General features: G+C 65.6%; 49 protein-coding genes and 1 tRNA gene. 23 read left to right on the top strand and 27 right to left on the bottom strand.

Features of this window, described 5'->3' with window-relative positions; genetic code table 11:
• Positions 1-31: 31 nt before the first annotated feature.
• From NN4_RS18045 to NN4_RS18030, 4 genes are all read left to right on the top strand, one after another.
• On the top strand, positions 32-658 hold the full coding sequence (locus NN4_RS18045) for a TetR/AcrR family transcriptional regulator (protein ID WP_186818494.1): 627 nt from the start codon (positions 32-34) through the stop codon (positions 656-658).
• Positions 648-2,177 (top strand): flavin-containing monooxygenase, encoded by a 1,530-nt coding sequence (locus tag NN4_RS18040; protein WP_147132459.1) that lies wholly within the window; start codon positions 648-650, stop codon positions 2,175-2,177. Before NN4_RS18045 ends, NN4_RS18040 begins: the two co-directional genes overlap by 11 nt.
• Before the next feature lie 24 nt (positions 2,178-2,201).
• Positions 2,202-3,017, top strand: a complete 816-nt coding sequence (locus NN4_RS18035; protein ID WP_147132456.1) for a mycofactocin-coupled SDR family oxidoreductase — start codon at positions 2,202-2,204, stop codon at positions 3,015-3,017.
• Between the two features lie 98 nt (positions 3,018-3,115).
• On the top strand, positions 3,116-3,469 hold the full coding sequence (locus tag NN4_RS18030; RefSeq protein ID WP_147132452.1) for an HPF/RaiA family ribosome-associated protein: 354 nt from the start codon (positions 3,116-3,118) through the stop codon (positions 3,467-3,469).
• A 45-nt stretch (positions 3,470-3,514) separates the two neighbouring features.
• Here NN4_RS18030 and NN4_RS18025 read toward each other — a convergent pair whose 3' ends face one another.
• The gene (locus NN4_RS18025) at positions 3,515-3,964 is read right to left on the bottom strand and encodes a hypothetical protein (protein WP_147132449.1); all 450 of its coding nucleotides are present in this window, start codon (positions 3,962-3,964) and stop codon (positions 3,515-3,517) included.
• A 153-nt stretch (positions 3,965-4,117) separates the two neighbouring features.
• Here NN4_RS18025 and NN4_RS18020 point away from each other — a divergent pair, with 153 nt between their 5' ends.
• The 3 genes from NN4_RS18020 to NN4_RS18010 all read left to right on the top strand — a co-directional run bounded on the left by NN4_RS18020 (position 4,118) and on the right by NN4_RS18010 (position 6,587).
• On the top strand, positions 4,118-5,107 hold the full coding sequence (locus NN4_RS18020) for a GlxA family transcriptional regulator (protein WP_147132446.1): 990 nt from the start codon (positions 4,118-4,120) through the stop codon (positions 5,105-5,107).
• A 71-nt stretch (positions 5,108-5,178) separates the two neighbouring features.
• The gene (locus NN4_RS18015; RefSeq protein ID WP_147132443.1) at positions 5,179-5,895 is read left to right on the top strand and encodes a class I SAM-dependent methyltransferase; all 717 of its coding nucleotides are present in this window, start codon (positions 5,179-5,181) and stop codon (positions 5,893-5,895) included.
• Between the two features lie 77 nt (positions 5,896-5,972).
• A complete protein-coding gene (locus tag NN4_RS18010; protein ID WP_147132440.1) occupies positions 5,973-6,587 on the top strand; it encodes a dihydrofolate reductase family protein in 615 nt (204 codons plus the stop codon).
• Here the strand turns inward: NN4_RS18010 and NN4_RS18005 are convergent.
• The 6 genes from NN4_RS18005 to NN4_RS17980 form a co-directional block, all read right to left on the bottom strand.
• Positions 6,581-7,294, bottom strand: coding sequence for an SGNH/GDSL hydrolase family protein (locus NN4_RS18005; RefSeq protein ID WP_147132435.1), 714 nt, complete (start codon positions 7,292-7,294; stop codon positions 6,581-6,583). The genes NN4_RS18010 and NN4_RS18005 overlap by 7 nt on opposite strands.
• A gap of 117 nt (positions 7,295-7,411) precedes the next feature.
• A complete protein-coding gene (locus NN4_RS18000; RefSeq protein ID WP_147132432.1) occupies positions 7,412-8,344 on the bottom strand; it encodes a hypothetical protein in 933 nt (310 codons plus the stop codon).
• A gap of 80 nt (positions 8,345-8,424) precedes the next feature.
• Positions 8,425-8,970, bottom strand: coding sequence for a thioredoxin family protein (locus NN4_RS17995; RefSeq protein ID WP_147132430.1), 546 nt, complete (start codon positions 8,968-8,970; stop codon positions 8,425-8,427).
• 142 nt (positions 8,971-9,112) lie between these two features.
• Positions 9,113-10,054, bottom strand: coding sequence for a threonine/serine dehydratase (locus tag NN4_RS17990; protein WP_147132427.1), 942 nt, complete (start codon positions 10,052-10,054; stop codon positions 9,113-9,115).
• Positions 10,055-10,062: 8 nt separating this feature from the next.
• Entirely contained in the window at positions 10,063-11,454 is a 1,392-nt protein-coding gene (locus tag NN4_RS17985; protein ID WP_147132424.1) for a bifunctional lysylphosphatidylglycerol flippase/synthetase MprF, read from the bottom strand.
• Positions 11,455-11,666: 212 nt separating this feature from the next.
• On the bottom strand, positions 11,667-12,437 hold the full coding sequence (locus NN4_RS17980; RefSeq protein ID WP_147132421.1) for a dienelactone hydrolase family protein: 771 nt from the start codon (positions 12,435-12,437) through the stop codon (positions 11,667-11,669).
• Between the two features lie 393 nt (positions 12,438-12,830).
• Between NN4_RS17980 and NN4_RS17975 the strand changes: the two genes are divergently transcribed.
• On the top strand, positions 12,831-13,169 hold the full coding sequence (locus NN4_RS17975; protein ID WP_147132418.1) for a hypothetical protein: 339 nt from the start codon (positions 12,831-12,833) through the stop codon (positions 13,167-13,169).
• Between the two features lie 106 nt (positions 13,170-13,275).
• Positions 13,276-14,010: a helix-turn-helix transcriptional regulator gene (locus NN4_RS17970; RefSeq protein WP_147132415.1), complete on the top strand. Its 735-nt coding sequence runs from the start codon at positions 13,276-13,278 to the stop codon at positions 14,008-14,010.
• A gap of 31 nt (positions 14,011-14,041) precedes the next feature.
• On the opposite strand, the gene NN4_RS17965 is transcribed toward NN4_RS17970, so the two are convergent.
• The 3 genes from NN4_RS17965 to NN4_RS17955 all read right to left on the bottom strand — a co-directional run bounded on the left by NN4_RS17965 (position 14,042) and on the right by NN4_RS17955 (position 16,350).
• The gene (locus NN4_RS17965; protein WP_147132412.1) at positions 14,042-14,443 is read right to left on the bottom strand and encodes a VOC family protein; all 402 of its coding nucleotides are present in this window, start codon (positions 14,441-14,443) and stop codon (positions 14,042-14,044) included.
• Between the two features lie 54 nt (positions 14,444-14,497).
• Positions 14,498-14,911, bottom strand: a complete 414-nt coding sequence (locus NN4_RS17960; protein WP_147132409.1) for an arsenate reductase ArsC — start codon at positions 14,909-14,911, stop codon at positions 14,498-14,500.
• Between the two features lie 527 nt (positions 14,912-15,438).
• Positions 15,439-16,350: an oxygenase MpaB family protein gene (locus NN4_RS17955; protein WP_147132406.1), complete on the bottom strand. Its 912-nt coding sequence runs from the start codon at positions 16,348-16,350 to the stop codon at positions 15,439-15,441.
• A gap of 188 nt (positions 16,351-16,538) precedes the next feature.
• On the opposite strand from NN4_RS17955, the gene NN4_RS17950 reads away from it, so the two are divergent.
• On the top strand, positions 16,539-17,291 hold the full coding sequence (locus tag NN4_RS17950; RefSeq protein WP_147132404.1) for an SIR2 family NAD-dependent protein deacylase: 753 nt from the start codon (positions 16,539-16,541) through the stop codon (positions 17,289-17,291).
• A 6-nt stretch (positions 17,292-17,297) separates the two neighbouring features.
• Here the strand turns inward: NN4_RS17950 and NN4_RS17945 are convergent, their stop codons facing one another.
• Positions 17,298-18,596, bottom strand: coding sequence for a D-arabinono-1,4-lactone oxidase (locus tag NN4_RS17945; protein WP_147132401.1), 1,299 nt, complete (start codon positions 18,594-18,596; stop codon positions 17,298-17,300).
• Between the two features lie 53 nt (positions 18,597-18,649).
• Positions 18,650-19,321 (bottom strand): TetR/AcrR family transcriptional regulator, encoded by a 672-nt coding sequence (locus NN4_RS17940; RefSeq protein ID WP_147132398.1) that lies wholly within the window; start codon positions 19,319-19,321, stop codon positions 18,650-18,652.
• A gap of 117 nt (positions 19,322-19,438) precedes the next feature.
• Here NN4_RS17940 and NN4_RS17935 point away from each other — a divergent pair, with 117 nt between their 5' ends.
• On the top strand, positions 19,439-20,938 hold the full coding sequence (locus NN4_RS17935) for an MFS transporter (protein WP_147132395.1): 1,500 nt from the start codon (positions 19,439-19,441) through the stop codon (positions 20,936-20,938).
• A gap of 64 nt (positions 20,939-21,002) precedes the next feature.
• Here NN4_RS17935 and NN4_RS17930 read toward each other — a convergent pair whose 3' ends face one another.
• On the bottom strand, positions 21,003-22,178 hold the full coding sequence (locus NN4_RS17930) for a lipase family protein (protein WP_415842868.1): 1,176 nt from the start codon (positions 22,176-22,178) through the stop codon (positions 21,003-21,005).
• Between the two features lie 276 nt (positions 22,179-22,454).
• On the opposite strand from NN4_RS17930, the gene crcB reads away from it, so the two are divergent.
• The 7 genes from crcB (at position 22,455) to NN4_RS17895 (ending at position 28,778) form a co-directional block, all read left to right on the top strand.
• On the top strand, positions 22,455-22,928 hold the full coding sequence (gene crcB, locus NN4_RS17925; protein WP_308633329.1) for a fluoride efflux transporter CrcB: 474 nt from the start codon (positions 22,455-22,457) through the stop codon (positions 22,926-22,928).
• On the top strand, positions 22,925-23,269 hold the full coding sequence (locus tag NN4_RS17920) for a DUF190 domain-containing protein (protein ID WP_246180932.1): 345 nt from the start codon (positions 22,925-22,927) through the stop codon (positions 23,267-23,269). The genes crcB and NN4_RS17920 overlap by 4 nt, the downstream gene beginning before the upstream one ends.
• Positions 23,266-23,628, top strand: coding sequence for a fluoride efflux transporter FluC (locus NN4_RS17915; RefSeq protein WP_107658790.1), 363 nt, complete (start codon positions 23,266-23,268; stop codon positions 23,626-23,628). Before NN4_RS17920 ends, NN4_RS17915 begins: the two co-directional genes overlap by 4 nt.
• Before the next feature lie 47 nt (positions 23,629-23,675).
• Positions 23,676-25,316 (top strand): phosphoglucomutase (alpha-D-glucose-1,6-bisphosphate-dependent), encoded by a 1,641-nt coding sequence (gene pgm, locus NN4_RS17910; RefSeq protein ID WP_107658789.1) that lies wholly within the window; start codon positions 23,676-23,678, stop codon positions 25,314-25,316.
• Positions 25,309-26,784: an MFS transporter gene (locus tag NN4_RS17905; protein ID WP_308633328.1), complete on the top strand. Its 1,476-nt coding sequence runs from the start codon at positions 25,309-25,311 to the stop codon at positions 26,782-26,784. The genes pgm and NN4_RS17905 overlap by 8 nt, the downstream gene beginning before the upstream one ends.
• 380 nt (positions 26,785-27,164) lie before the next feature.
• Entirely contained in the window at positions 27,165-27,866 is a 702-nt protein-coding gene (locus NN4_RS17900) for a thioredoxin domain-containing protein (RefSeq protein WP_147132386.1), read from the top strand.
• 108 nt (positions 27,867-27,974) lie between these two features.
• A complete protein-coding gene (locus NN4_RS17895) occupies positions 27,975-28,778 on the top strand; it encodes an SAM-dependent methyltransferase (RefSeq protein ID WP_147132383.1) in 804 nt (267 codons plus the stop codon).
• Positions 28,779-29,209: 431 nt separating this feature from the next.
• On the opposite strand, the gene NN4_RS17890 is transcribed toward NN4_RS17895, so the two are convergent.
• Complete coding sequence (locus NN4_RS17890) at positions 29,210-30,667, bottom strand: DUF222 domain-containing protein (protein ID WP_147132380.1); 1,458 nt, start codon at positions 30,665-30,667, stop codon at positions 29,210-29,212.
• Between the two features lie 122 nt (positions 30,668-30,789).
• Here NN4_RS17890 and NN4_RS17885 point away from each other — a divergent pair.
• Positions 30,790-30,862 (top strand) — tRNA-Ala (locus tag NN4_RS17885).
• A 1,576-nt stretch (positions 30,863-32,438) separates the two neighbouring features.
• On the opposite strand, the gene NN4_RS17880 is transcribed toward NN4_RS17885, so the two are convergent.
• Positions 32,439-32,702, bottom strand: coding sequence for a hypothetical protein (locus tag NN4_RS17880; protein WP_147132377.1), 264 nt, complete (start codon positions 32,700-32,702; stop codon positions 32,439-32,441).
• A gap of 514 nt (positions 32,703-33,216) precedes the next feature.
• A complete protein-coding gene (locus NN4_RS17875; protein WP_147132372.1) occupies positions 33,217-34,656 on the bottom strand; it encodes a carotenoid oxygenase family protein in 1,440 nt (479 codons plus the stop codon).
• A 91-nt stretch (positions 34,657-34,747) separates the two neighbouring features.
• Between NN4_RS17875 and NN4_RS17870 the strand changes: the two genes are divergently transcribed.
• Positions 34,748-35,377, top strand: a complete 630-nt coding sequence (locus tag NN4_RS17870) for a TetR/AcrR family transcriptional regulator (RefSeq protein WP_147132369.1) — start codon at positions 34,748-34,750, stop codon at positions 35,375-35,377.
• 551 nt (positions 35,378-35,928) lie between these two features.
• Here the strand turns inward: NN4_RS17870 and NN4_RS17865 are convergent.
• From NN4_RS17865 to NN4_RS17830, 8 genes are all read right to left on the bottom strand, one after another.
• A complete protein-coding gene (locus NN4_RS17865; protein ID WP_147132365.1) occupies positions 35,929-36,396 on the bottom strand; it encodes a helix-turn-helix domain-containing protein in 468 nt (155 codons plus the stop codon).
• 88 nt (positions 36,397-36,484) lie between these two features.
• Positions 36,485-37,717: a DUF6545 domain-containing protein gene (locus NN4_RS17860; protein WP_147132362.1), complete on the bottom strand. Its 1,233-nt coding sequence runs from the start codon at positions 37,715-37,717 to the stop codon at positions 36,485-36,487.
• A 3-nt stretch (positions 37,718-37,720) separates the two neighbouring features.
• Entirely contained in the window at positions 37,721-38,251 is a 531-nt protein-coding gene (locus NN4_RS17855) for a hypothetical protein (RefSeq protein ID WP_147132359.1), read from the bottom strand.
• 191 nt (positions 38,252-38,442) lie between these two features.
• Positions 38,443-39,807, bottom strand: coding sequence for a cytochrome P450 (locus tag NN4_RS17850; protein WP_246180931.1), 1,365 nt, complete (start codon positions 39,805-39,807; stop codon positions 38,443-38,445).
• 155 nt (positions 39,808-39,962) lie between these two features.
• Positions 39,963-40,808 (bottom strand): SDR family oxidoreductase, encoded by an 846-nt coding sequence (locus NN4_RS17845; protein ID WP_222595096.1) that lies wholly within the window; start codon positions 40,806-40,808, stop codon positions 39,963-39,965.
• Positions 40,809-40,822: 14 nt separating this feature from the next.
• Positions 40,823-41,299: a PaaI family thioesterase gene (locus NN4_RS17840; RefSeq protein ID WP_147132356.1), complete on the bottom strand. Its 477-nt coding sequence runs from the start codon at positions 41,297-41,299 to the stop codon at positions 40,823-40,825.
• A 453-nt stretch (positions 41,300-41,752) separates the two neighbouring features.
• A complete protein-coding gene (locus NN4_RS17835; RefSeq protein WP_186818492.1) occupies positions 41,753-43,321 on the bottom strand; it encodes an NAD(P)/FAD-dependent oxidoreductase in 1,569 nt (522 codons plus the stop codon).
• A gap of 35 nt (positions 43,322-43,356) precedes the next feature.
• Positions 43,357-51,822: a type I polyketide synthase gene (locus NN4_RS17830; RefSeq protein WP_147132348.1), complete on the bottom strand. Its 8,466-nt coding sequence runs from the start codon at positions 51,820-51,822 to the stop codon at positions 43,357-43,359.
• Between the two features lie 525 nt (positions 51,823-52,347).
• On the opposite strand from NN4_RS17830, the gene NN4_RS17825 reads away from it, so the two are divergent.
• From NN4_RS17825 to NN4_RS17815, 3 genes are all read left to right on the top strand, one after another.
• Positions 52,348-53,124: a hypothetical protein gene (locus NN4_RS17825; RefSeq protein WP_186818491.1), complete on the top strand. Its 777-nt coding sequence runs from the start codon at positions 52,348-52,350 to the stop codon at positions 53,122-53,124.
• A 943-nt stretch (positions 53,125-54,067) separates the two neighbouring features.
• Positions 54,068-54,508 (top strand): helix-turn-helix domain-containing protein, encoded by a 441-nt coding sequence (locus NN4_RS17820; protein ID WP_147132342.1) that lies wholly within the window; start codon positions 54,068-54,070, stop codon positions 54,506-54,508.
• Positions 54,509-54,604: 96 nt separating this feature from the next.
• A complete protein-coding gene (locus NN4_RS17815; protein WP_186818490.1) occupies positions 54,605-55,210 on the top strand; it encodes a 2'-5' RNA ligase family protein in 606 nt (201 codons plus the stop codon).
• Between the two features lie 11 nt (positions 55,211-55,221).
• On the opposite strand, the gene NN4_RS17810 is transcribed toward NN4_RS17815, so the two are convergent.
• The 3 genes from NN4_RS17810 to NN4_RS45750 all read right to left on the bottom strand — a co-directional run.
• On the bottom strand, positions 55,222-56,424 hold the full coding sequence (locus NN4_RS17810; protein WP_147132331.1) for an MAB_1171c family putative transporter: 1,203 nt from the start codon (positions 56,422-56,424) through the stop codon (positions 55,222-55,224).
• Positions 56,425-56,434: 10 nt separating this feature from the next.
• A complete protein-coding gene (locus NN4_RS17805) occupies positions 56,435-56,941 on the bottom strand; it encodes an ImmA/IrrE family metallo-endopeptidase (RefSeq protein WP_186818489.1) in 507 nt (168 codons plus the stop codon).
• Positions 56,942-57,413: 472 nt separating this feature from the next.
• The coding region (locus tag NN4_RS45750; protein WP_222595095.1) for a hypothetical protein at positions 57,414-57,671 on the bottom strand (258 nt) is incomplete at its 5' end.

The raw sequence follows: 57,671 nt of genomic DNA, 5'->3' as shown, positions 1-57,671 counted from the left end.
GCATTGAACACTTTGACGCAATATGTTCAACATGAGCAGTGCGGCGCGGGAAGCGCCCTGGGGCGCAGCGCCCATCGAGCTGGTGGTCGGCGCGGCGGAATGTGTTCGACGCTTCGGGGTCAACGGGTTTCGGCTGACCGAGGTCGCCAAGATCGCGGGAGTGTCCCGGGGGACGGTGTACAACGGGTTCGGCGACAAGGAAACCGCGATCAATGCGGGGCTGGCCTACCTGTGCAGTGCCTTCATCGAGGGACTCGCGGCGGGGGTGCGCCCGCTGCCGACTTTGCGCGAGCAGATCGGTGCGGCGGCGGCGATGATCTACGAGCACGTGCGGACACCGCAGGCCTTCTCGCCCGCGCTGCGCACCGAGAGCATCATCGCCACGCTGCTGGAACACTACGGCGACAACCTGTGCCACAGCTGGGCCGCGTTCTGGGCGGCCCTGGTCGCCGAGGCGCAGGACCGCGGCGAAGTCGACCGTGACCTGGTGCCGCTGCACGCGGGCGACTGGATCGTTCGTGTCTTGCTCAGCCTGGAGATCCTGCCGTTCGTGGTGGCCGGCTTCACCGATGCGGACGACGTGCGGGCGCGCACCAGCGACTTCCTGCTCAACGGGCTCGCACCCCGCGCCGAGGAAGTGAAAGCGGATGACAAGTGACGACTTCGAGGTCGCGATCATCGGCGCCGGGCCGGGCGGAATCACCGCCGCATATCACCTATTGCGTTCCGGCATAACAAATTTCGTAATTCTGGAGCGTGCCGGAGGCTTCGGCGGCAGTTGGCGCGACAATGTCTACCCCGGCCTCGCCGTCGACATCCCGACCCTCTTCTATCAGTTCCCCTTCGCACGCAAAGCCGATTGGTCACGACTTTTCCCAGAGGGGTCCGAGATCCAGGCGTACAACCAGCAGGTGGCCGCAGACCTGAACCTGTACAAGTACTTTCGCGGCAGCTGCACGGTAGAACGCGAAGTCTGGGACGACAGCGCACGAGTCTGGGTGCTGGACATCGCCGGGGACGAACCGGTCCGCGCCCGTTTCGTCATCAATGCCGTCGGCGGATACATCAACGCGAAGTCGGCCGACACCATCGCAGGCACCGCCGACTTCTGCGGGACGATCATGCGGCCGAACTCCTGGGACTCCGAATACTCCTGTCGTGGTAAGCGAGTGGCGGTGATCGGCACCGGGTCGAGCTCGGTACAGATCGTCGCGGCGGTCGTCGACGAGGCCGAGCGAGTGGATGTCTATCAGCGGACACCCTCGTGGATCCTGCCCAAGCCCGACTTCGCGTTTTCACCACGCACGCAACGGGTCCTGGCCCTTCCTGGCGTCACCACGGCCATCAACGGGACCTTGCTGGCGGCCATGGACATCCCGCTGCAACTGATCTGCCACGTGCTTCCCCTGCTACCGCGCAGACTTCTCGCCACCTTGCTGCCCCAGTACGACAAGATCTGGCGCGGCCTGTATCGAATCCTGTTGCGGCACAGAGTCAGTAACGAGGCCGATCGCAGCGCCCTGGTGCCGAACTACGGCATCCTCGCCAAGCGCCCGGTGTTGTCGAGTAGCTTCTTCACCGCGCTCGAGTCGGATTCGGCGGCGCTGGTCGTGAATCCGATCGAGCGAATCACCCCCGACGGTATCCGCACGGTGGACGGCACGGAACGTGCGTACGACCTCATCGTCCTGGCAACCGGCTACGAACTGTTTACCGACCCGGAAACCTACCGAGCCGGTAAAATCTTGGGCCCCAAGGGTTTCGATCTTGCTGACGACTATCGCGACGCGGGCCTGCGCAGCTACGGCGGCTCAGCCCATCCCGGCTTACCGAACCGCTGGTCGCTGGTAGCGCCGCAGGGCTTCGTCGGCGCAGCCTGGCACACCTTCGTAGACCTCACGGCACGGCACGCGATACGGATCATCACCGAGGCCCGCCGCCGCGACGCCGCTGTCGCGCAGGTCCGTACCGAGGCGTTCGACCGCTGGGTGCGCAAGATGCACAGGCAAGGCAAGGTCATCAGCACCTACACCGTCGACTGTAACCCCGGCCTGCGCACCTACTTCGTCAACTCGCAAGGCGAGGCGCTGTACTACCGACCGCAAACCATCAGTGGCGCACTGTGGTTCAGCCGGTTCTCCTCGCTCGACGACTACTCCTTCACACCACACAACTGAATCCATCGAGAATCGAGGCACCCCATGACCGCACTCGCCGGAAAAGTCGCCCTGGTCACCGGAGCCGCCCGCGGACAAGGACGTTCGCACGCGGTCCGGCTGGCCCGCGCCGGCGCCGACATCGTCGCCCTCGACGTCTGCGCGCAGACCGCGACCTTCAGCGGCTATCCGATGGCCGAACCCGAAGACCTGGCCGAAACGGCCCGGCTGGTCGAGGCGGAAGGGCGCAAGGTGCTGACGAGGCAGGTCGATGTGCGTGACCTGGCCGGGCAGCAAAACGCCGTGGCCGAGCTCATCGCCACTTTCGGTCGCCTCGACATCGTGGTTGCCAATGCGGGAGTGTGCAGTTGGGGCCGGCTCTGGGAGATCTCGGCCGAGCAGTTCCAGGAGGCCGTCGACGTCAACCTCACTGGCGTCTGGAACACCATCAAGGCAACGGTCCCCGCGATGATCGAGGCGGGCAACGGCGGGTCGATCATCACCGTCAGTTCCTCCGCGGGGGTCAAGGCGCCGCCCGGCTGCGGGCATTACGCCGCAAGTAAATTCGGGGTCGTCGGCCTGACCAAATCGCTGGCCGTCGAGCTGGGCGAATACGGCATCCGGGCGAATACGGTGCTGCCGTACGGGACCAACACCCCGCTGGGCAATGACACATCGATGTACTCACTGTTCGAACAGCACCCCACCTTCGTCTACAGCTTCCAGCCGAACCTGCTGAAGACGGACGGTCTGGTGGAGCCCGAGGAGATCTCCGAGGTCGTCGTCTGGCTGGCCGGGGACGCGTCGGGCGTCATCACCGGTACCCAGATACCGGTCGACAAGGGCTTCTTGGCCAGGTAACCGATGGCTGGGTCCGGACCCGTATGACCTCGCCCACAGCTTCCGCGCAGGTAGTGTCGGATTCGTGGAGTTTGCTACCTAACGGAATGGAGAAAGCTGTGCAGATCCAGATCAATACCGGAAGCGGCATCCACGGCGGCGAAGACCTGAACCGGTGGGCGGAGACCGAGATCGCCTCGGTGCTCGATCGTTTCAGCGATCAACTGACGCGCGTCGAGGCCCACCTGACCGACCAGAACGGCGAGAAGGGCGGCCCGGAGGACAAGCAGTGTGTGCTGGAGGCCCGGCCCGCCGGCCAGCACCCGGTGGCGGCCACGCATCGCGCGGGGTCGGTCGAAGAGGCGGTGCGCGGGGCGGCGGACAGCATGGCGCACCTGCTCGACAGCAAGTTCGGCAGGTTGCACCACGCCAAGGGCGGGGAAACGATCAGGCACATGCCCGCCCCCGACTAGGGCCTGTCGCAAAGTCCCATCCGGCGCCTCCGGGGGCGACAGGCCCTAGGCTCCGGTCGTGGAACCGGGCCGGACGATCATCAGCACGGTGACGACGACCCACAGCAGGTTGAAAATGCCTGTGTCCATGCCGAGTCGGCGGATCAGGGTGGGCGTCGCGCCGGGCAGGTCGGCGAGGATCTTGTGCTGGCCCGGCAGGATGAGCAGCGCGAGCACCCCACCCGCGGCGGCGGTCAAACCGATGGAAATGATGAGCCAGGTGTCGGTGAGCACGCCGAGGCTGAGCGCGGTGAGTGCGCCGAAGATCGGGACGAGGATCCCGAGGTAGGCATAGACGCGGCAGATGCGGTGCAGCGTCGCGAGCACGGCGGGTTCGCCACCGTTGTCCGCGAGGGCACGTCGAGTGGTCGGCGGGAACATGCTCGCCGCGACCGTCACCGGTCCGACGGCGAGGATCACGGCCAGCACGTGGACCGACAGCAGAAACTTCGTCACAGCGGCGAGATTAGCCGCGATCCAATCGGCGAGGAATAGGCGAAACTGCCATACACCGGTCGATTCTGGCCAAACGCTCTGAGCTCGTGCTTCGGACGATATGACCAGCTCATCGCTATTGGCGCGAATCTGCCAGCGACCTAGCATGGTGCCATGCATGTGGTGGCTGTTCTCGCACTGGACCGGGTCATCCCCTCCGACCTCACGACGCCCATCGACGTGTTCGGCTGCGCCAGGCTGCCCGACGGACGGCCCGCGTATCGGGTGCGGGTCTGCGGCGCCGCGCCGACGGTGGACGCCGGCGCGTTCACACTGCAACCACCGTTCGACCTGACGGCACTGGCCGACGCGGACACGATCATCGTGCCCGGCCGCGCCGATCCGATGTTGCCGGTCGCCGACGACGTGCTCGACGCGCTGCGGCAGGCGGCCGCCGCGGGCACTCGCATCGCCTCGATCTGCGTCGGCGCCTTCGTCCTCGCCGCCACCGGCCTGCTCGACGGACAACGCGCGACCACGCACTGGGCCGCCGCCACCGAGTTCGCGGCTCGCTACCCCGCCATCGATGTCGATCCGGAGGTGCTCTATGTGGACAACGGTCAGCTGCTCACCTCGGCGGGGGCCGCCGCGGGAATCGACCTGTGCCTGCACCTGATTCGCCGCGATCACGGCTCCGCGATCGCCGCCGACGCGGCCCGCCTCTCGGTCGTCCCGCTGGAACGTGAAGGGGGACAAGCGCAGTTCATCGTGCACGACCAGCCGCCGACCCCGCGTGGCTCGGCGCTGGAACCGATAACCCGTTGGCTCCAGGACAATTTCGCGAAGGACCTGACCCTGGAGGACATCGCCGCGCAGGCCGGGATGAGCACCCGCACGCTCAACCGCCGCTTCCGCGAACAGACGGGGACAACGCCGTTGCAGTGGCTGCTCCGCGCCCGCATTCGCCAGGCGCAGTACCTGCTCGAATCGACCGGTCACCCGGTGGACCGGATCGCGGGGCAGGTCGGCTTCGGGTCGCCGACCGCGTTCCGGGATCGGTTCAAGCGGGTCGTCGGCACCAACCCGCACAGCTATCGTGCCGCCTTTCACGGGCCGCAATCGACGGCTGACCAGCGCGGAAGCATGTCACGTCAACCGGAGTGACGCGCTCCGTTTCTCGATAGAATTCATCCGTCGAATCCCGATCCACCATCAAGGCGAGGGACAGGTTAGCTATGACCGAGAATGACGGAACACCCCGAGTCGTCCCATCGACGATCGATTACGAACATGCCTACAGCAGCGGGACCCCCTTCGAGGGCGTGACCATGGACCGGCTCCCCTGGGAGATCGACCGGCCGCAACCGCTGCTCGTCGAGTTCGAGCAGGCGGGCCGGATCACCGGCGATGTGCTCGACATCGGTTGCGGCCGAGGGGATACCAGTGTTTATCTGGCCGGCCTCGGCTACCGGGTCACCGGGTTGGATTTCGCGCCGACGGCGATCGAGGCGGCCCGCGCCCGGGCGGCGGAAAGTGGTGTGGCGGCGTCGTTCGCCGTCGCGGACGCGACGGTGCTCGCCGGCTACGACAACCGGTTCGACACCGTCGTCAGCAGTGCCCTCGCCCATTGCCTGGATCTGGAACAGCGCAAGGAGTACGTGGCGGCGCTGCACCGAGTGCTCCGGCCCGGCGGGCGGTTGATCCAATTCTGTTTCTGTGAAGCCGAATACAGCGACTCCTACGCCCCGTACGCGATCGCCGAGGACGAACTGCGCACCGCCTTCCGCGCCCCGGATTGGCAACTCACCGAGTTCCGCCGCGGCAAGCTCACCGCGATCAAACCGACCCCGACGTTGCAGGAGGTCTTCGCACGCGACGGCGTACAACTCGAGTACGACGAGGACGGCTCTATGCTGCTGCCCATCTGGGTGGTGGAGGCCGAACGGGTCTGAGCCGCAGGCCGATGATTTTTCGATCGCCACCCCGTCAGATCAGGCAACACAGGCACTACTGATCCAGGAGTTGGACGATGAGGAAAATCACCGCAGGCTTGTTCGCCGCCCTCGACGGCGTGGTCGCCGATCCGCAGGACTGGCACTTCCCGTACTTCAACGACGAGATGGGCGTGGCGGTCACCGCGCAGATGGGCAACGCCGACACGATGCTGCTCGGTCGCGTCACCTACGAGGGTTTCGCGGCGGCCTGGCCGGACCGGGAAACCGCGGGTGGTGAGGACGCGGAGATGGCCAAGTCGTTCGGCGATGCCCGCAAGATCGTCGTTTCGCATCAGGATCTCGACCTCACCTGGCGCAATTCGGAGGTGTTGAAGGGCGAGCTGATCGAGGCGGTGACCGCGCTGAAGAACGAGCCGGGCGGCGATATCGCCATGAGCGGGTCGGTCTCCGTCGTCCGCCAGCTGCTCGACGCCGGGCTGCTGGACGAACTGCATCTGCTGGTGCACCCCATCGTGGTGGGCAAGGGTCTGCGGCTGTTCGAGGATCGGGACACGACGCTGCCGCTGCGGCTGCTCTCCTCGGAAACCTTCACCACCGGCGTGCTGCACCTGGTCTACACCAAGGACGAGGCCGCGCCCACCGGCGGCTACGAGGAAGCGAAAGCCAACCTGCCGCAAGCGGATCAGTAGGTGATCCGCCGCGGGCCGTCCGGTACGGCCCGCGGCACGGGGGTGTCGAGCAGGTGTGCGAGCTGTCTGACGACCTCGCAGGCCAGGACCGCCTGGCCTGCGGTGGTGAAGTGAATGCCGTCCGCGCTCAACAGGTTCGGGCGATCGTTCAATGGGTGGCTCCACATGTCGATCACCGTGGCGTCGAACTCCGCGGCCAGCGTGCGGATGATGTCGTTGAGTCGGCGGACTCGGTCACGAAAGTCCGGAAAGACCGGTACGACATAGGCTTTGCCGAGGGTGAACGTGGTCAGCCGGGCGCCCGTGCCTGCCGCCAACCGGTACATGTCCCGCAGAATCTGCTCGATCTCGTCGAAATCTGGTGTGCGGCGGACGATATCGTTCGCGCCGGAGGGTAGGTGTAGTAGGTCGGGGGCGAATTCACGCATCCGATCCGCTTGGTGCCGCAGGGTTTCCATGGTGGTTGCCCCGACCATCGCAGTGTTGAGATAGGCCAGGTCTGGCCGCACGCGGCGTAGGACATCGGCAACGCGGTCGGGCCAGCCGAGGGTCGCGTATCCCGGTGTCGGATCGCCGGTGCCCGCGGAGAGGCTGTCGCCGATGACGGCAAACCGTTGCCAGGGTGCGTCGAAGAGCAGCGCTGCGGCCTCCAGGGGAGGGAGGCAGAACGGATCGGTCTCTTCGGTGGTGGGGCTAGCCAGGGTCATGAACAAACAATACGTGCGTACGTATGTTTAAATCAAGTGGGTGCCATCGAGTGCAGGTTGCGGGAAACCGGCTCGGTGGCCGGTTTGCCGACCGGGCTGGGGAGAACGTCGAAGGCGTTAGCCTGCCAGCGCTTTGGAGACGATGCCGCCGGTGATCGCCTTGGTCAGGTAGTGCGTGGAGTCGTGCGGGCTCGCACCGTTGTCCAGGGGCTCTTCGGTGATCGGAGTGACGTCCGAGCCGGGGAACGGCGGGAAGTACGGGGCCAGGTCGAGGTGGGCGGCGACCAGGTCGTCGCGGTCGACCAGGTTGTACCAGTTGCCCACGGATTTGGGGACGGTGGACGGCTGCGGGCGGAGCCGGTCGTAGATGACGGTGCGCAGGCCGAGGGGCGAGCCCATGGTCAGCAGGGTGACCTCCTGGTCGACCCGGTGCAGCGCCTCGTAGGCGACGACCGAGCCGAGGGAATGCGCGATGACGAGCTTGGTGTCGGGACCTACGTGGGCGAGCACCTGCTGCTGGGCGTACTCGCGCACCTCGTCGTCGGTGAAGTAGCGGCTGACCTGGGAAAGCGCGCGCACCACGAACTTCTCGGCGAGCCCGACGCCGAACGGCGCGAACCAGCGCAGCCGGACCAGCGCGTTGAGTGCCGGGCGCAGTGCGGCTTTGACGCCCTGCGGCCGGGCGTCCGGCGGCGGTACGGCGGTCAGCCGCTGGGCGGTCGCCCGGTCGCGCTGGTCGCCCGCGTGCTCGGCGGCGTTGGCCAACCACACCTCGGCGAGCTGCTCCATGAGCTCGAGCTGCTCGTCGTCGAGGTCGCCCACCGCGGTGCCCTGGGCGCCCTTGGCCAAGAACTTGTTGCCGTAGTACGCCATTCGGGTCGAGATGTCGCCGGGCAGGCCGTTGCGCCAGAGGCGATCGGCGAGTTCGTTGTCGCCGTGATTGCGCACCCCGCCCGCCAGTCCCGGCAGCCATTGGGTTTCCAGCGTGTCGGCCGCCGCTTGCTCCTGTGCGATGCCGTGTACAAGGACGATAGTTGCCAACGTCCCCACCCCTTTCGTCGGACTTGTCAGGCCCTGTGACGTTGTCTTGCGATATTTTCGCCTACTCGGCGCCGCTTGTCGCGGGTGTTTCAGCCGGTCCGCCACTTGATCGAGCAGCCCATGCTGGGCCGGTGTGGTTCCGGCACCGGCTTCCCGTCCAGCACGGTTTCGATCGCGGCCCGTAAATCGTTGCCGGTCAACGGCTTACCGTTACCGGGCGTGGATTCGTCGAAGGCGCCGCGGTAGGCGAGCGCGAGGGACGCGTCGTAGAGGAAGAAGTCGGGCGTGCACGCGGCCTGGAAGGCGCGGCCGACCTCCTGCGACTCATCGATCAGGTAGGGGAACGTCCAACCTGCGCGAATAGCCTGGTCCCGCAGGTGGACCGGGGCGTCGTCGGGGTAAGCGGCTGCGTCGTTGGTGCAGACCGCCACAGTCGGTACGGGCAGCGAGTCGACGAGCGCGCCGAGCGCCGACTCGAGATGCTTGACGTAGGGGCAGTGGTTCGATGCGAAGACGACCAGCAGACCGCGCCCGTTTTCGAAGTCCGCGCGCGAGTGCGTCTGCTGATCGAGGTCGGGCAGGGTGAAGTCCGGTGCCGGGGTACCGAGGGGAACCATGCGGGATGCGAGCGCCATGGAAGTGCTTCCGTCGGGATCGAAGACGGTACGAGCGTAGCGCCGCGCGCTGGTGTTCGCCGGAAATCTGAGGGAGCAACGGTCGTCCGCAGCGTCTTCGGTCGCGCGACCGACGGCCTGGGACCGAGTGGAGTAGTGGCGCCTATGTCACCAGATCCGACGGGTCGGTATTCGCACCACACGCTACGACGCACACCTGCTCGCCGGGCTCGGGCCGGTAAGCGGGCTGATCGCCGAACACCGCGGCAAGCGCTGTCGCGGCACCGTATTCGACGGCGAGGCGGCTGTCCTCCCAGCTGGCGCGGCGGGCCGCGACGATGTCCGCGTCGTCGACGAGCAGCGAGACGACGTCGTAGTTCTGCGCGGCATACAGCGCCAACTCGGTGGCGCGGCGCGCCCCGAGGGAGTCGGCGGCGATCGAATCGACGTCGGCGTCGACGAGCTGCCCAGCCTCGATCGACGCGTTGAGCGCACGGCAATACCTCGGCTCCACCGCGACCGTCCGTACGCCGTAATGAGCTGCGGCAGTGGCGACTCCGGCGAACAGGCCGCCACCACCGACGGCGACCACCACGGTGTCCAGCTCGGGCAGCTGCTGGTGGATCTCGGCCATCAGCGTGCCCGCACCCGCGGCGATGAGCGGATTGTCGTAGGCATGGGACAGCAAAGCGCCTGTCGTGGCGGCGAATTCGCGACTGGCCGCGAGTGCGTCGGCGTACTGCGTGCCGATCAGCGTGACCTCGGCGCCGTCGGAGCGCAGCCGGTCCACCTTCACCTTCGGCGCGGTGGTCGGCAGGAACACGGTGGCACGAACACCCTGTTCGCGGGCGGCCCACGCGCACGCCAATCCGGCGTTGCCGCCGGAGGCGATCGTCACACCCGCATCCGGCAGCGTGCCGTTCTCCTGGTGTGTCAGTAGGAAATTCAGCGCGCCGCGCGCCTTGAAGCTGCCGGTGTGCTGCATCAACTCCAGGGCCAACCACAACTGTCCCGCGCCGTCGTCGGCGGAGGCGACGGCAACCGGCCGAACCCGGCCGGTCACCCGGGCGACGGCGGCTTTGATATCGGTGTGCGTCAGTTCCATCGGCTTCCTCAGTGTTCGCGGCGGTGCGGTGCGAATTCCAGGGTAAGCAGCGCGGCGGCGGCGATGACGACCTCGCGCCAGCGGATCAGCACATACCGCTGGTCCGACAGCGCGTGGAATTTGCGCAGGAATCGGTACAGCGACTCCAGCCGGATCAGCGGATCACCGAGGTGCACAAGCACATAGATGAGCTTCGCGGTGCGTGACTTGTGCTTGTCGGCGAAGAGCTCGGGAAAAGGCGCGAACGCCAATGAGATCCGGTGGATGTCGTGCTCGCGGGCGTAGTCGACCAGGTCGATGATCATCCGCTCGTCCAGGCCGTTCGGGGCATCTTTGCGCCGCCACGGCACGTCGAGGCTCAGCTCCCGGCCGCGGTTGGACATGCCGTAACGCTGGAAGCCGGACAGCGTGCCGTCCGCGTCCTTGGCCATGACCACCAGCATGTTCGGATTCCGCCCGTCCAGCAGGTGGTCGAGGATCATCGAGAAGCCGCGCGTCTGCCTGCCCCTGCCCCATTCGTCGACGATGGCGAGCAAGCCGTCGCGTTGCTGATCGGTGAGGGCGGACTCGTCCACGATCTCGGTGGCGACACCGAAATTGCGGGTGCGGCTGACGGCTTGGCGCAGATTGCGATAGTGCCTGCCGACCATGGCGAAGTCGTCCACCTCGATCACCACGTCGCGGCCGATCGGGACGGCATGCAGCCCACGGTGTTCCAGCGCGCGCCGCCGCCACAGCTCGGCCAGCGCCGGACTGGCGCCGAGCACCGCGACGCGCCAGCCCTGGTTGATCGCGAAATCGGAGAACTCCGTGAGCAGTTCGGGGAACGCCGCGCGGTCACCGATCGGATCCCCCGCCACCACGGCGATGCCGAAGCGGGTCCGGTAGCCGATCGCCGCGGTCGAATTCGCGTTGAAGAAATAGGTTTTCGAGGAGTGCAGCGCGAACGGAGCGAGCGGGTCGCGTTCGGTGCGGCCGACCAGTTCGGCGACGCGATAGAGCTGTTCGGGCTGCGGCTTGCTCGACTGCGGCAGCACCAGGATGAAACCGCTGGCGGCGAGCAGCACGAAGCCGTAGGAGGGATGTTGCGCGCGGTAGGCGAGATGGGCGATCGCCAGCACCAAGATGGCGACCGTGAAGTGCGGCAGGGTGATCGGGCGCCGCAGATGCAGGCCGCGGGCCACGAAGACGCCGGCCACCGCGATACCGAGGAACCACGCGTGATCGGGCCCCTCCTGCGCCGCCGGATGCGCCGCGTACACCAGTAGCACGCTGACGATCAGTGCGACGCCGATGAAGACAGGCCGGGTCGTGGTGGTGGTCGTGAGGGCAGCTTGGCGGTACCCGGTAAAGGCCGAGTAGCGCTGCGTCGCGGCGGCCGCGCCCCGTTCGTCAGCCACGCGGATACTCCGCCCCGCCGTCGCGTTCCTCCATCCACACCAGCTCGGCCATGTGGTCCTCCCGATGATCGCCTGCCGACAACACTATGCGGAACCAGCGGTTCCGGGGATAACGCCCCCCGTAAACCGGCCGGTCGGTCGTGTGACGGCACAGTCCGGCCCGTGGCTGGAGTCGATACCGCCTCCAGCCGAAACATCGGATGATAGGGCCTTTATTCCGCGTCGAAGGCGCGACGGAGCAACGCCAGGAGATCGTGCAGGTGACGCTGATATGCGTCCTCCTGGTAGACGGGCGTATCCCGCATGGTGAAACCGTGTGCGGCGTCCGGATACGTGACCGACGTGTAGCGCACGCCGGCCTTGTCGAGGGCCTCTTCGAGATGGGCGATCTGCTCCGGCGGCATGGACGAGTCGTGGTCGGCGTGCGCGATGAACAGTTCGGCGGTGATGTCGGCCGCGTTGTGGTGCGGGCTGTCCGGCCGGTCGTCGGCGGCGAGGAAACCACCGTGGAAGCTGGCCGCGGCGGCCACCTGTGCACCGAATGTCGCCGCGGTGCGCAGGGCGAGCCTGCCGCCCATGCAGTAGCCCGTCGTCGCGAGCGCCCCCGGCGCCACCAGCTCGTTGCCGGACAGCCAGGTGAGGTAGCCGTGCGCGTCCTGCATGGCCTTGTCGGGGGTGAGGGCTTCGCGTATCGGAGCCAACGCGGTGAAGAACTCCGCCTGGGCCTCCGGCTCGCCGAAGTCGGGCATGGGCAGGACCGGTGCGCGACCGGACCGGTAGAAGATGTTCGGCGCGAGCACGGCGAATCCGTGCGCCGCAATGGTTTCCACCATCTCGCGCAACCACGGCCGCAGGCCGAACGCATCGGGGTAGAACAGCAGACCCGGATGCCTCGCGCCGTCGTCGGGATGGGCGAAGTAGGCCTCGGCGGTGCCGTCGGGCAGGGAAATTTCGACCGCGTGGAACACGACAGGTGAAGTCATCAGGCGAGTCTCCGTGGGTAATGCGGACAACGAACGAGCCAACATTACTCCGGCAAATTACCGAATAAATTGGCGGTTTTCGGGCGCGTGTAGTCTCCATTCGACTCCGAAGTTGTCATGCTCTGTCTATTGGCGGCGTGCACGTGGTCAGGATGCGCACACCGCGGTGTTCGATCGCTGATCCGTACCAATCGCCTGGAGAGTGGGCGCGACGAGAGGGTTTGACCTGTGAAACTGATCTGGGTGTTGGTTCCGGCGCTGGTCGCACTCGTAGCGGGGTGCTCCGACGACAAGTCGGCGAGCCAAGAATCGACTTCCTCGAGTAACGCGGCGACCTCCAGTTCGCCCGAGACCACACCGGCTTCCGGCGACGACAGCGAAACCGGCGGCGGCGTGCGGATCGCGCTCGGCGAGACCAAAAAAGTCGCCGTACCCGCCGACGCCGTGATGGATATTCGGGTGCCCGCCGACTGGGGACAGGCCGCAAATGAGTTGCGCTGCACGGTGGTCGACAGTTCCGGCCGGAACGAAGACTTGCGGTCCTCGGACGTGAAAAAGACCGAATCGGTGAATGGCAAGGACTGGATGACGGTGTGGACGTTTTCCGCGGCGCCGATCGGTGATGTCACGGTCGGCTGCAAGGATCCGGAATCGAAAATCGCTGCCGCGCATCCCGACGCGTTCGTGCGCGTCGTCCCGCGCGGGGTGATGCCGGTTCCCGCCCAGCGCTGACCCGGTTTCCGGCACCCGCGGGCGGACAGTGCCTACAGGTGACTTCGGGCACGGGATCACGTCGCCGACAGCAAAGCGTGTCAGGGGGCGGAGGTAGCGTCGAGGAGTGGATGGGTCCTGGGATGGGGGGTATCGGGAGCGGCCGTCGCGGTTCGAGCGGGCGGTGGTGTGGACGCGCGCGGTGACCGACGCGGACACCGCGCTGCCCGTGTTGCCGGACGGCTGCATCGACCTGCTGTGGGTGGACGGGGCGTTGGTGGTCGCCGGACCGGACACGCGAGCTTTCCGGCCGAGTGCGGCGATCGGGACACGGTACGTCGGGCTTCGGTTCGCGCCGGGGACCGCACCCGCGTTGCTCGGAGTGCCCGCACACGAATTGCGGGACCAGCGGATCGAACTCGCCGATGTCTGGGCCTCGGGGACGGTACGCCGGCTGACCGAGCAACTCGGGGCAGCCGACGATCCGGTCGCCGCGCTGGAACAGATCGCGCTGCGGCGGGCAGCCGAGGTGGCGCCCCCCGATCCGGTACTGCCGAAGGTGGTCGCGGCGTTGGACGCGGGCTGGTCGGTGGCGGCGACCGCCGAGGCAGCAGGGCTGAATGCCCGGCTGCTGCACCGGCGTTCGCTGGCCGCGTTCGGGTATGGACCCAAGACCCTGGCTCGGGTGCTGCGCATGCAACGGGCGCTGGCGCTGGCGCGTCGTGGCATGTCGTTCGCCGATATCGCGGTGTCGACCGGGTTCGCGGACCAAGCTCATCTGGCGCGAGAGATGCGTGATCTCGCGGGAATGCCATTGGGGCAGGTACTGAGTCGGTCTGCCGAGGCGTCGCTGGTCGGCTGACCGCCGAGGTGCCCTGCCCCGCGGCGGCTGCTCAGTCGGTGGCCGGAAGCGGGGCGTAGAGGTCGATGCCGTTACCGTCCGGATCCAGGACCACGGCGTAGCGCTGCCCCCAGAACGCATCCCATGGCTTCATCTCACCGTCGTAGCCGGCCTCGATGAAGGTGGCGTAGACGGAGTCGACCTCGTCCGGGTCGGCGCAGCGGAAGGCGAGTCCGATGCGACCCGCGCTGCTCGGGGGTTCCCAGTCGGCATGGAACGACTTGATGGTGGCCTCGGTGTCGAGGGCCAGCCGGAAACCGTTGGGCAGGGCCGCTTCGGCGTGCGGCGCTTCTTCGGAACCTGCGGGGAAGTCGAGGCCTAGGCGGCGGTAGAAGGCGACCGAGGCGCTCATATCGGTGACAACAATGCCGATGACGTCGAGTTGTGGAGTCATACCCGCACGGTAGTCAGCCGCGCCCGCCGCGGTCTTGAACGAATCGGACAGCGATCAGCGGGCCAGCGCGGGGACGAGTTCGGCGATCAGGTTTTCCACCAGGATCCGGATGCGGTCGCGGATGGTGCGGACCACGTCGATGGTCTGGCCGGACGGATCGGGGAGCACCCAGTCGCGGTAGCTGATGCCGGGGAAGAACGGGCAGGCGTCACCGCAGCCCATGGTGACCACCACATCGGAGATGCCGACCGCGTCCATCGTCAGCGGCTTCGGGGTGTGGCCGGAGATGTCGATGCCGACCTCCGCCATCGCAGCGACCGCCGTCGGGTTGAGCGTGGCGGCAGGCGCGCTGCCCGCGGTGCGGACCTCGATCCGGTCGCCGGCGAGCGCGTTGAGAAACCCGGCGGCCATCTGCGATCTGCCCGCGTTGTGCACGCAGAGGAACAGCACGCTGGGCTTGTGCGGCATAGAAGCGCCTTTCGATGAGCGGAGCCGAGCAGGGTGTCTGTGCTGCCAGATAAGGGTTATCCGGCGTGTTGGGGCCGAAACGCTGTCGAAGCGTACGGGATACGTATACCAGCGCGGCGAAGATCGTTACTGCGGACAGGTGCTCGTCCGCATTGACACCTGTTGCGGGCCGGTCCCTTTATAGGTGCTTCGTCGTGAAAAACGTTGTTACGCAGCGGCTATGGGGAGCGTCGTCGATCTGCGCGGTGTACTGCGCGTTCGGTGTGAGCGGAGACCGCTTTCGGACTGGACGGTTTGTCGTAGCTGTGTGGTCCCGCTCGGGCGGGCTGAACGAGGTCTGCTGAGAGTTGTTGGCGCACAAGAGCTTATGGCTGCCGGAATGCGGACATTCATACTGGTCGGTATCTGGTGCTATCTCCGAGTGGGCGAGCTATCGCATCGCAAGATTTGCGAGTTCACGAAAGTCTTTGCTGCACAGCAAAAGGCGCTGCGGCCAAACCTGCCGCAGCGCCCGTCGACGGGAACGTTCAGATCGGACGGAAGTCGATCATCTTGCGCAGCCGCGCCCGATCCCGCTCGAGCCGCCGCGCCTCATAGGCGATCGGGAAGTATCGCACGCGTTCCGGCAGCATCGGCACGGCCCGGGCGAGCACCCAACCGAGCGCTCGCAGCTTGCGCTCATCGGACTCGCTCCAGGTCAGCCCGAGCTTGCGCCGGGCGACCTCGGGCGTCGTGCCGACGGTCACGAAGTACTGCATCCGCCCGATCGGGGCGACGGCGCGGCGCCAGAGCGGCGCGAAAACGCGCGGCAACTGCTTCGGCGGCGCGACGGACCGGATCACCCGCAGATAGTCGCGGGCGGTGCCGGTGGCTTCCAGGTGGTTCGCCACCATGTCGGCGAAGAACGTCTCGAACTCGGCGTAGCTCGCCGGAATCTCCTTGGGCGCCACCGAGAAGTTGCGCATCAGCTGCACCATCTCGTGGTAGACCGCCTCTTTCTCCGCCGAGGAGAGCGGGTTGCGGGCGAAGTACTTCGCGTTCTCGGCGAAGGCGAACGTGCCGGTGTGTAACACCCAGGCCCACGGTCCCGAGGACAGTGCCGTGTGCCGGACGCCGTGCGCGTCGGTGGTGTTGAGCGAGGCGTGCATGGTGCGCAGCCGCTCGGCCTCGGCGAGGGCCTCCTCGCCGCCGTAGATCCACATCATCACCGAGGCGATGCTGCGCAGTGCGCGGCCCATCGGGTCGGTGCGGAAGGTGGAGTGCTCGTCGACCACGGCCGAGATGCTCGGCTCCATGGTTTGCAGGAGGAAGGCCGAACCCGCGGTCAGCGAGAAGGTGATCAGTCCGGTCTCGTCCCACAGGCGGGTGCCCGGCGCGAACGGGCGCCGCGGCGGAAGCGATGGGGCGCTGGTGGATTCGAGGGCGGCGGACGCGGTCATCGTGATCTCCTTTGATCAGCACCTCTAAAGCGATGAGATGATAACTGTAACATTCTCTCATCGTCTTGCGTAGGGTGAATCGGGCCAGTGGTCCCGCGCTGTCGTGCGTTCCAGGCCCTGCGTCGGAGTCCCATCGAGTGCCCGGATGCCTCCGGCCGGACTTCGACACAGGACCTAGGCTCGGTGCTATGACGAGCGAGTGGCGCCGCCGCGACGGCCGCATCGGAGTGCTCACCGGGGCGGGCATCTCCACCGACTCCGGCATCCCCGACTTCCGCGGTCCGCGTGGGGTGTGGACGAAAGACCCGATCGCCGAACTGCTCTCGACCTACGACAACTATCTGGCCGACCCGGACCTGCGGCAACGCGCGTGGCTGGCCCGGCGCGACAACCCGGCCTGGCAGGCGCGCCCCAATGCCGCGCACACCGCGCTGGCCGAATTGGCGCAGGCTGGACGCGCGGTCACCATCATCACTCAGAACATCGACCGCCTGCACCAGCGTGCCGGCTTCCCGGACGACCGGGTGATCGAGATCCACGGCAACATGTTCGAGGTGGTCTGCGTCGAATGCGTCTACCAGACGACCATGGCCGCGACGCTCGATCGGGTCGCGGCGGGCGAGGTGGATCCGCCGTGCCCGGACTGCGGCGGCGTGCTGAAATCGGCGACCATCATGTTCGGCCAGCAGATGGACCGCCGCACCATGATGAAGGCCATGCTCACCGCGCAGACCAGCGAGATCTTCCTGGCGATCGGCAGTTCGCTCCAGGTCGAGCCCGCGGCCTCGATGTGCGCGATCGCGGTGGAGAACGGGGCCGATCTGATCATCGTGAACGCCGAACCCACGCCGTACGACTCGATGGCCACCGAGATCGTCCGCGAACCCATCGGCACCGCCGTGCCACGGCTGGTCGCCGAGATCCTGGATGGCGGCGCCTGACTCGGATCAGTCGACCGGGCCGAGAACGCGGTCCAAATAGCCATTGCTGAACCGGCCTTTCGGGTCGAATCGGCGGCGCACCTCGGCGAAGCGGTCCCAATCGGGGTAGCGCTCGCGCAGTGTGTCCGCGGTCTGGAAATGCCGTTTGCCCCAGTGCGGCCGGCCGTTGTACTTGTCGAACACGGCCTCGCAGGCCCGGAAGTACGCCTCGAAGGCCATGCCCCGGTACTGGTGCACGGCGATATAACAGGTGTCGCGCCCGGTGGCGGGGGAGAGGAACGCGTCGTCGGGCGCGACCCAGCGGACCTCGATCGGCATCGGCGTATCGAATCTCGTGGATAGCTCTTTGATCTCACGGATCGCCGCCGCGGAATGTTCCCGCGGGATCGCGTACTCCATCTCGGTGAAGCGAATCAGGCGCGGAGACGCGAAGACCCGGTAGGAGCGGTCGACCTGGCGGCGGTAGCTGCCCGCGTACGCCGCGCCCCGATGGATCAACGGCACCAGCCGCGGCTGCCAGCGGCCCAGCTTGCACAGCGCGTCGAAGGTGTAGTTCGACATCAGCATGTCGGCGAACCAGTCGACCGCTTTGCCGCGCGGCTGCTCGGCCAGCTCGACGGCGTTATTGCGCTTGGTCATCGCCACCGGGCTGTGCGCGAACATGTAGAACTCGTAGTGGTCGTTGGTATCGATATGGGAGTCCAGGTCGGCCAGGATGTCCTCGACGGGGACGGGCCGTTCGATCCCTTCGAGCACGAACGACGGCACCAGTTGCAGCGTCGCGGCGGTGACCACGCCCAGTGCGCCGACGCTGACCCTGGCCGCGCGCCAGCCCTCGGGATCGGTCTCGGCGTTCAGCTCGACCCGGCTGCCGTCGGCGAGCATCAGTTCGATGGAATGCAATGCGGCCGAGAGATTTTGCAGCGCGCCCCCGGTGCCGTGGGTCGCGGTGGCAGTGGCGCCCGCGACGGTCTGCACGTCGATATCGCCCAGGTTGGGGAAGGCGAGGCCGTGCTCGTGCAGGGCGTTGCTCGCGGCGTTGAGGGTGATGCCCGCTTCGACCCGGACGCGTCCGCTGGCCGCGTCCACATCGAGAACGCGATTGAGGTTGCGCAGGTCGAGCAGCATTCCATCGGTCAGCACGGCGTCGGTGAACGAATGTCCCGCGCCCGCGACACGCACGGTCTGACCGGCGTCACCAGCCCGGCCCAGCAGCTCGGCGACCTCGTCGGCGGTGCGCGGGGTGGCGATGGTCGCCGGCGCGCACTGTTGATCCCCAGCCCAGTTCACCCACGAGTTGGTCATGTGTCCAACTGTAGGGGATCGGTGTGTGATCTGCGCTACCTATAACGCAGTTGTTACCTTCGGCGGCCTCCGCACGCGCCCTTGGCCTGCTCTACCTCGGAGTCGTTCAGTGGCGGCACCAGCAGCTGCTGAGGCGGGGTGCCCTCGGCGCGCACGCCGTTGAGGACGATCGCCATGTAGCGCTGCCAGACGTCCGGGTTCACCGGCCTGGCGAACTCGGCGATGCCGTCGACCATGTGGATCAGCGCGAAGAAGTCCGACGGCTCGATGCCCGGGGCGAGCACGCCCGCCTCGCGGGCTCTGTCCACAATCGCCGTGACGGTCGGCTTGATCCGGTCGCGGACGACGACGAACCGGTCGATGTCGTCCTCCAACTCGAGCATCACCTCGCTGAAGCCCCGGTTCTTCGCCATGTGTCTGCAGGCATATTCGAAGAACTCGACGAGTCCGAACCAGGGATCGGGGTGCCGGTAGGCGGCGTCGGCCGCCTCGGCGAACTCGCCGATGCTCTGCTCGAAGACCTCGGTGATCAGTTCCTTCTTGTTGGCGAAGCGGCGGTAGACGGTGCCGACGCCGACGCCCGCCCGTTCGGCGACGTCATCGAGGGTGATCTCGAGTCCGTGATCGGCGAAGAGCTCGCGCGCGGCGGCGATGATCCGCTGCTGATTTCGCGCGGCGTCGGCACGCAGGCGGCGGGGAGGAGATACGGCCGTGGCGTGATTCACACCCACATCCTATCAAGTATCGGGATTAAGCGGAGGCGTTATCTCCGTTATGGTGGTAGCTTCTAACGGTAACCGGAGGCGTCAACTCCGCATCAAACCTTGAGACAAAGGGGACAAATGACTACCACGTTCGACCGTGGGGCACCCGCCCCCGAAAAAACGGATCAGGGCCGTCGCGGCTCGCACGCCCTGCGTTGGTGGGTGCTCGCCGTTCTCGGCGTGGCGCAGCTCATGGTGGTGCTGGACGCCACCGTCGTCAATATCGCACTGCCTGCCGCGCAGCGCGACCTCGGCTTCAACGACGGCGACCGCCAGTGGGTGGTCACCGGTTACGCACTCGCGTTCGGCAGCCTGCTGCTGCTCGGCGGACGACTCAGTGACCTCTTCGGTCGCCGCAATACTTTCATTATCGGCCTGATCGGCTTCGCGGGGGCCTCCGCCGTCGGCGGCGCGGCAACCAGCTTCGAAATGCTGGTCGCGGCGCGCGTCGGGCAGGGTGTGTTCGGCGCGCTGCTGGCTCCGGCCGCACTGTCGCTGCTCACCGTGACCTTCACCGAACCGGGCGAACGGGCCAAGGCCTTCGGCATCTTCGGTGCGGTCGCCGGTGCGGGCGGCGCGATCGGCCTGCTGCTCGGCGGCATGCTCACCGAGTGGGCGAACTGGCGCTGGGTGATGTTCGTCAACCTGGCCTTCGCCGCCGTCGCGCTGATCGGCGCGGTGCTGCTGCTGGCCAAGCACGTCACCACCGATCGGCCCAAGCTCGACATCCCCGGCACCGTCGTGGTGACCGCGGCGCTGTTCGGCATCGTGTACGGCTTCTCGCACGCCGAATCGACCAGCTGGACCAACCCGGTGACGCTGAGCTTCCTCATCGGCGGCGCGGTGCTGCTCGCGGTGTTCGCTTGGCTGGAGACGCGGGTCAAGCACCCGCTGCTGCCGCTGCGCATCGTGCTGGACCGCACCCGCGGTGGATCGTTCCTGACCGTGTTCATCATGGGCATCGGTATGTTCGCGATCTTCCTGTTCCTCACCTACTACATGCAGCTGAGCATGGGCTACTCGCCGATCAAGACCGGCCTGGCGTTCCTGCCGATGGTCGCGGCGATGATCGTCTCGTCCACCACGGTGCCCTCGCTGGTGCTGCCCAAGGTCGGCCCGAAGGTCGTGATGGCAGGCGGCTTCCTGATCGCCGCGGGCGGTATGGCCTGGCTGACCCAGATCGGCCTGGACACCGGCTACACCTCGCACATCCTGCCCGCACTGATCCTGCTCGGCCTCGGCCTCGGTGGCGCGATGTCGACCGCGTTCCAGGGCGCGACCTCCGGGGTGCACCACGAGGACGCAGGCGTGGCCTCGGCCATGATCAACACCAGCCAGCAGGTCGGCGGCTCGATCGGCACGGCGCTGCTCAGCACCATCGCCGCCTCGGCAGCCACGAACTACCTGTCGACCCGCACGCCGGATCCGTTGACCGTGGCGCAATCCGCGGTGGAGAGCTACACCACCAGCTTCTGGTGGGCGACCGCGATCTTCGTGGTCGGCGCGGTGATCATGGCGGCGCTGATGCCGAACACGGTGCCGGAGCCGTCGGAAGGCGAGCCGGTGCTCGCGCACTGACGTTCCGCTCGAACGACACAACGCCCCCGTTCAACGGTGAACGGGGGCGTTGTGCTGTGTGCGATCAGCAGTTGCTCGAGGCCGGGAGGCCGGCGAAGCGGTCGCCGAGGTAGTTGAAGGCGCTCACCGATCCCGGGGCGATCGCGGTGCCGTGGTCGGCCCCGGGAATGATGTCGAGCTGGACGCGGACGCCCTCAGCGCAGTACCGGCCGGCAACTTCGCGCACCAGCTGCGGGGAGACCTGGTCGGAGCCGCCGTGCCACTCGTAGATCGGGGTGCGGGGGACGCCGGGGTAGATCTCGATGCTGTTCTCATGCAGGATGCGGACGACGGTGGGGTCGGCGTCCATCGGGCCGTTGAAGACATCGCTGAAGCTCTTGTTCGCACCGGCGTTGATGATCTCGTTGGTGCAGGCGTTGGCGATCTGGTCGCGCAAGGCGAAGCCGGCCGGGTTCAGGATCCGGTCCATCTGCAACTCGCCGGGGTATTCGCGCTCCAAACCGATGGCGGCCGCGAAGCCAAGTCCGAACAGCGGGCTCCGCTGCAACCCGACGTCCTGGGCCAGCTTGCCGATGTTCATCGGGACGCCGCCCTGGGCCGCGCCGACGATCGGCAGCTCCGGCGCGTATTCGGGGGCGAGGGCCGCCGCGAAGCCGGTCGCCATGCCACCACCGGAGTAACCCGCCATGCCGACCGGACTACCGGCGAGATCGGCTGGGCCGAAACGCTTTACGGCACGGATGCCGTCTAGGGTCAGCCTGCCGCCGAGGCGCGCGGCACCGTAGGCGCTGGTCGGTCCGAGATGATCGGGCACCGCGACCGCCCAGCCTCTGGCCAGCAGCAGGTTCAGTGCGGGCGCCTCCTGCATGGTGCCGTTGAAGATGCTGTGCGAGGGTGCGCACTGCATGCCGAGCGAATTGACGAACGGCTGATACGACACGATCGGCCTGCTCATGCCGCCACCTGGCGGCAGCAGCAGCGTGGTCACCGCGCCGATCGGTTCGTCGGCCGAGTTGGTCGACCGGTACAGCAGCTGCCAGGCCGTGGCACCGGGGAAACCGGCGGCAGGCACCGACCTGCTGCGCATCACGTCGCCCGGCTGGAAGTTGGCGACGTCCGGTGGCGCGTTGTAGAAGCCGTCGCCGTCGGCGGCCGGATAGAGGGGTGCGGCCCCCGCGGGGGCCAGGTGACCGAGCCCGGCCGCGGCCGTCGCGAGTGCCACGATCGAGAATCGACGCAGAGTCCGGCCGACGCCTAGGAGCCGTCTGCCGTGGGTTTGCTGATGCCCCGGTCGGCGACCTGCCGCCGTCTCCGGGTGCGCATTCGGTTGTGCCCGCTGTGCCGCCATCGTTGCTCCGACCTGAGTAAGTGGTGGGTGGAGACGACTTCGGCCAAACCTTCAGGCCATTCGTACGCGGAACTCGCGCGGATGTCAATGAACAACGCTGTTCGTAGGGTCTCGACATGCGGGGTCCGGCGGACCGTACCGCGCGGTCCAACCGATAACATTGCGCAGGTGGCGTTCGGCGCGGGAGATCAATGTGTGGGGCGCACCCCGGTGGTCGAACCGATGCTGCTCGCGGTGATCTCGATCGGCGGCGGCCTCGGCGCGGTGGCCCGCTACGGCCTCGGCGTGTGGTGGCCGGTGCGAGACGGACACGTCCCCTGGTCCACGCTCGCCGTAAATGTCGTGGGATGCTTTGCTATCGGGATTCTGATGGTTCTGAGCACCGAGGTGTGGGTAGCCCACAGACTGCTGCGTCCCTTTCTCGGCATCGGAGTGCTCGGCGGCTTCACCACGTTTTCCACCTACGGTCTCGAGATTCGTAGACTGCTCGAATCGGGCGCCGCGGTACCGGCGTTCGGCTATCTCGGGGGAACGGTGGTGGCGGCGCTGGGGGCCGTCGTGCTCGGCATGGGCCTGGCACGGTGGACAACTGGCATGGCTCGGCAGTCAACGGCAACGGCAGGACGGAAGGGGGCCAGGTGATCGGTGCAGCGGGACGGTGGCAGCCTGCGGCGCGGCTGACGGTGCTGCTCGACGAGGACGACAAATGGCGGCACACACCGCTGTACCACGAGATCGTCCGGCGCGCCCGCGACACCGGACTGGCCGGCGCGAGCGTGTGGCGCGGCATCGAAGGCTACGGCGCGTCCTCGCGCATCCACACCACCCGCATCCTGGACATGGCCGACCATCTGCCGCTGATACTGATGCTCGTCGACGAAGCCGACAGATTGCGTTCGTTCGTCGAGCAGAACACCGAACTGTTCACCACCATCAACGTCGCGCTCTCGCCACTGGAGCTGTGGCAGGGAGCCGCCCGATGACAGTCCTGCTCGTCGTGCTCGGCGGGATGCTCGGCGCGCCCGTTCGGTACCTCGTAGACCGTGTCGTATCAGCACGTTTCGATTCTCTGCTGCCGCTGGGCACGCTGACCGTTAACATTGTCGGTTCGGCGCTGCTCGGTGGATTGATCGGCGCGGGCGCGGGCAACTGGCTGCTGGCCGCCGCCGGTACGGGTTTCTGTGGCGCGCTGACCACGTTCAGCACGTTCGGCTACGAGACGATCCGGCTGGTGACGGACGGCGCTTACGCCTACGCCGTTGGCAACGTCGTGATCAGTGTCGTGGCCAGCCTGACCGCGGTCTTCGCCGCCGCGTCGACGACGCAGTGGTTGTGGACATGATCCTGATGACGAGCAGGGCACAGCCGATACGGAAGGGAGACCCGAGCATGGCCCATGATCGAGCCGGGCGTGTCGCGCGTCCCACCGACCTGGAAGACATCGCACATCTGGTCACGGCTTACTACAGCCGGATTCCGGATCCGACGGATCCGGCACAGCAGGTGGTTTTCGGCACGTCGGGACATCGCGGCTCCAGTCTGGACACCGCGTTCAACGAGGCGCACATCCTCGCGATCACCCAGTCGATCGTGGAATACCGTGCGACCCGCGGGATTACCGGGCCGGTGTATCTGGCCAGGGACACGCACGCGCTGTCCGAGCCCGCGCTGGTCACCGCGCTGGAGGTGCTCGCGGCCAACGACGTGACCGCGATGATCGACGCCCGCGACCGGTACACCCCGACGCCCGCGCTGAGTCATGCTGTGCTGCGCCACAATCGGGGCGGCACCAAGAACCAGGCCGACGGCATCGTGATCACCCCGTCGCACAACCCACCCCGCGACGGCGGCTTCAAATACAACCCGCCGCACGGCGGTCCGGCCGACAACACCGCGACCGACGCCATCGCCGCGCGCGCCAACGAGCTGCTGCGCAGCGGGCTCAGCGGGATCAAGCGCACCACGCTGCAACACGCGCTGGAGACCAACGTCCAGCGCTACGACTACCTCGACCACTACATCGCCGACCTGCCGAATGTGTTGAACCTGGACGCGATTCGCGGCGCGGGCATCCGGCTCGGCGCCGACCCGATGGGCGGCGCGAGCGTCGACTACTGGGAGGAGATCGGGCAGCGCTACGACCTCGAGCTCGAGGTCGTCAACCCGTTCGTCGACCCGACCTGGCGCTTCATGACGCTGGACAGCGACGGCAAGATCCGGATGGACCCGTCCTCGCGCTACGCGATGGCCTCGCTGATCGCGATCAAGGACGACTACGATCTGTCCACCGGCAACGACGCCGACGCGGACCGGCACGGCATCGTCACGCCCGACGGCGGGCTGATGAACCCGAATCACTTCCTCGCGGTCGCCATCGAGTATCTCGTCGCGAACCGGATGGGCTGGGACGCGCTCACCAAGATCGGCAAGACCGCCGTCACCTCGTCGATGATCGATCGGGTGGTCAGCGTGCTCGGCCGCGACGTGCACGAGGTGCCGGTCGGCTTCAAGTTCTTCGTGCCCGGATTGTTCAGCGGCAGCCTCGCTTTCGGCGGTGAGGAGAGCGCGGGCGCGTCGTTCCTGCGGATGGACGGCACCGTGTGGACCACCGACAAGGACGGCATCCTGCTCGCGCTGCTCGCCGCCGAGATCGCCGCGGTCACCGGCCAGAGCCCGTCGGCCCGCTACGTCGAACTCGAACGCCGCTACGGCAGTCCCGCCTACGCGCGGATCGACGCGGCCGCCACGACGGAACAGAAAGCGTTGCTCGGGAAGTTGACTCCGGACATGATCACCACCAAGGAGATCGCCGGTGAGCCCATCACGTCCGTGCTCACCAGGGCGAAGGGCAATGGCGCGCCGCTGGGCGGGCTCAAGGTGACCACCGAGAACGCGTGGTTCGCCGCCCGCCCGTCCGGCACCGAGGACAAATACAAGATCTACGCGGAATCGTTCCACGGCCCCGAGCACCTCGCGCAGGTGCAGGCGGCCGCGGAGGAAGTGGTGGGACAGGCGCTATCCGGTGAGTAGTAGATCGTCGGCAGTCGGCAAGGCCCGGTCCAACGGCCGGGCGGAGCCGCTGCCTATCGAGATCTGGGTGCTGGTCGGCGGTGCGTTCGTCATCGCCATCGGGTTCGGCCTGGTCGCACCGGTGCTACCGCAATTCGCTCGCAGCTTCGGGGTGGGTGTCGCGGCGGCGTCGGCGATCGTGAGTGCGTTCGCGTTGATGCGGTTGCTGTTCGCGCCGGTGAGTGGCCGGTTGGTGCAGAAGCTGGGGGAGCGCTCGGTCTATCTGGGCGGGCTGCTGATCGTCGCGGTGTCGACAGGCGCCAGCGCGTTGGCCCAAAGTTACTGGCAGCTGATGGTTTTGCGGTCGCTCGGCGGGATCGGGTCGACCATGTTCACGGTGTCGTCGCTGGCGCTGGTGATTCGGATGTCGCCGCCCGCCGCGCGCGGGCGGGTGTCCGGGTTGTGGTCGACCAGCTTTCTGATCGGGTCGGTCAGTGGGCCGCTGGTCGGCGGGGCGCTGTCCGGACTCGGCTTGCGGATGCCGTTCGTGATTTATGCGGTCGCCTTGCTCGCGGTGACCGTCGCTGTCTATCTGGCGCTGCGGAATTCGCAGCTGGCCGCGCCGGAACCCGTGGGCGGCGTGCGGATGATGTCGTTCGGGGAGGCGTGGGCGCGGCCGGAGTATCGGGCGGTGCTGTGGTCCAACTTCGCCAACGGGGCCGCGGTGTTCGGTGTGCGGATGGCGTTGGTGCCGTTGCTCGTGGTCGAGGTCCTGCATCAGACGCCGGGGATGGCCGGGGTGGCGTTGACCGTGTTCGCGGCGGGTAACGTCGCGGTGCTTTTCCTGGCGGGCCGCTATTCGGATCGCTGGGGGCGTAAACCGTTCTTGATCGTCGGGTCGCTGGTATGTGCGCTCGGCACGGCTGGTCTCGGCATCTCCGACACGTTGCCGTGGTTGCTCATCACCTCGTTCGTGGCCGGTCTCGGGGCCGGTATGTTCACGCCGACTCAGCAGGCTGCGGTCGCCGACATCATCGGTCCGAATGCCCGGGGTGGGCCGGTGCTCGCCGGGTTCCAGATGGCGGCGGATCTGGGCACCGTGCTCGGGCCGGTCGCGGTGGGTGCGCTGGCGCAGCAGGCGTCCTATGGGCTCGCGCTCGCGGTCACCGGCGCGCTGCTTGCGGTGGCGGCCCTCGGGTGGGCGGTGGTGCCCGAGCCGTTGCGTAAGCGCGAGGAGCCGGCGGGCAAGCGTGCGGACGAGGCGGGTGCCGAATGCGAGCATCTCTGCGGGCCGGACGGGGCCGATCATCAGTTGATGGCTCGCGATGCTCAGGTCGAGCATGCGGTGAACGATGCGGCGGGTGCGCCGGTGGCCGACAGTCCGGTGCCGGTCGAACCTGTTGTTGCCGAGGGGACTGGTGAACCCGGGCATGCGGTCCAGACAGAGGTGAATACCGAACCGACTTCGCGCAACTCGATCGCGCGGTAGCTGACCGGGGCCGCGGGGTCTACCAGCGGTGCCGCGGAATGCCGAACCGGCTGCCGGGGCAGCGAGTCGACTGCTCATGTCCGCACGTGCGACGGGTGGGGCGGCATCGCCGAGGCGGGCTCTGCCCGTCTTTGGAAAGCTGCCGCGGGCAGCGGTACCAGCACATTCGGTGCATGAAATTGCTGGGTGCACTGTGCGCGGGGAGAATTCGCGCGTGGCAGTCGCGCGGTACCGGGCGCGGGTCGACCGTGGCTGCTGTGCGAGTCCTCGACCAGGTGTGTGGCGCGCCGCAGCGGGTGGGGGCTGGCGGTGGGGTGTGCTCGGTGTTGCGGCAGAGTGGTGGGGTGAGCGAATCGCGTTCGAACTACACTCCTCGGCCCATGTCCAGCAAGACCACCTACGCGCTGGGCGCCGTTGCCCTCGCGTTGATCGCGGTGATCGTGATCGCGGCGATCAACTGGGGGCACGACGAGCCGAGCGTGCGCAACGACGGGTACGGGTCCGCGCACGATCCCGGTGTGCGCGTGCTGCTGGAGCCGGACGGTTCGATCCTGCTCGGCAAGCCCAACGCACCGAAGACGGTCGACTTCTACGAGGACCCGATCTGCCCCGCCTGCGGCAACCTCGAACGCATCGCCGGCCAGGAGATCGCGCAGCGCATCGATGAGGGCAAGCTAGCCGTGCGCTATCGGCTGGTGAATTTCCTCGACAACCGTTCGCGGAGCAAGGATTACTCGACGCGCGCGGTCGCCGCCAATCAATGTGTCGCAGAAGGCGGCTCGGGCCCGGTCTACTCGAAATTCCACACCGAGCTGTTCACCACCAAACGGCCGAGCGAAGGCGGCGCCGATCTCGACAATGCCGAACTCGCCGCGATCGCCCGGGTCGCGGGCGCTGCGGAATCGGTGTTGCAATGCATCTCCACCGGCGCCAGGGTCGAAGCGGCGCGGACCGACGCGACAGCCGCGATGACCGCTCTCGAAGCGGCGCTCGGCAAGTCCGCGGGCACCCCGTCCGTTTTCGACGGAAAGTCCAAAATCGATATCAGCAACGAGGACTGGGTGGACGCGCTCACCCGGTGATGTCGACTTGGTACAGATCGGGCAATAGCGCCACACGCTATCCGGCTACGTCGCTAGGCTTTTCGGTGGCGGTCAGACGTCCGAGTATCGCGCGCAAAGGGCTGAACGATGACGAATTCCGAGTCGGCACACGTCGAGTTCGACGTGACCAAGCCGAGCATCTCCCGCGTCTACGATGCGATGCTCGGCGGCAAGGATTACTACCCCTCCGATGAACGAGTGCTCGATCATCTGCGCGAGGCCATGCCGGACGTCTACGAGCTGGCCAAACTGAATCGTGCGGCCCTCAATCGCGGGGTGCGCTACCTGGCCGGTACCGCCGGCTTGACGCAGTATCTGGACCTCGGTGCCGGGCTACCCACGATGGAGAACACCCATCAGGTCGCGCAGGAACTGCAACCGGACGCCAGCGTCATCTATGTCGACAACGATCCGATCGTGCTGGCGCACGCGCGCGCACTGATGAGCTTGAACGGCCGGACCGGTGTCATCACCGCTGACCTGCGTGACCCCGAGGGTGTGCTGGCGCATCCGGATGTGCAGCGGTTGATCGACTTTTCCCAGCCGGTGGCCGTCATGCTCGTCGGCATGCTGCATCACCTGCACGACGACGAAGATCCCGAAGGTGTTGTCGACGCGTATCTGGATGCCGTGCCCGTGGGCAGCCATCTGTTCATCACGCATTTCTTACACACCGGCGAGGAATCGCGGGCCTTGGAGAAGTCCTTCCTGGAATTCCTCGGCACCGGACGGTTCCGAACCTACGACGAGATCATCCGCTTGTTCCGCGGCTGCGAACTGGTCGAGCCGGGTCTGGTGCCGTTATCGCATTGGCGACCGGATGGCATCGTGCGCGACAAGCTGACGCTCGTCGAGGAGATCATCGTCGGCGGGATCGCCGTCAAGTCCTGAGGCCGGGCCGGACACACCTACGTTGTCGCGGCTCGACCCCGCTCGTCGCGCGATCCGACCCCGAAACTGCTAGCGCCGAGTATTCGGGTGGCTAGAGGGCCGAGCCGACGATCTCGTCGTGGACTCGGCCCGCTCGGCGGGGGTATCCGGCTACCCCAGTCGGCCGGACCCTGCCCGCCGAGCATTCGGTTGGTCAGGGGGCCGGACCGTCGCATCCACCACCCGACGGCCCGGCCCGTTCGACGGCGCGGCCCGAAATTCCCCCTGGACCGCAGCGCGTCGTTCGTGGGGCCGAGCCGCCGACTCCACCTGTCGGCGACTCGGCCCGTTCGACGGCGCGGTCCTGCTTCCCCAGTCGGCCGGGACCGCCGCGCGTCGAATTTTTCAGTTGGTCTGTGGGGGACTTTTGTGATTCCCCGAGGTGGTCTCGTTCAGTACGCGGTGTTGATCACCGGAGTTGTTGTGTCGTCGGGAATCTCGTCCTCCGGCGCGATTCGACACAGGTGGCGGTGCACCAGCGCGTGGCCGCGGAACGGGTAGGCGAGATCGTCCGGAACGTTGCGTGCGGGCTCGGTCTGCGATGAGTTGTCGCTCCGGCCGGTGGGCGCGTCGATGTCTTTGTGCGGGAACAGATATCGGGCACCTTCACGCGAGGTGGTGTGTACATCGCCGGTCGGGGTGGTCCACTGCAACCGATCCGGATCGGCCAGCCAGGTTTCCCACGGGACTTTTCTCTTGTCCGCCAACGTTTTCAAGCGGTGGTGTCGCAGGCACAGCACCGTCACTTCGGCGCGGGTGGCCGAGTTTCGTTGATCCAGCTCGGATTCGGCGGCCGGCATCGTGCACCCGGGGAACCGGCACATGCCGTCCAGCGCCCGCACCTCTCGTTCCAAACGCGCCGTATGCTGCAGCAGTGTCGCTGGTAACCGCGCGGCCTGTTCCTTGTCGACCGGCTCGTCGGCATCCGACTGTTCCGGAATCACTTGGAACCGAGCGTTTTCCGCGAGCATCCGCGCCAACCCGGCATCGATCGGCCCGTACCCGGCCAGAAACGCGGGTGCGTCCTGCATGCCGAGCAAGCTGTCCGCCGGAATCCCGATCTGAATCAACGGCCGCCGCGGCGCGTCCCCCGCCACCTCTACCTTCGGACATCGTGCACCGCGCCCACACCCGCACCGCAACCGCCCCGACCCATCGGCCAACGCCACCAGTGCATCGGCCCGCCGCTGCGGCATCGTCCGCGGATCCGCCGCACACACCTGCAAGCTCATCTCCCGCAGCCGCATCGCCACCGTCTGCGCGCCCGGCGCAGGCAGCACCCCGTCGAACACAGCCATGCTGTCCTGCAACGCCCGGATCCGCACGTCCCGATCGTCCTGCCGCCGTTCCCGCCGTCGTTGCGCCCCACCGGGATCCAGCCGCGCCGCCCACCGCCGCGCCGCCTGTCGCAGCCGCACCGGCGTGGTCCGCCCCGCCGTCTCCAGCAACCGCGGCTCCAACTCGCCGAGCACGTCTCTGGCGACCGCACGCGTGCTGTCGATGATCACCCGCACCTTCGCCAGGTCGATCCGCCCCGCGGCGAACTCCGCCCGCGTGCGCGGCAACCAATCCTCCAGCGCCAAACCCACATCGATCATCGCCGCTGCAGACCCCTCATCGACCTGCAGCGCCACCGCCGCCTCCGTCGCCGCGAACTCACCCGCCCGCACCCCACCCGGCCCTGGCTCCGCACTCACCGCCCGATGCCGCCGATACAACTCGCGCACCGCGAACACCTCCGCCGCCTGCGCCGCCGCCGAAGCCCCATGCGCCGTCCGAAGGGCCTCGATCAACCCCTCATCGCTCATGGCCTGAAAGTCCAGTACCGAGGAACCGCTTCCTTCGAACATGTGTTCGATTCTACGACCGTCAGCCCCCCGCCGCTACCCCCGATTCAACGCGATTTGGCTGCCACCACACCCGTGGTGTAACTTCGTTCAGGCAGTCAGGGAAACCTGAAAGCAACCCACTCGGGGCTATGGCGCAGCTGGTAGCGCACCACACTGGCAGTGTGGGGGTCAGGGGTTCGAGTCCCCTTAGCTCCACTTCAAGGGAGTAGGCAGAGTTCTGCCTACTCCCTTACTCCGTTTTCGGGTCGACTTTTCGACATGGTTGATCCGTGGTGTTTCGGCCGTCCCGGTGCGAAGGTCGGCGAGTAGTTGGTCGGTCCGACCTGCTGCCTTGACTGCTAGGGGCAGTTAGCGCCCGTGGTGAGCGGTGTCTTCCAATGAGCGCTGGCTGTGCTCGTAACGTGCTGGCGAGGAGTTGTCCGTGCGGTAACCCATGCTCGGCGGTATGCGGGACGATGTTTTCCCGCCGCCAGGCGTTGTCGAACCATGTGGCTCACCTCGCTCCGCGCGGCGATCTGCGCCGCCGGGCAGCTATTTCTGGAAATTTTTGTGGCAGAGGGTGATTGACCTGGTGACCGGTTCCACCTGCTAACGACGAGATCGTCACCGAATGCCCCGAATCGCCAGACCCGAGGAGTTCGGTGTCACGCTCGACGCCGTGGTCGCATGTTTCCTGGACACCGGTCGGTCACCCGGCGTGTGAGCGCAGCGTCGGCTACTGAGCCGCAGAGCTTGAAAGCCTGGACAACTTGCTGAATTGGCGATTCAGAGCGGTCGCCCGGCAGCCACACCACTTCGTCCGGACCGAGCGGTAAGCGGCAGAAGCGGATATTCGCGTGGCCACAGGGAATCCCGACGAACGGCGATACTGGCAAGCATGACGATCAACCTGCGTGCGTGGACCGGGGAGTTCCACGACGTGTCCTGGACCGAGGTAGCGCGATTCTTTCGAGCGATATCCGACAGTTACCCCGACTTCCAACACCTGACCGACATTGTGGACAGCATCCGGGGGTCCGGCTGCGATCACCAGTTGGCAGGGCAGATGTCGATGCACGATCTGATAGTCACCACTCGTCCCATTCCGGAACCACCTATCGAGGAGGTTGTAGTCCGAGCACCCGGCTCGCTCGTGCCGGTACCTGAGGGCGCCGTGGTCATCGATTGCTTGTCTGACGCGTCTCGCGCCAATCGGATCGTCGCTCCGGTCAGCGAGGCGGTACCACTGTTCTGGCGATTCGCGACTGCCAGCTTTGGGGTCACGCCGATCGGTCCGCCCGAATAGATCAACCGCAGCATCCGCGATCGCACGATATTCGGCAATACCGGATGCTCTGAGCCGTGCCGACTCTGGTCCGCCGGCGACCGCACAATGGCCGCTTCGCTCAGCGCGAACAGCGGCATGAGCGCTCACTACTGTTGTATGTAGTCAGCCTTGTGGATAGACACGGGTCAGTCGCGGCCAATCGTGCCAGCATTGGCAGTCGACCGCACGGCAGTGCATCCAGCCGCCGCACTCCTCGTCCGGGTTCCACACGGTGTGTTCGGAGATCGGGTGCGGGCATACACCACATACTTCGGGTGGTATCCGCTGCGGGTTGGGCTCGCTCATGAGCAGCAATCATTGACGATCGACCGCAGTGCACGCCGGATTCGACACCCGGCGCGTTCTGCCGACGTACCCGGCTGGAACGCGCAGGTCGCGGCAGATGCGGACATTCTGAGGGGCGGCCGGACCGGCGCTCCACCAATCTGCCACTCGGGGGGGAGCTCACGAATCGCTGATGAGAACCAGCACCACGACAATGCAGCAGGTGAACGAGGCGAGGGTGAGGATGAACACCAGCAGCCAACCTGGCGTCACCCGCTTCTGCCGGGGGACAACGTTGGCGATGAGACCAACGATCGAGCCTGCGATAACGAAAACCAGGAGCACGAGCAGACCTGAGTCCGACGGAAAAAGATACCCGATACAAACGACCCAGACCCCATACAGCGTGGCGGCCACAATCGCCGAGCGCTCCCGCCGGATCACCCTGGACACCGTCGATTTCGGTAGCATCCGTCATCTTCCCTTCGGCAGAGCCGCGACCATCATGTTCTGCACCGAGGGGACGGGCGGCCAAGTGATCGATCACTTTTCGAACGGGCGATGCCAACGGGGCGCCGATGCCTACGACTATGCGCTGCCGTTTCTTCATGGCCCTTCGCCTGGCATATCGCCAAGTACTGGTCCTCATTACAGATGCTCGCTCGTCAGCAGTAGCGCGCGTTCACGTGAACGCGCGCTACTCGGCTACTGGGTGCATTGGATCGCCGAGCCGGATGTCGTTGTTGGACAACCGATCTGGGTCCAGTCCTGCCGCCGGACAAGATCCGTCGAATCCTCATGCCCCAGGACAGGCGATATACCGTCGAGCGCGCGCCTCTCGGCAATATCGTGCGTTGCTCACATCGAGATGATCTCTGCCCGTTGATCTTCCGGTGTGCCGCGTGGCCGGTTCCAACAGCGCGCAACGCGGCATTTGAGTGTGTTTGCGGTGGAGTGTTCAGGGGTGGGTTGGTGTGCCTGGTTGTGCGAGGCGGTGGGTGAAGGTGCCGTGGAAGCCCCAGGGGATGTGGTGGTTGAGCCAGGCGGTGGCGATGGGGCCTTTCTCGAGGTCGCGGGCGTCGAGGATGAGGAGGTGGGAGCGGTTTTCGGTGAGGTCGTGATTAAGGGCGAGTAGCCAGCCGTCGTCTTCTGCGGCGTCGGGAGTACGGGGGACGAACAGGGGTTCGCCGACCGAGCTGTCGGCGAGGTCGCAGCTGGTGGTGGTGCCGGTGCGGTGGTCGATCTTGGTGATGGTGTTGAACCCTCCGGCGGGACCGCCTGCCCCGGCGAGGTAGCTGTAGCGGTGTGCGCGGGTGGAGCGGCGCCAATCGTACTGGGGGAATTCGCCCGCGCGGTCGCAGAGTTGTCGTTCGATAACGTTGCCGCTCTTGGTGATTCGATATTGCATGAGTCGCGAGTCGGGGAATTGCGGGGTGTCGGCGGTGCCGAGGTTGACCATGCCGGTCATGGCGCGGAGCCGCTCCCACTCGGTGTCCAAGCGGACCAGTTCGATGACGACGTCGTCGCCGTCGTCGTAGGCATTGGTGAGGTGGACGTGTAGCAGGGCGTCGTGTTCGACGATGCGGGGCTGTCCTCCATGTTTGGGGACGAGCAGGAACCGGGTTGGCTTGCGGGGCTTGAATTCCAGGGAATCGATGAACGAATCGGCCGCCAAGGCGATCTTGCGGATGTTCGGGAGTAGGGGGTCGAGGACGAACGCCATGTAGGTGCCGGTGAGGGCGAAGTCGTGGTTCCAGGGCAGGTCCCACATGGCTACGGTTGCCAGCCGATGGCACCGTCCGGCCCGGTCGAGGCGGTAGGTGCGCAGGCGGGGTGTGGGTAGCAGGTCGAGACCGAAGTTGTACATGTCGCCGGTGGCCGGGTCCCATTTCGGATGTGCCGAGAACGCGCCGAGGAATCCGAGTCGTCCGCCGAAGTCGGTGGGGCCCAGGGTTTCCAGGGAGTGCGGGTCGATGCGGTGCGGGTTGCCCAGTTCCCACAGGGCCAGCAGCCCACCGGCGTAGTTGACGATGTTGGTGTTGGCCACGTTCGCGGGGCGTCGTCCGATATTGGCGAGCGGACCACCGGGGATTTGGTCGCCGACACCACGGTAACGGACGCGGTCACTGGTTTGTCCGTGCTCGAAGTGAGGAGTGCGCACGTATCGGTTGCGGAATCGCACCGACGAACCATCGAGCACGAACTGCGAGATCATCCCGTCACCGTCGAAAACATTGTGCAGCAACGATTTACCGACCTGGAACTTGCCTGGTCCGATGCGGTACAGCGTGCCGGTCAGGTCCTTGGGTAGTTGCCCGTCGATCTGGTCGATCATGTAGTCGTGTTCGTCGAGCAGGGGTGCGGTGGCGGCGTGATACGCGGTGAGGCTGGTGGTCATTCGCGGATTCTCCTTTGAACCACTAATCTGATGACAAACGTCATCTGATGGCATGTGTCTGCCAATGTAAGGAGGGGTTAGAGTGCTGTCAATGGCCAGATCAGCAACCGCACGCAGCTACGGCGGCATCAGCGCCGAAAACCGTCGCACCGAACGCCGTATCCGGCTGCTCGCCGCGGCACGCGAGATCTGGGGCGAGGCGGGATTGCCCGCGGTGACCGTGCGCGGGGTGTGCAAGCAGGCCGGATTGACCGACCGCTACTTCTACGAGCACTTCGCCAACCGCGACGAACTCCTCGCCGCCGTCGCCGATGAGCTACGTGAGCAATTGCTGGCTGTTCTGGTGCAATCCGGCCTCACCGCAGACGGGACCGCCGAGGACAAACTCCGCTCGGCACTGGGCACATTCCTGCAAGCCATCGCGGACGACCGGCGCATCCATCGCATCATCGCCAGCGACTTCAATGCCGTGCCGGTCCTGGCTCAACGCCGCCGTGACGTTCTGGCCACCATCACCGACCTCGTCGTTCAGAATGTCCCGGACGCCCTGCCCGGCGACTACGACCCCGTAGCGCTACGTCGTGCAGCCCTGTTCATCACCGGTGGCGTCAACCAGCTCATCGAGACCTGGCTCGACCACCTCACCGACCTGACCGCCGACGAGCTTGCCGCATCCTGCGCCCGCATGTGCATCAGCGTTGTCGAACAGGCGCGCCACTGATCATTGCCCGGAAGGTGCTCAGCCACACCCGATTGCCGCTGAAGAGCACCGAAATCGGCATTATCGGGTGTTGGCTAGTCGAGATGCCCTCGACTAACTGATCTTTCGGTGCCGCACGTCAGTTGCTCGCTCGGCGGCTACTAGTGGTCTCGGTCGTTAACTATCGCCTGGCGTGGTGGTCGGTGCGGCAAGCCTATGGCCCGTTGGGAGCTGATGGCTGACCTAGAGTGCGTCAGCGGTCTCGTCGTAGGACGCGGTTTCCGGTGGTTGTCTTGTGGTGTTCATTTCTGTGGTTTTCGGGGGTCGTGGTGGCTTGTTTCCCATTCGAGGATGAGGGCTGCGAGTGTTTCGACGGCGCGGTCGTATTGGGTTGTGGTCATGGGGTGGGTGTCGATTCGTTCGATGTGCCAGCGGGGGTGGTGTGGCTTGGGCGTGGTGGAGGGTTGGTCGGCTGGGTTGGGGGTGTGTTGGTTCATTGGGATACCTGTGTCGGAGTGTGTGGGTGGTATCCCGTGGACGTTCTGTGAGGGGTTTGGTTCGGTTGGTGTGGGTTATCGGGGTCGGCTGTGGGTGTCGCGGCGGGGTATGTCGTGGTGTTGGAGTGCGGTGCGGATGGTGGTGTGGGCGACGTCGAGGCGTTGGGCGATGTGGGCGAGTGATTCGCCGTGCTGGTAGCTGGTGATGGCGTGGTTGATTTCGGTGTCGGTGAGTCGGCGTTGTTTGCGGATGGTGGCGCCGCCGGTGCGGAGGATGTGCAGGATGCTGCCTTTGCCGAGGTGCCATTGGGTGGTGAGTTGGTTGATGCTGGCACCGGCTCGGTAGGCGTGCAGGATGGCGGCGCGGTCGTTGTCGGTGAGTCGGTGTCGTAGGGCGTGGGGTTTGGCTCCGCTGGGGTGGGGTTGGTGGTGTTGTGGCCGGTCAGTGGCGTGTTGGTCGTGGGTGGTGTCGACGGGTCGGATGGTGATGTCGGGACCGGTGACTAGTACGGACCGGTTCGTACGCTGACACGCTGGGCCCACTTTCTAAACAGGTCGGGCCCGGCATTGCCGGGCCCGACCTGTTTCATTGGACCAGATCCCACCGGACGTCTGGGGTTTGCAGCTGACGTTACCGAGTCCGCCGATGACTGCCACCGCGGCTCACCAAGGCTTCCGGACGCTCTGCGGGGTCGGTCGAGAGCAGCTGAATTGCTGGCTGCCACAAGCGAAGCAGTATCTGTAGGTCGGGCACATCCGACCTGCATACGGTCGGCTCGTATGCCGGTTCGCCACCGTTGCCGGCGAGTTGGTCGGCCGCCATAACCAGCTCGGCGACCAGTCGTAGGTGCTCTTGGTCGTTCTCGACGACGGTGGTCTCGATCAGGTCGTCGATGGCGGCCGGCAGGGGTAGCACGTATCGGGCGACGATCTGTGCCGCATCGTGGATTTCGATCCGTCGGCGGTGTAGACGCTCCTGCGCTGAAGCGTTCCAATCGTCGGCCCACTTCGGCCGGAATATGACCTGGGGTGCGGCGGCAGTCAAATCCCGCCAGAGCGGATGCAGCCGTCGCGCGGTGCGCGAGTCGCGATCCAGGCGCAGCAGCTGCGCGACGGCCTGTGCCGTGGACCGGGCCGTCACCGCAACCAGCGCGGTGAAGAGAAACAGTCCTGGCTCGCCTGAGGCGAGTCCATCGGAGACGAGGTCGTACGTGCGCTGGGTCAGTTCGCTGCTGGCCCCTGTCGCGTCCAAAGCGGCGGAAACAACGATCGAGCACACGGGTAGAAAATTGGCGACGCCGAAACACACCGTGGCGACCACCATGATCAATTCCCACCGCGTGGTCGCCCGCCAAGTTATAGCTCGATATCTCAGTGCACACAAGTAGCAAGAAACTACTAGCGGCAGAATCGAATACAACCCGATGTAGGCACCGTATCGCCAACCCCCGTAATCCGCGATCGACGCCATTCCGTGCACTCGCGCCGGACTGCTCAACGCCAGGAATACGACGCCGACAACCACCGACAGCACGATCACGATCTTGAACCGGATTCGGAAATGCACTCGGCCGTATTCGCGGAACATCACTATCCCGAGTCCGCACGCCCAGGCCGTCACGGTCAGCCAGTGCCAGATATCGAAAACCGTGGGTAGGCCGCCGGGGACAACTCCGGCTATCCGGCGGGCGATGACCGGCTCACGCAGGATGGCTGCTGCCGCATCGAAGCCGAGCACGGTGTTGATCAGGCTGCCGAAAATGGTTGTGCGCGGGGTCAGGACGGGCCGGAGGATCGCGATGGCGACGATGAACACCGTCGCCGGCAACGTGGCCAAGGTCGGCAGGTGGTCGTCCGGCCACATGCACTACAGCTCTTTCATCATCGGGTCGCGGCGTGGTCCGATGCTTCGCGCCCGGGAGCCGATCAGGTTCGCGAACAGCTCCGCTTCATACTCTTCGCTCGAGGCGTAGCTGGATAGTCCACGGGCGGCGATGACTGCGGCGGGGTCGATCTCGTGGTCCAGCGCCAACTCACTGGCCAGTCTCGTCAATTCATCGGTGGGGATCGATGTGTCTTGCCCGTGGCCGAGCAGCATGTGACCGACTTCGTGCAGAGCTACGTGCAGCTCTATAGCGGGATCGGATGACTGTCGAAGCAGGATCACGTCGCAGTCCACGCACGCCAGCCACAGCCCACACAACCCCACCGGGGCGGTCGGCGGGAGCAGCAATCGCACGATCCGGCGCCCGCGTGTGTGCTCGACCGACGCGATGAACTCCTCGACTGTCCAGTCCGCCGGCAGCTCTAGACGGTAGATAATCGAATGCAGCCGGGCACGTGTAGAAATCTGACCTCGGATGAGTTTCCACTTGGCGGCGAATCGGGGTCCAATCACGATTTCCCCCTTACCCTTGCAGATCGGGTCTTACCAACCGCGCATCAACAACGGCGTCATTGCCGCTGGCACAGCGCTTATCGTCGAAAGGTCCATTCGACCGAACTCGACATCATTCCTTGTCCCCGAACTCAGGCTAGCACGTCGGTACCGGACGCGGTCTGCGATCTTGCGTCTGGTGGAATGGCTGTTCAGTTGGTGGCCGCTGAGGTCGGTGATGTTGCCGGAGTGCGGATTTCGGCGCGCATGTGCAGGCGTCGGGGGTGCAGCGTCACCGCGAGGGCGGGCCTCATATCGTTGCCCGGAAGCGCACGCAGGCGCCAGCGGGCGGCGATAGTGGCCAGGGCGATAGCGGCCTCGTCGAGGGCCAGCAGGTCACCGATGCATTTGCGGGCGCCGCCGCCGAAGGGGATCAGTGCGTTCTGCGGTGGCGGTGTGGTGGTATCCCAGCGGTCGGGGTCGAATCGATCGGGTTCGGCATAGACGGCAGGACAGTGGCCGACGAGGTAGCTGCTGTAGGCGACGACGGTGCCCTTCGGTAAGCGGCATCCGCCCAGCTCGGTGTCCTCGGTGACGTGGCGGGTGAGCAGCCACGCGGGTCCGCGCAAGCGCAGTGTCTCGGTGATGAAGTGGCCGGTGAGCGGCAGGTGGGGTAGATCGTCGTAGGTGGCCGCGCGTCCCGCCAGCACACCGTCGACCTCGGCATGCAGGCGCCGGGCGATGTCGGGGTGCCGGTCCAGCTCGTACAGCGCCCAGGTGAGCGCATCGGCGGTGGTGTGGGTGCCCGCATTGAGGAAGGTGATCATTTGATCGCTGATCTCGGTGTCGGACAAGCCTTTTCCGTCGGTGTCGCGGGCATCGAGCAAGGCGGAGAGTAGATCTCCGTGGTCCACGTCCGCGTGGCGGCGGGCGGCAACGAGGTCGCCGAGGGTGCCGCGCAGCCGCGTGATGGACCGCTGGTAGGCGCGGTTGCCCGGGGTGGGCAGCCGGGTCAGCAACTGCGGGACCAAGCTGCGGCGGAAGACTCCGGCGAAGATGGCGTCGATATCGTCGATCGTCTGCGCCGCCGTGGATTCGGGCACCGCTCCGGAGAAGACGACGGTCGCGGTCGCGTTCGCGGCGAACTTCCTTGTCTCCATGAGGATGTCGAGATCCTGCTCGGATTGCCAGGCGCTGGTGATGGCGTCGATCTGCGCCGAGATCGACGCCGCGTACGCGGGCAGCCGACTGCGGTGGAAGGCCGGTTGCAGCATGCGGCGCTGCCGTCGATGTCGGCTGTGTGGGCAGGTGACAAGTCCGTCGCCGAGCGCGCGCCGACCTTGTTCGAACAGCGTTCCGCCGTCCTTGTCGAAGATTCGGTCGTGGCGCAGGACGTGCTGCACCAGCTCCCGGTCGCAGACCAGGATCGCCTCGAGCGGTCCCAGCTCGAAACGGACCAGCTCACCCTGCGCGGGGAGGGAGGAAAGGAACCCGAGCGGATCGCGTACCAGCGGCAGCAGGTGCCCCATCAGCGGCAATCGCCCCCGGGCCATGGGTATCGAAGCAATGGATTTCACTGTGCACCTGCCAGATTCGTGGTCAGCGCAAACTTCGGAGCGGGGTCGGCCGGCATCGTTTGCCGCGGGGCATGACGACGCTGGAACCCCGCTTGTCGTGCAAGGCCGTCAGTCGACGGCGGCAAAGCCGTCGCCTGACGAATCCGTCCGCGAACCTAGCTTTGCGAACCATAGCTGGCGAGGTGATCAGGATTGTCGACGAATTTACGCATCTCGGTGAACATCTGCGCCGCGCCGCCGAGCGACCACCCACCATCGACGGGAATGAGGGCGCCGGTGACGTAACTCGCCATCGGCGAACTCAACCAGAGGCAGCAGTCGGCGATCTCCTGTGTGGTCCCGTATCGGGCCAGCGGCACCGACTCGGTGATGACCTGCTCGATCTGTGGAGTCGGAGCCAGCCGCGCCATCCCCTCGGTGCCGGTGATCGGACCGGGAATGACCGCATTCACTCGGACACCGGCTGCGCCCCACTCGATCGCGCACACTCGGGTCAGCATGTCGACCCCTGCCTTCGCCGAGCATGCGTGCACCTGCATCGGCATCGGGATCGATGATTGCGGTGCGGAGATGTTGATCACCGACGCGCCGGGTTTGCGGAGGTGCTCGTACCCCGCCCGCAGCACGTTGTACGTGCCGGCCAGGTCGATGCCGATGACGGCGTTGAATGCGTTCGACGACATGGCGGTGATCGGCGCGGGGAAGTTGCCCGCCGCACCGGAGACAAGGACGTCCAGTTCACCGAATCGGTCCCGCGCTGAGGTCAACGCCGCGGCGACGGCGTCGAACTCACGCACGTCGGCCACGAATCCGAGCACCGAGCCGCCGTGCTCGCGCAGTTCGGCGACGGCCGCGTCGACCTTCGCCTGTTTACGGGACAGCACGGCGACACTGGCTCCCGCCTTCGCATAGGCGCGTGCGATGCCGAGATTGATACCGCTCGTACCGCCCGCTACGAAAACGCTGCGGCCCGAGTAGTCGAACGGCTGACTCACAGTCATGGGGTTCCTCTGCTTTACGAAGTCGGCACCGGCAGGACTTGCAGCGTGCACGTCGCCGTCGCTACCAGCTTGTCGGATCCGTTGTGTGCTTCCGCGGCGAGGAAAATGGCCGACCGTCCACTTTTGCGCACCACGGTGTGCAACCTCAGCCGTTCGCCGGCGAATACCGGGCGCAGGTAATGCGTAGTCATGTCCAAGCTCGTCGTCGGACCGCGCGCGGTCAGGTAACTGAGCGCCCCGAAGAGGTCATCGATCATCGCCGAGAGAAATCCCCCCTGCAGCAGGCCGACGGCGTTCGCGAACTGCTGCGGCACTGCCACTGTCGCGGTCAACGATCGAGCAGGAACGTATTCTTCGAACTGCATGTCCAAGGTCTTCGTCGACGGCGGCGGAAGCTGGAGGTTGACTCCGGGTGGGATCGGAAAGCTGCGAAGCATTGCGAATGTGTGCTCGAGGATCTGTTCGTGCCCGTGAATCGCGTCATCGCTCATGAGTGCATCCTTCGTTATCGCGGCTGCGTTGCGCCGCTGTCAGAAATGATTCCAATATCGTGTTGAACCCCGGTGCACGTGCGACTGCATGCCCGGCGCCGGGTACCGCTCGACGACTAGGGATGATCAGCGGCCAGCGGGCCTCGAGTACCTGTTGACGGGCCCACGTCACGGGCGAAGACAGCCCGCCGTGCACCAGTACGACCGGAGGCCCGGTCCCCGACCGTTGAACGAACAGGGGCGGCGCGGAGGATTCTGCTGCGGTCATAGCCCTCCTCACCCCGAACGATGGCTGCGTAGCGCTGTGGCATGAGCTCCTGGCTCCCCCTTCCCGCGGCGCGAAACTTACGCGCCGCCAGCATGATCAGTTTAAGCGTCACTGTCGTTTCCAGTGCGAAACATCGACGAATGAACTCGGGGCGGTTCCGCACGCCGTTCGCTTCCGGGCTGCCGTTACCGGACGGTGGTCGCGGTCGGCTCCGGCTGGGGGAGGTCGTATCTCTTGGCGAGTTCTCGCTCGAACGACCCCGCCCATGATTCCAAACGGTCGACATTGCGCCGCATGTCGCGGAAGCACCGGTCGGCGGTCTTGTCGGTGATCAGGTCCAAATGCAGCTGTGTGCAGATAGGTTCCTTGCTGTACTCGAGGAACATGTACTCGTCCGTCGGACGGGTTTGCGTCGCGAAGGCCCGCAGGTTCGCTTGCATGCGCTGCTGGATCCCGTGGAATCGTTGTGCGATGGGATGGAATTCGGCGGCCGCGTCTTCGTTGGCGATCAGGCCGCGGAAGAGCAACTGGGCGGGCAGTGCCCAGTAGAACGAGGTGTCCCAAATGACCTTGGTGAACATGGCAGGCGCGTGTCCGAAGATCGGGTAGTTGTTCAAATAGACCGGAAAGTAGCTCTGCCAGAGATCGTCGAGCAGCAGCTGGTTGTACGTGTCGGCGACAGCCTCGGTCAGTTGGCTCTTGCGGTCGAGTTCGATCATCCGCGTGGTGATGGTGTTGGTGTAGGCGATCCAGTCGGAGCCCGGGCTGTAGAAGGCGTCGAGGAATACGGCTGCCTCGCCGACACAGGACCATCGATGGTGCGAAAACGCTTGCTTGGAAAAGTAACTCGCGTTGCGCACCTTGAGGAAGTCGATGATCTCGGCCTTGTCGATGAACTCGGCGAGCGTCGGTTCGTATTCGTCGAGCCAGCGGCGGGCCTTCGTCTCGGTCGAGTAGGTGCTGAAGGGGTGGACGTTCTCGTCGGTCACGATGCCGACGCTGGTGTTTCCCGACGACAGCGGGATCATCCACACCCAGTAGCCGGTACCCATCAGGTGATTGGTGGAAAACCACCGGCGCTCCTGGGTTTTCGGCGTCCAGGTCGGGCTGGTGGCCGCCGCCATCTTCTCTACGTCGTATTCACCGCGGAAGCGCCACCAGGCCGCGTTGATCTTGTGTGCGCTCGGCGTGCCCAGGCCGAGTTTGCGTTGGATCAGCCGGTGCCGACCCGAGGCGTCGACGAGGAAGCGCGCCCGGACCGTGCGTTCGGTGCTTTCACCCTCCAGTTCGTAGTGGACGAGGTGATCCTCGTCGTCGCCGGCCAGGTCGACATCGGTCACCTTGGCCAGCTCGACGAGATCGACACCGAGTTCCCGAACGCCGCGCCGCAGCTCTCGCTCGAGGATGCCGCGGTCGATCTGATACGAGTGCACGCGCGGGAACCGCCGCGAACCGATCTCGGGCCGGGCCTCGAAGGGGCCGCGGGCATCGCCGAAGAACAAGCGCAGCCCGAGCTTGGGCAACTGCTGCCTATTGAAATGCCCGCTGAGGCCGAGCTGTTCGGTGAAGTAGTGCGAACCGGCTTCGACCGCCGATTCACCCACCTTGTAGGCGGCGTCGGGGATGTCGCCGGTGCTGCGTTCCAGCACCAGCACGGTGCAGTCGGGCATGGCCCGCTTGATCTGCCTCGACGCGGTCAGTCCGGCCAAACCCCCGCCACACACCACGACGTCGTAACGTTCGACTTGATTCATGATTCTTCCGTTCCTGCTGTTCATCCCCGTTCGGGCTAGTCGGCGCCGACCACGAGACCCGTGAAACTCGGGAAGGTGTTCTCGGCAGACAGCTCCTCGGCGATCGTTTCCATCACTTGCGCGCTGGCGTTCTGGATGAACAGGTGGCCACCGGGCACAGTCGTGAGCGAGAAGCCGCCCATCGTCAGCTGCTCCCAGCCGCGCAGCTGGGCCGGCTCGAACAGCGGGTCTTCGGCACCGCGCAGGACCGTGATCGGAGCACGCAACGTGACACCGTTGTCGAAGCGATAGTTGCCGAGCATCTTGAGGTCCGCCCGTACCGCCGGTATCAGCGGCTTGACCGCCGATTCGTCATCGAAGTGTTCGGCGAACAGACCGTTGTCTCGCAACACTTCGAGTATCCGGCTGTCCGATTCGCGGTCCAGGTCGAAGCCGTCGCGGAGGTGTTTCAGGTTCCGCACGTAACCCTCGACCAGTTCGGGCGAGGGCCATCCCCCGATGATGAGTTTCATCGGGACCTCGGCGAACTGCTGCTCGAGGTACTTGGTGAGCTCGTAGGCGATCAGTCCGCCCATGCTGTGCCCGTAGATGACGAAGGACCGGTCGAGGTACGGCAGCATGGCATCGGCCAGCTCCGCGATGAAGGCGGGCATCGAGTCGATCGGCACCTCGTCGATGCGGTTGTCCCGGCCCGGGTACTGGATTGCCACCACGTCGACCGTGTCGGGCAGGCTGTTCGCCCACGAGGTGAAGGCCGAGGCGCTGCCGCCGACGAAGGGCAGCGTGAATACGCGCAGCGTCGCCGTGTCGGATCGGCCCTTCGTCGCGCGGATCCAGCGCTCCGGGCCTGCGGGTTCCGCCCCGGATGCGGGCAGCGCCACGGACCCGGTGTCGAAGACGTGGGCGAGGACATCGGTGGCGAGCTCGACCAGGGTGGGCCCGCGCATCAGGCCCATGGTCGGGAAGTCGATGTCGAGTTGCTTGGCCAGCACGTTGCGGATCTGGCCTGCCATGAGCGAGTCCATGCCGAGGTCGGTCAGTGAAACGTCATGGGCCAGTCGATCGACCGGCATGTCGAAGATCCGCGAGACCTGCTCGGACAGTGCCGTCACCAGCCGCGCTTCGCGCGCGTCCGGCGCAAGCTCGACGAGCTGGGCGCGCAGACTCTCGGCACCGAACGTGGTGGCCGAGCCCGATGCGCCGTCGACGGCGAGATGTGCGAGCCGTAGCGAGCTGCGGAACGACGGCATCACCTGACTCATCATCACGAAGTCCACGCCGAATACGCTTGCGCGGCTTATACCTTGCGCCAGGCACCGCCCGACGAAGCCGCACGCTGTGTCCGGTGAGATCGCCTTCCATCCCATCCGAGCGAGCGTGTCGAGCTTGTTGCGCACGATGAACCCAACCTCCCCGATGGCGCCCCAGTTGATCGTCAGAGCAGGCAGTCCGAGGTCGCGGCGGTGTGCGGCAAGCGCTTCCAGGAACCCGTTCGCCGCTGCGTAGTTGGCTTGACCGGGCGTGCCGATGTACCAGCTCATCGACGAGTACATGACGAAGGCGTCCAGGTCCAGCGCACGCGTGTGGTTGTGCAGATGCCACGCGCCGTCGATCTTCGGCCGCACGGCGCGAAGGAACTGCTCCTCCGTCATCTGGGTCAGCGCCACGTCGTCGAGCACCATCGCGGCGTGGAAGACGCCCCGCAGCGGCGGCAGTTCCGACAGCCGCTCCAGCAGCCCGACGACCTCGGCCTCGCTCGACACGTCGGCCCGTTCGAGCACCACCTCGGCGCCGGACTCCCGCATCGCCGCGATCACCGACTCGTTCTCGGCATCGACCTGGGCCCGGCGCCCTACCAGCACCACGGTGCCCGCGCCCTTGTCGACCAGCCATTGGGCGGTCCACAGACCGAATCCCGTGTATCCGCCCGTGACCAAGTAGGTGCCATCGGCGACGAACGCCTGGTCCGAACTCGGATAGACGAGAAGCTCCGTCTCCGGCTCGAACTCGACAACGACCTTACCGATCTGCTTGGCGCCCGCCATGTAGCGGAACGCGGAGACCACGTCGTCGGCGCCGAAATCCGTGTGGGGGAGCGCAGGCAGCGTGCCCGCCGCGACACCGTCGAGCACCTTCGTCATGGACTCGCGGCACAGCGCCGGATCTTCCAGCAGCAGTCGGTCGATATCGATCGCCGCGTAGATGAGGTTGTTGCCGAACGGCTTCAGACCCAGTTTGTAGTTGTCGTAGATGTCCTTCTTGCCGATTTCCACGAACCGCCCTCGGGGACGGAGCAGCTCGAGGCTCTTCGGAATGGTCTCGCCCTGCAGGGAATTCAGCACGAGATCGACCCCGTCGTAGCGCTGTCGAATCGCGTCGGCGAACGCCAGCGAACGGGAGTCGAAAACGTCCTCGACACCCAGCGTTCGAAGGTATTCCCGCTTCTCCTCGCTACCGGCGGTGGCGATGACCGTGGCGCCGAGCAGGTGTGCGATGTGGACCGCGGCGAGCCCGACACCGCCGGCGGCGGCGTGGATGAGAACCCGCTCGCCGCGGCGCAGCCTGCCCACTTCCACCATGCCGTACCAGGCGGTCAGGTACGCCATCGGCAGCGTCGCGGCATCGGCGGCCGAGAGGTTCGCCGGTGCCGCGAAGACCCGCCGGACATCCGCGACCACCATCGAGCCGAAACACCCGCGAGCAAAGGCGACAACACGATCCCCCGGGGCAATGCCCTCGACCTCGGATCCGACCTGCGTGACAACTCCGGCGCATTCGACACCGAGGTTGTTCTCGTAGAACCCGCCGAAGGTCGCGCCCTCCGACAGCACCCCGAGCGACAGCATGACGTCCCGGAAGTTCAGGCCGGTGGCGAGCGGCCGAATGGCGACGTCGCCCGGACCGATGACCGGCACGGCCTGCTTTTCGAACCGCAGCTGCTCGACCCCGGGCTCGGCGGGAGCGGCCAGCGCGAAGGGGATCTCGTCCGCCACGCGGGCGAGTGTCGCCACCGACGCCTCGAACTCGGCGAGCGAGACGTGCTCGAGGCGGTCGATGAAACGCTTGTCCGCGCGGAAGGCGACCTCCTCGTCTGCGGCCTGCACGTGAAGTAGCTCATCGAAGAGCTGAGACGCGCGCTGCCCGGCGTCCGATGTCGCCGGGTCGAAGTCGATGATCTTCGCGGGCAGGGTGACCTGCTCGTTCAACAGCACCCGGAGAATTCCCCAGCTCGGCAGCTGTGCGGGCGTGACGCGGTCGGTCGCCTCGATGGTCTGTGCCCCCGCTGTCGCCACCCAGAACCGCGGCGCCTTGGTCCAGTCCAGCTGCTGAACCGCCTGCGCCAGCGCGATCACGCTGTAAGCGCCATGAAGTTCCAGCTCGGGCAACAGCTCGGTGGTGAGATCTGACCCCGCGAAATCCAGGTTCCACAGATGCAGCACGCCGGCCACACCTGCGGTGCGTTCACGCACCTGCTCCAGCACGCGCTGCATATCCGCGCTGCTCGTCGGGTGCACCCGGAAACTCCGCGCGTCGACCTGCTCGAAGGCCGCGCCGCGCGTGACGACGACACTCGCGGCGCCCGCGTCCCCGAGCATGGCGAGATAGCGTTCGGCGACACCATCCGCGTCCGCGAGGACGACCCAGGCACCCGGCTCGACGCGCGGCTGATACGGCTCGAGGTCCAGCGCCTGCCCGCGCGCCAGAATCACCGAGTTGCCGGACTGCTCCGCAGTGGCCCGCTCGGAGAAGACCTGGACGTGCTCGAAGCCCGCGGTCGGCAGAAAGTCGCGCCATGCCGCATCGGACAACAGCGGGTAGTCCGGCCGCAGGTCGTGGTCGGCGAACCTCCACCACCCTTCGGTCATCCCGAAGGTCAGGTCGACCCAGTGCGGCGACACCGCTCCCTCGACGATCAGCAGCTGCCCCTGCGACGTCAGCAGACGTTTGACGTTGTCGAGGGTGGCCCGCAGACTCGCGGTGGCGTGCAGCACATTCGACGCTACGACGAGGTCGAAGTAGTGCGGATCGAAGCCCTGCGCCTCGATGTCGGTCTCGATGTCGAGGATTCGGTAGTCCATGAAATCGCTGTCGGCGAACCGCTGGCGCGCTTTGGCGAGGAACAGCTCCGAGATATCCGAGTACACGTATTCCGCACGCTCGGCAGGCAGTTCGGCGAGCACATGGCCGGTCGTGCCGCCCGTGCCTGCACCGATCTCGAGCACCCGCACCGGTCGATCGCTCGGCAGCGCCCGCAGCAACTCCGCGACGATGCGGCGGACGATGCGATTGGTCTTCTCGAACGAGAACGAGGTCCCGTAGAGATCGGCGACCGATTCGAACTCGTCCTCCGGGAAGATCAGTTCGACCGGATTGACCTCGTCGCGAAGGACGGCGGCCAGCTTCGTGCCACAGCGCTCCAGCACCGCGAACTCGCTCGCGCATTCCGGATGCTCCGCGCGCAGCCGGGCAAGTATCGGTCCGGGATCGACCCTGGCAGGCGTAGTCAGCACCCGCCACGTTCCGGCGTCGTCTTCGATGATCCCCTGCAGCGACAGCAGCTCGAGTACGCGACCGAGGTACCGCCGATGTTTCTCGTGCACCCCGAGCTCCCGCGCGACCTCGTCCAGGGTGCAGCGCCGGTCGATCGAGAAGTTCATACCCAGCTGGTAAAAGGCCTCGGTCACATAATCGATGCACAGCCGATCCATATCCACTTCCGTCACCGCGTGGTAGTGGTTGTTGACCGACCAGTCCCGCAGCTCGGCGATCAACGGATCGACGGCTACGTGCAAGTCTTCTTCCGAGGGCAGGAAATCGGCTGGGATGCGTGTCTTCGCGTGTACCGGTGCCGGGTGCCAACGGAAGTCGTAGAACGACTGCAGGAGGTCGTCGCCCGCATCGGTACTTTGGGTGATGGACTTGAGCCGCATGCCTTCGAACTCGGCCACTATCGTTCCGTCGTCGGCGACGATCAAGAAATCGCCCTCGCGATACATCGGGTCCCCGTGCAGGCGTGCGTTTCCGTAGCAGTACACGGTACCGCTGGGCTTCCGGTAATAGCTGAACCGTTTGACCTCGACCGGAAGGAAGAGCGTTTTGGCTTCGCCGTCGGGACGATTACTCGGCAGGACGTCGTCGTAGACCATGGCGAGCGAGGTGATGCACGAGTCGAGCAGTCCGGGATGGAACGCATGGCGCGGCGCCTCGTCCGCGGCCGCCGACGGCGTCTCGAGCAGCGCCAGCGATTGGCCGGGGGCGTGCGTGAACTTGATGGCCGCCTTGAACGTCGCGCCCAATGACAGGCCATTGTGTTGGAGGTCGGCGTAGAAACCCGCAGGATCGACCTCAGCGCTGCACTCGGCCTGGAGTTCCGCGAGCGGTTTGGGGAGCGCGGCGGCGGGAGCATCGCGGCGAAGGGTCCCCAGCGAATGCAAACTCCAGTCCTTGTCGCCGTCCTGACGGCTGTACACGGAAAACTGCAGCGCCGCGGTCAGCACCACTTGGACCGATGGGGCCGGGCGGTTGTCGAAAACGAAGAGGGCGCGCCGGAACTCGACATCCTCGAGCGAGTACGCGCCCGCGCCGAACGCATCTTCCGCGCAGCCGATCACCATGTCCAGGTGTCCCGCCGCGGGAAAGACGATGGGCCCTTGGACCCGGTGATCGTCGAGCCACGGGAATCGGACCGGGTCGAGCTTCAGTTCCCATACGTATTTGCCCGGCTCATCGGCGACTGAGACGTAGCTCCCGTCCCCGACGAGCGGATGCCCCAGCGACGGGAATCGGTTGCTGCGTGACGTCGCCTCTTCCAGCCAATAGCTTTCGCGCTGCCACGGGTAGAAGGGCACCGGCACCCGTTCGGAGATACCGTCGAACAGGGTGTCCCAATCCGGGTCGAAACCTGCCACATACAGCGAAGCAAGCGAGTTCAACAGGGTGACGTAATCGCTGTGCTTGCGATTCAGTGATCCGACGACAGTTCCCTTGACTTGCCGCTTGTCGAGCAGCTCCGCAATGGCCGTTGCGTGAATGGGGTGCGGGCCCAATTCGACGAACGTCAGGTGCCCGTCTTCGATCAGGCGATCGATGGTCGGCGCGAATTGCACCGGCTCGCGCACGTTGTGCCACCAGTACTCGGCATCGAGCGCGCCGGTGGGGGCGATGGCTCCGGTGACCGTGGAGTACATCGGAATCGTCGCCGGACCGGACTCCAGGCCGGCGAGCGAGGAGATCAACTCGTCCCGCAGCGGATCCATGTGGTGACTGTGGAACGCCACACTGACCTGGAGCATGCGGCAGAAGATCTTGTCGTTATTGAGCTCACGCTCGATTTCCTCGAGCGCGTCGGGGTCGCCGGCGAGGGCGGTCGACTCCGGGCCGTTCAACGCCGCGACGGCCACCCGCCCGCGATACGCGGCGATCCGGTCCCCCGCCGCGTCTCGTGGCAGACCCACCGCGAGCATCTTCCCTTTTCCGGATGCTTTCTGCTGCACCCGGCTCCGATGGAAGATGACCCGTACCGCGTCCTCGAACGACAGCGCCCCCGACACGCAGGCGGCGGCGACTTCGCCGATGCTGTGGCCGACGACGGCCGCGGGGACGATGCCCCAGCTCTGCCACACGGCCGCCAGGCCGAGCTGCACCGCGAAGACGGCGGGCTGGGCGATGAAGGTTTCGCCGATCCGGCTGTCGGCCTCGTCCCGGCCGAGCTCCTCGATGACGCTCCAGTCGGCATGGTTGCTCAGCTCGGCGTCGATCCGCTCCACGGTCCGGCGGAACACCTCGTTGGTGGCGAGCAGCTCACGCGCCATGCCCCACCACTGCGGGCCTTGACCCGAGAACACAAAGGTCACACTCGAAGCGGCGTGCCCTTTGACACCGCTGCGAACCGACTCGGGCGACGAGCCCGCTGCCACGTCGTGCAGGGCGGTGCGTAGCTCGTCCACGGACGAGCACACCATGGCTAGGCGGTGGTCATAATGCGAACGTGTCTGTGCCTGCGTGGCCGCGATGGCGGGCAGCGCCGCAGCTGTCGCGGGGTCGTCGAGGAAGTCCGCGTAACTGTCGGCGTACGCCCGCAGCGCGTCCTTCGACTTGGCGCTGAGACTGAACAACACAGGCTCGTGCGCCGCATGCTCGGTTACCTTGTCCGGCTTCGGCGCCCGCTCCGGCGGACCCTCGAGGATGACATGGGCGTTGGATCCGCCGAACCCGAACGAATTCACACCCGCCAGGCGCGGCCTACCCGCGGGCCACGGTTGACGAGAGGTAGCAAGCTGCAGGCCCAACTCGTCGAACGGGATCGCCGGGTTCGGCTCCGCCGCGTGAATGTTCGCGGGGATCTCACCTTTGCTGACAACCAGGCACGCCTTGATCATTCCGGCGATTCCGGCCGCAGGCTCGAGATGCCCCAAATTCGACTTCACCGCGCCGACGATGCACGGCCCGTTCCCGTTACGTCCGGCCGACAGCGCTTTTCCGAGTGCGCGCGCCTCGATCGGGTCTCCGACCGGCGTTCCCGTTCCGTGCGCTTCGACATAACCGATGTCGGACGGAGCAATACCCGCATCACGACAGGCATCCGCAATCATCTGCGTCTGAGATTCCTCGCCGGGCACGGTCATGCCATTCGTGCGACCATCCGAATTGGTCGCGCTACCGCGGATCACCGCGTAGATATGATCGTCGTCGGCAATGGCCGCCGACAGCGGCTTCAGGATGACCGTGCCCGACCCCTCGCTGCGCACATAACCATCAGCCGACCGACTGAACGACTTGGACCGGCCGTCGGGCGACAGAAATGTCCCTTGACTGAACGCAATGGTGGTCTCGGGCAAGATGTTCGCGCCCACGCCCCCGACGATCGCCATCGTCGCCTCGCCGGAGCGGATACTTCGGCACGCAAGGTGAACGGCGACCAATGACGACGAGCAGGCCGTGTCCACGATCATGCTCGGACCGCGCAGGTCGAGCAGATACGAGACGCGGTTGGCCACAATACAGTTGGTGATACCGGCCATGGTGTGGCCGCCGAGCAGGTAACGATTCTCGGGATTGAGCTGAATGATCCCGTAATCATGGCCGGAGACTCCCGCGTAGACGGCAGTCCTACTACCGGCGAGGCGTTCGGGAACGATACCGGCATCCTGCAGCGCTTCCCAGGTCGTCTCCAGAAACAGGCGCTGCTGCGGGTCGATCCGCTGCGCCTCGAGCGGGGTGATTCCGAAGAATTGTGCGTCGAACGCCGTGATGTCGTCGAGGTATCCGCCCGCACGGGTCCGAAGATGCCCCGGCCGGGCCGCATCGCGGTCGTAGAAGGCTTCCTTCGTCCACCGTTCCGCCGGGACATCGCGAATGGCATCCCGCTCGTCGAGCAGGAGTTGCCAGAAGTCGTCGGCACTGGCGATTTGTCCTGGGAACCGGCAACCGATCCCCACCACGGCAATGCCCTCGGTTGCGGTCGATACGTCCTCGATCGTGGAACTCTCAATAGAACTCATCGCGTTACCTTTGTTCGTTATCCATGCATCAATGCGCCAAAAGGTATAGCCGATTTGCCGTCATTGACGGACGAAGCCGTCCCCGGCACGTCGTAGAAATCGATGTCCCTCGAGAAATGTTCATCCATCTCGGGAGGGGAGACTGCTGTCGATGGCTCGAAATGTCGGACATGACAGGCTTATACGAGCAGCAAGCCGCGATACCGAACGAAGAAGCAGACTTCCATCGTCGATTCGCGTTGTTCGGGCGCCGAGGCCACAGCGAGGCAAGGGCAACGGGGCGATCGGGCTGATCAGCGCAGGCAAACGTAGTTACACCGGGAGTTTGCTCAATCGTGCCGAACGTCCACATACCGATGTCTACCTCACGTCTGGTAGCAAGACCTGCGCTAGTAGACGAACGTAACGACCCGGAGTGCCCATGTCAACGCATCAGTGTGCATCACTGTGCACGATGCTCGGCAGCCTGCACCGGCCTGTAGTCGGTTCTGTGCAGGAAAACATCGCTTGAACAGGGAAGATCGCATGCAGTCATGGGTTGAGTGGAATGCCCTCCGGGCCGGAATCCGACAGCCCGGCATCGGCCACTTTGCACTCCTAACGTGCAGTCAGGCACCGAATCGATCGAGGAATAGCGATGCGCGTGTGCACGATGAAGCGGGCTGCATGTGCACGATGGGTAGCTCTGCTCAGGCAAATGGTATGGTGTTCGCCATGGGCGCCGAAGAGACCGAGAAGCGTCATAGCGTCGAGTCGGAAGGGCAACGGTTCGGTCGGCAGTTGAAGGCGTTCCGGCAGCGCAATCTTCCCGATGAGCTGATAACCCACCAGCGCATTCACGATTTGGGTGGTCCCACCCGGAATGTCCAGTCTCGGATCGAGAGCGGACAAGTCGACACCATCAGCTCCACCACGGCGGCCAAATACGACCGAGCACTCGAGGCGCTGGGATTACCGCCCGGGAGTGCGACTGCGGCTCTGTACCATGCTGCCCCGCTCGGATCGCCCGCCGGCGAGCAACCCGCTCCGGCGGCAGCGGACGACGACGTCGAGAGCGGTGTGAGCGCGCTGCAGAACCTGGCTCGCAAGCACCGGCCTGTCGTGGATCTCGTGACCGAGTTCGATCGGCTCGGCATCGAATTGAAGAAGGCCCGCAGCCACACCGAGGGCTATCAACTCGTCTTCCCCAAGGCGGCGATCGAACAGCTGCTCCAAGCCCTGCAACATGTCGCTAAACCCGCACACACCAGGCTCGAATCGGACCCGGAAGACACCCGCCCACCCGATGAGCGCATCGAATGACGGCCGCTGGTCAGGGTCCCAAGACCGCCGACGCCGACCACCGGCACCGAGTCGTTCGACCACGGCCAGCACATGTCCGGCAAAGCCCTCTGCGACGATCCGCGCGGCCAGGTGTTCGGCGTTGATTCGTCCGGCGCATCGTCCAGCGCGGTGATCCACGCGTAGTCGGAGCCGCGAACGGCTCGCCACGTGCGGTCGGTGTTGTGCGGATCGTGCACCCGCCGTTGTGAATGGCGCTCGTTGGTGTTTCGGCAGATCGAGGGGGCCGGGTCAAGCATTTCCTCAGTCCACACACCGACCTTTCGACGTACCCCAGGGTTTTCCCATGGTTCGGATGAAAGGCACTGGGATTCGTTGGGCTACTTCAGGTCGTATCGGACTGCCATCACCACAGGTGGCAGGCTGTTTTGAGAACTGTCGAGATGTCTCACACGCCCATCGGATTCGCGCCGCCTGTCCAGCGCAGTTGAGCATCCGTCCCTCGGATGTGCCGTCGGTCGACGATGGCGTCAGCCGCGACCGATCCACCGACGCCTCCCCTCGATCGGGGCGGTGGACCGTCCGCCACTATTATGCTCAAGTGGATTGGATACCTGGATCGATTCATATGAGCTAGTTGATCTGCGGTAGCCGTTCTGTCAACTAGAATGAATCAGTTGACGGCAACGCTTAACCACAGCTTAGTTAGATGGAAGGGGTTGGTATAGGGCCGCAGTCGGGGAGTGGTGCACACCGATGCCTTGGCGGCGGAATCGGCAGGCGCAGGATAGTCTGCGGCGCAGCGCTTCTCGGATCCGCGAGCGATCACTGCAGGCTTGTGACCGCGATGCGCCGAGCCCAGGCGCTTAGCAGGTTGCAACGACACTATCGGGTCAGCAGTGGCCGGCCACCTGGCCCTTGCCCGACGATCCGATCGACCAATGGACGAAGAAGTTGATGACTTATGCCTGATAGCGACGCAAACGAGCAGGTGACCACGCTCGCTGGCAAAATTGATAAATTGTTCCAGATCATCCCTCGCTCCGGCGGGGAGCAGCACACTAATGAAGAGGTGGCAGCAGCGTGCCGAGACGCGACGGGGGAAAGCTTCTCGGCTACCTACCTGTGGCAGCTGCGTACCGGTCGGCGAGACAACCCGACCAAACGGCACTTGGAGGCATTAGCCAACTTCTTCGACGTGCCGGTGGCCTACTTTTTCGACGACGACCAGGGCAAGCAGATTGAGGCGCAACTGGAACTGCTCGGCGCGTTGCGCAACGCTGACGTACGCCATGTAGCTCTGCGGGCGGTGAATCTGTCTCCCGACGGTCTCGGAACCATCAACGACATCATCGATGCAATCGTCAGGCGCGAAGCGATGCGGCGAGACGGCAGCGGAAGCTGAGCCGGCGCTGGCTCCAGCTCGGCACCGCGTGGGATCTCCGACAGCCCAACTGCGCAGTTACTTTCGAGAAAGATGGGTTCTCCTGTGGACACGTATATGGTCGACCAGCTCAAGCGTCGCTGGCCTGAGGACTGGACGAAGCTGCATGTCTATTTCGTCCCCAACACCACTGAGATCAAGCCCCTGGTCGATGCGTACCGGGGCGTCATCGAAGACCTCGACTGTGTGTCTCCGCAACCGGATCAATGGCTACACGCCACACTCATGGTCATAGACGGTATCCCGGCCCGAGACGTGACCGAACAACAGCTCGCCGACCTGACCCGACGCCTCGAGCAAGCGATGGCCGATCTGCCAGTCTTCACAGTCACCTGTGGCCCCGCGGTCGCAGGCCGCAGCACCATCGCCCTCGACCTGACGCCCGACCGAGGATTCGCGGAATTGCGTACCCGTGCCACCACTGCTGCCGCCCACGTCTTTGATGCGGATATGGCACGATATTCGAACGGCCGACCCCACATCACTCTCGGATACGCTCGCGGAGAAGGGGATTCCGGGATCATCCAGACCGAATTACTACACGCCACCGATATGAGGGTGCCGCTGACCGTCAATGCCGTCCGGCTGGTGGACGTGACTGCGGACATGGGGCGTCTCCAGTTCCGCTGGAACGAAGTCGCGATACTTCCCCTGAAGAGCTGATATTCCTCGCATCACAACTCGGCCGAGCTGACCTCTTCCCGTACTCGTCGACGGATGTGGCGAACCATCGGGTCCCGCGCGAAGGCCCGGGAGACACGCGCGAGCCAGTCTCGTTCGGCGTCGAACCCTCCCGACCCGATCGGCGGTGCGGCGGTAGTAGACGAGTCGAGGGGATACCGCACTCCGGCAGCGTGCGCCTCGAGCGCTCCCGCGAGCACCGATGCCTCGACGACGATCTCGACCTGGTCGCCGGTAAGACCCCGGAGCTCGGCGGCTTCGAGCGCCCAGCGGCGAACGTCGGGATGACAGTGGGGGCGCAGTGCCAGGCTCGCGTCCCGGATCTCGATCACCTGGCGGTAAACGCTGAAGTCGTCGTCGCCGCCGTCGACCGGCGCGAGCTTGATCTCGGGAAGCGCGGCATGCATCTGCCGCCACAGCGGCGCCAAATCGCGGTGATAACGACCGATGCGCGCGCGACGCAACCAGTCCCGGGCGAACCGGACCACCACAGGGATCACGGCGCCTATGCAGATCAGCGCGGTACAGGACGAGGACAGCACCGCAGTGACCAACGGCTCCACTGCGACCGGTCTCGGGCGGATCAGATTGACGATCATGACGACGGTTTTCCATGCGGCCCAGAGCAATCCGGTCACGGCGCCAGCCAACATGGTGTACAGCCCGACCCGCAGCGGCATCTCCAGAGTGGCGGCCGAATAGCGGCGGATCAGCGCGATGAACGCCGCGAACGCACACGACACGTAGGCGCTGAAAATGAGGAGATAGGCAGCGAACGGCGGGCGCTTGCCGTACGCGCCGACAAACGCGATCTCCAACTGCCCATTGCCCACCAGCAGCAACGCTCCCATGGATGCGAGGACGAGCACAGCGACCGCAGCGTGCCACGCGGTACGCCGCTGGGCCTGCGCGGGATCCCGCGTGGTGTGCGCCGACAAGGCGAAGAGGCAAAACCCTGCCGCGACCACCAGCCCGTTCCCCACCCAGCGGGTGAAAAGCGGTACGGGCTCGAACGCGCCGATGAAACGCTGCGTCGTCGGGGCGATGACGACGGCTCCTGCGCCTAGCAAGACAAAGCAAGCGATAGTGTAGTAGCCCGCCGCGTTGGCGATTTGCCGTCGACGAAGCTGTATCCACTTGGATGCGGCTATCACAAGACAGAATGCACCGAGAAAGTATTTCACGATGTCCACCACGGAAATTCCCCTATCCGAAAATTGCCCCGAACCGATTCACGCCGCATTCAAGTTCTCTACTGGTCAGCGTAGGTGGGTCTGCTCGCCCGGCGCGGATCAGGATCACCGATGCGAGCATTTCTGCCTCGGCCTCGTCGGACTCGGAATACGCAGTACGGCCGAGGACTCGTGTGATGAGCTCGGGAGAAAGATTCTTCATCAGTAGGGGAGCTACGGCTTCGCCCAGTGCGCCGGTGCCGCCATGGTTGTACAGAATATGAGCGGCCTCATGGGCGATGATGTGCTCTTGGTGCAGTGGACTTGTGTTTGCTGCATAGAAGATGTAATCAGCCTCCGGAGTGGCGACGAACATCCCACACGGGGTATCGCGATCCACGGTCATCTCTACCAGCTCAATTCGCCTACCGCGATACTTGATCAGGGCTTCGATAAAGGCTTTGGAATTGAAAGGGTATGGAATCGGCAGGGTTCGGGCGATCTCTTCACAATGTTTTCGTAAAATGAATATATCGGTCACGGCTGTGGGCGCACTAAACATCGCGAGCGACTGCTGATTGGGGACATCCGAACGCTGGGCCTGCTGTCTTCGGGTATCTCGGGATGCACCAGTTCAGTCTAGCTCGACGCTTGCTCGGACCATGGCGGGATGTCTTTCACCTCGCGGGGAGGTCGGCTGCACCCGGTAATGTCAATAATTTTCACCACAATATTTGTTGCGAGAATTAATTTCATACGAAAGCGACATGTGGTCCAATGCACGGTTGGGGATCAACTGCGAGCGCAGGACGATCTTCGCTGCCTGCTTCTGCGGCTTCTTGTCGTAGGGAATCCATATCGAGATCTACACTGCGGCATCCTAGAGGCGAAGATGCGCAGACTGTTGGTGTCACGTGACGCAAATGGAGGAACGACGGTGCCTAACCTTCGGGCATAGGAGCCGGGTTGGGCGGCGGCCGATCTCGTTGACTTGGAACGGGTAGCGCCGGGCATTATTTATCGCCGGATTCCGAGAGCGCGGTGGTGTCCATGTAGCACGTGGAGCTGCGCATAGAGACGTTGAGGTGCAGACTCGTCACTTCGTTCGCCCCAGGTGCCGAGTCTTCGAGCAGCGACACCACTCGATCGTCCAATGCGTCTACCGCACAGATGATCTCGCGGCTATGGTCGGCGCTGGGCGATGAGCGCAGTCGCTCGGGGAAGCCCGGTATTTCCTGCTCTACGCCGTCATGCGTCCGTGTGGGCGGGTG

The organism is Nocardia ninae NBRC 108245 (assembly GCF_007990755.1).
Lineage (GTDB): Bacteria > Actinomycetota > Actinomycetes > Mycobacteriales > Mycobacteriaceae > Nocardia > Nocardia ninae.
Note: the sequence above shows the minus strand (reverse complement) of the source record. Positions and strands in the feature narration are given on the sequence as shown.

Coding starts and splice junctions, on each gene's coding strand:
- NN4_RS18045 (WP_186818494.1), top strand. CDS start 32: ATGAGCAGTGCGGCGCGGGAAGCGCCCTGGGGCGCAGCGCCCATCGAG.
- NN4_RS18040 (WP_147132459.1), top strand. CDS start 648: ATGACAAGTGACGACTTCGAGGTCGCGATCATCGGCGCCGGGCCGGGC.
- NN4_RS18035 (WP_147132456.1), top strand. CDS start 2,202: ATGACCGCACTCGCCGGAAAAGTCGCCCTGGTCACCGGAGCCGCCCGC.
- NN4_RS18020 (WP_147132446.1), top strand. CDS start 4,118: ATGCATGTGGTGGCTGTTCTCGCACTGGACCGGGTCATCCCCTCCGAC.
- NN4_RS18015 (WP_147132443.1), top strand. CDS start 5,179: ATGACCGAGAATGACGGAACACCCCGAGTCGTCCCATCGACGATCGAT.
- NN4_RS18010 (WP_147132440.1), top strand. CDS start 5,973: ATGAGGAAAATCACCGCAGGCTTGTTCGCCGCCCTCGACGGCGTGGTC.
- NN4_RS18005 (WP_147132435.1), bottom strand. CDS start 7,294: ATGACCCTGGCTAGCCCCACCACCGAAGAGACCGATCCGTTCTGCCTC.
- NN4_RS17995 (WP_147132430.1), bottom strand. CDS start 8,970: ATGGCGCTCGCATCCCGCATGGTTCCCCTCGGTACCCCGGCACCGGAC.
- NN4_RS17990 (WP_147132427.1), bottom strand. CDS start 10,054: ATGGAACTGACGCACACCGATATCAAAGCCGCCGTCGCCCGGGTGACC.
- NN4_RS17980 (WP_147132421.1), bottom strand. CDS start 12,437: ATGACTTCACCTGTCGTGTTCCACGCGGTCGAAATTTCCCTGCCCGAC.
- NN4_RS17965 (WP_147132412.1), bottom strand. CDS start 14,443: ATGACTCCACAACTCGACGTCATCGGCATTGTTGTCACCGATATGAGC.
- NN4_RS17960 (WP_147132409.1), bottom strand. CDS start 14,911: ATGCCGCACAAGCCCAGCGTGCTGTTCCTCTGCGTGCACAACGCGGGC.
- NN4_RS17955 (WP_147132406.1), bottom strand. CDS start 16,350: ATGACCGCGTCCGCCGCCCTCGAATCCACCAGCGCCCCATCGCTTCCG.
- NN4_RS17950 (WP_147132404.1), top strand. CDS start 16,539: ATGACGAGCGAGTGGCGCCGCCGCGACGGCCGCATCGGAGTGCTCACC.
- NN4_RS17945 (WP_147132401.1), bottom strand. CDS start 18,596: ATGACCAACTCGTGGGTGAACTGGGCTGGGGATCAACAGTGCGCGCCG.
- NN4_RS17935 (WP_147132395.1), top strand. CDS start 19,439: ATGACTACCACGTTCGACCGTGGGGCACCCGCCCCCGAAAAAACGGAT.
- NN4_RS17915 (WP_107658790.1), top strand. CDS start 23,266: ATGACAGTCCTGCTCGTCGTGCTCGGCGGGATGCTCGGCGCGCCCGTT.
- pgm (WP_107658789.1), top strand. CDS start 23,676: ATGGCCCATGATCGAGCCGGGCGTGTCGCGCGTCCCACCGACCTGGAA.
- NN4_RS17900 (WP_147132386.1), top strand. CDS start 27,165: ATGTCCAGCAAGACCACCTACGCGCTGGGCGCCGTTGCCCTCGCGTTG.
- NN4_RS17895 (WP_147132383.1), top strand. CDS start 27,975: ATGACGAATTCCGAGTCGGCACACGTCGAGTTCGACGTGACCAAGCCG.
- NN4_RS17890 (WP_147132380.1), bottom strand. CDS start 30,667: ATGTTCGAAGGAAGCGGTTCCTCGGTACTGGACTTTCAGGCCATGAGC.
- NN4_RS17875 (WP_147132372.1), bottom strand. CDS start 34,656: ATGACCACCAGCCTCACCGCGTATCACGCCGCCACCGCACCCCTGCTC.
- NN4_RS17870 (WP_147132369.1), top strand. CDS start 34,748: ATGGCCAGATCAGCAACCGCACGCAGCTACGGCGGCATCAGCGCCGAA.
- NN4_RS17860 (WP_147132362.1), bottom strand. CDS start 37,717: ATGTGGCCGGACGACCACCTGCCGACCTTGGCCACGTTGCCGGCGACG.
- NN4_RS17845 (WP_222595096.1), bottom strand. CDS start 40,808: ATGACTGTGAGTCAGCCGTTCGACTACTCGGGCCGCAGCGTTTTCGTA.
- NN4_RS17840 (WP_147132356.1), bottom strand. CDS start 41,299: ATGAGCGATGACGCGATTCACGGGCACGAACAGATCCTCGAGCACACA.
- NN4_RS17835 (WP_186818492.1), bottom strand. CDS start 43,321: ATGAATCAAGTCGAACGTTACGACGTCGTGGTGTGTGGCGGGGGTTTG.
- NN4_RS17830 (WP_147132348.1), bottom strand. CDS start 51,822: ATGAGTTCTATTGAGAGTTCCACGATCGAGGACGTATCGACCGCAACC.
- NN4_RS17825 (WP_186818491.1), top strand. CDS start 52,348: ATGCAGTCATGGGTTGAGTGGAATGCCCTCCGGGCCGGAATCCGACAG.
- NN4_RS17820 (WP_147132342.1), top strand. CDS start 54,068: ATGCCTGATAGCGACGCAAACGAGCAGGTGACCACGCTCGCTGGCAAA.
- NN4_RS17815 (WP_186818490.1), top strand. CDS start 54,605: ATGGTCGACCAGCTCAAGCGTCGCTGGCCTGAGGACTGGACGAAGCTG.